A 57,671-nucleotide genomic window follows, 5' to 3' on the forward strand; every position below is an offset into this window, starting at 1 on the left:
TGCCGGTGCACTAGAGCCACTTTTCCTAGTATGTGAAACGTGGCCTTGGTGCTTTGGCAGCTACCAATCAGTCGTCGCACGCATCAGGTACCCAACGCTACCTTAGAAGCGGTAGGCCACGTTGGCGCGAATATCGCGACCAGCCTCCGGCAAGCCTGCAGCGACGTCGCCGTAAACGGCGTAGCTGGCGTGGTCGTAGTACTGCTTGTCGAGCAAATTATTGACGGTCAATGAGAGAGTGAGCTGATCATCACTCAAGGGTTGCCACTGGGCGTATACATCATGCACAGCGAAACCGGCCTTTTCTGAGTAACCATCCGCCACGTCGGTGAGGCGCTCCGTGAAGCGGCTGCTCCAACCGATATCGAGACTGTCGGTGGCCTGATAGTTGAGGTTAGCAATCCAGGAGTCACCTACGCTGGTGCCCAGGCTGAAGTTATCGTCGTTGAGGGGTTCCCCATTGAGCTCAGGGCTGGATTGGCTGTAGGCAATAGAGGCACTGACGCGCTCCCAGTCATAGCCGATCTTGGCTGTGAACCCTCGTGTCTCAAGCTCTCCTATATTGTTGAGGACACCGGTATAGCCTTCTTGACCGACGACGTCGTCAATCTTGGTGATGAACGCTTCACCCGACACGTAGAGGTTGCCCTGGCGGTAGATCGCGCCGACTTCATAATTGTCGGAGGTTTCTTCCTTGCGATCCTCCGCATTTCGGTAGTAGTCAAGGACAAACAGCTCTTTGACTTGAGTTCCACGGATAGCCCTGGCCCAGCCGCCATAGAGGTTGAGTTGTTCTGTCGCATCGAAGCTGACGCCCAGGTTGGGACTGAAGCCTGACTCGTCAAAGGACTGGCCGGTGCCATTCTCATCGAGCTCGTACCAGTCGTAGCGAGTACCGGCGCTGAGGGTCAGGCGATCCGTGACGTGATAGTCGTTCTGAATGTACAGCCCAGTGACGCTGCCGGTTTCCGTGTCGCTGTTAAGGCTGCCTTCGTCATGTCGGTAGTCAATACCATAAGTTAAGGTGTGATCGCCCAGATAGCTGGTGTTGCGCAGGTCGGCACCGTAGCTATCAAGCTCACCTAGATAGGTGCCATAAGGTCCATCGATGTGCTCAAGCGACGCGTCGGTATCGTAGACAGTGAATTCAAGATCTAGCCAGTCGTTGTCCAGGCTATTGAAACGGTACTTGCCGGTGATCGTTTCTCGCACCATCTCCTGATCAAACACCGGATTGCGCACGCTTGGCACCCAGTGAGGACGGTGCTTGCGGTATGCTTCATCTTCACTGCGCTCATAGCTGATGGCGATCCGTTGCTCATCGGTCAACTGGCCGACAACCTTGGCAAATCCAGACTGCAGCTCGGTACCCGTGAAAGGCTGGGTGTTTCCGTCGCCGTCTTCGTAATCATCATGATCGCTGTCAACCAACGTGGCCATCGCGCTCCAGTCATCATTGATGCGCCCAAACAGCGATGCTGAAGCCTTATAGCCATCTGTGTTGCTGAAGTAGCCTGCCTTCAGCAGGCCTCCAATACTCTCGCCAGGGCGGAGTAGGTCATCGGGATCCTTGGTCTCAAAACGAATAGCTCCGCCTAACGTTCCGGGCCCATTGGTGGCATCGCCCGGGCCTGCCGAGACCGATACACTTTTGAGTAATTCTGGCTCGACCATCAGCCTGCCTTGATGGTGGAACAAATAGCCCGATTGCGTAGCACCATCGACGGTGACGTTGAGCAGGGTATCTTCCAGGCCTCGAACATAGACTTTCTGAGCCACTGGCGAACCTCCACCTCCAACCGTGACATCCGCCATGCCGCTGAAGATGTCTTGCAGGTCATCTGCCTGATAGCGACGAAGAGTATCGTCATCGACGCGCTGTTCATCATCACCAATACGGTCTGCCGTGACCTGAATGGGGGCCAGAGACGCGAGGGGCTCCTGCGCCATGACAGCTGAACTGGAACAGATTAAAGCGATGGCTGAGCACAATGTACGGCGCTGCAGGATGAAGGGCGACGAGGTGGCGGGGCGTGACATGTAGAGGAACTCTCCAGAGAGCGATTGGGATGAGAATCATTCTTTTTGGAGAGACATTTTCACCACAGCGTTTTCAGAAAGGAACGAAATTTACAATTGTTACGTCTACGTTGTCTGAGCAGGGGCATGGCGTGCGTCTGGCAGCGCTATTTGCATGCGCAAGCCACCTGCCTGTCGGTTGTAGGCCTTGATGGTGCCACCGATCGCTTGCACTTGGCGTCGTGCCAAGGCGAGACCTACGCCATGACCTGAAACGTGCGGGCGATGAATCTCAGCTGGGCAGAAGCGCTGGACCCGAAAGAAGGGGACGAAAATGCGGTCCAGGTGCTCTACCGCAACACCAGGGCCTTCATCATCGACGGTAAGTCGGTAGTGCTCTGTCTGCTTAGCCAGTTCGACGACGACGCGTCCGCCGGGGGGAGTGTGGGTGCAGGCGTTACGCAGAATATTCTCGATGGCCTGGGCCAGTGAACGCTGACTGGTTCCACTGATGATTGCTGAGCTTGGAAGCTTGGCAGAGATCTGGTGCGTGGGATATTCGTAGCGTGCATCTTCGACGATCGTGTCAATGAGGTCCGTCAGGTCCAGAGTATCGTCAGACAGGCGAGGTTTCTCGTTTTCCAGCCACGCCAGGGTCAGAGTATCCTCCACCAGTCCTCGCATCAGTTCACACTCTCTTCGGATGCGTGGCAGTAGATGATGAGTATCGACGCCTTCTTCGACGCAACTGATGGCCATGTCGATACGGGTGAGGGGGGTGCGCAGCTCATGCGATAGATCGGCGATCAATTGCCGCTGAGTGACGATCAACTCGCCAATTCGTTCAGCCATGCGATCAAAGGTGTCAGCGAGTGCTGTGAGCTCGTCGTTTCGGTTGCCGAGCAGCGCCCTGATACGAACGGCGAGGTTACCTTCGCTGAATTCTCTGGTGGCAATCTCAAGCTGTCGCAGCGGCGTCATCACGTGGCGGTAGATGATGAGACTGAGCACCCCGAGTACCGCTAGTGGCAGTGCAATCTTGAGCAGCAATGACACTTGAGGTAGGTAGGTGCCGGGACGCATACGCTGGGGAAGCAGCACGAGAAAATGCGTTTGGCCATCATCGAAGGTGGTCTCCATGATGGGATTCTCTGCAAAATAGAGGTGGATCTTCCATTCTTCGCTGCGACCTATCCTGAAGCCTTGTTGCAGACGTTCGGTCACTTGGCTGCCGGCTAGAGGCTCAAGGTGTGAGCGAATGACCGCCGCCCAGGTATTCTCGCGCGTCTGCAGTGCGTCGAGCCACTCGGTCAAGGCCTGGTCGTCTCCGCTACGGTACAGGCGTTGTGCAGTCTGGCCCCACTCTCTCAAGGTCTGCTGGTCAGCCTCGGCGATAAAGCTCATTTTCTGCTCGGTCTCAGCGCCCAGAAAGGTGATCACCCACACCAGCGCCAAGGTCCCGAGTGCGAGAGTTGCGCTTAGCTTCCACAACAATCGACGGTTCATGAAAAGCGATAGCCCTTGCCATGCACCGTCTGCAGGCGGTCGGCGCTCATCCCCGCTTCTATCAGTTTGCGACGCACTCGACTCATATGCATATCGAGGCTGCGATCGAAGCGGCTATAGTCCCGTTCAAGCACTGTGCGGTACAACACTGGCTTGCTGAGCGTATCGCCCTGATGCAACACCATTTCCCATAGCAGTCGAAACTGCAGGGGGGTCAGGGTGACTGGTTCGTTGCTATGGGAGACGGTCATATCGGTGCGACGCAGTATCAGCGGCTCCGCGGCCAATGTGTTTGGCGTTGGCCTCAGACGGGCCACCTGCATACAGCGTCTGAGTAGAGCTTCGATACGCAGCACCAGTTCGGTAAAGGTAAACGGTTTTGGCACGTAGTCATCGGCCCCGCAGCTGAAGCCGAGAATGCGGTCTTCTTCGGCCCCGCACGCCGTCAGCATGATGACAGGAGTCTGTAAACGTTTGCGTAGTGTGTTGAGTACTTCAAAGCCGCCCAGCTTAGGTAGCATTACGTCCAGAAGAATGAGGTCGAACGATTCGCTGTGGGCTCTCTCCAGAGCATCTTCCCCGGAGTAACAGGCGTGTGTGCGATACCCCCTGCGCTCAAGCAACTGGGAAATCTGGTCGTTTAGCGTTGGATCATCCTCGACCACAAGGATACTGGGTTGGGCAGCATGAGAGCAGGTCATGGCAAGAATAGTCATGTGTACATGAGACGTATTATCATATGCGACCTGGCACTCTGGGACAATAATCTGGTGCCTCCTACTGGCTAGCTGTTGTCCGGGCCACCCGTCGTGCCTTGCTGAGTGCAGCGGCGTATGGCAGCTGTAGCGTCCTTCAGTAATCTTAGGATTTCGAGCTGTTCTGGCTGAGGTAGATGACGACTCTCGTACAGAGCCGCATTGAAATCCATGCGAGCCGTTAACAACTCCTGCGCCAATGGTTTGGAGTTATCTCTCGAGACGGTCTCTGCGAGTGCCCCCTGAATGTGTCGTATGTGGCCCTCCGATCACACCCTGCATCAGTCGTGTAGGGGGTAATCGGGGCGGCACTGCAAGCCAGCGTGAGAGGCACGTAATGTCCATTCGGCAGTGTAATACCGAAGGGCTCGACGGTTTGCTCCGTGTCGGTGCTGATTTGTTGTGTATGTCAGCGGAGAGGAGGAGCCGGAATTTCATATTAGGTAATGGGGCCGGAGTTTACTGCCACGCTGTTGAACGCGCGCCTGGAGCGCAGGAGCAAGTAACGCAGCAACGCCAAGTGGGGAAATTCGAGCAGCATGCCGATCACGATGGCAGCATAAACTAGTGGCTGACCAGGCAGCGCCACCATCGTCACCGCCAGCATGAGCGGGGCGTTGCGCGCCGCAGTCGTCATGGTCAGTAAGGCATGTTCGGGGTAGGGCAGCCTTGCCAGTCGACTCGCGGCCTCTCCTAACAAGAAGGTGACCACGAAGAAGGTGAATGCCGCCAGCAAGAGCCAGATGAAGACCCGACCATGCTCCAGGATGACGCCAATATTGTCGGCGAAAATCTGAGCGACCAGTAGAGCCAATACCAGCGGTGTACAGCGGTCGCTCCATGCCAACAGGTGTTCTAAACGTTCGCCTCCCACGATTAGGCGAAGTGCATGTCTTGCAGCTAAAGCCAGGGCCAACGGCAGCACGAACCATTGTAGCAACGCGCTACCGACAAGTGCGTTGTCTACCTCTACCACATTGCGTGTGAACAAAAAGACAAAGAACGGATAGAGCAGCAGCTGAGCTAGCATGTTGATGGGAATCAGTGCTGTGCCCAAGGTCACGTCGCCGTCGGCAAGGCGTGTAAAGCCCAGGAACCAGTCGGTGCAAGGCGACATGAAATAGATCGCCAACCCCACCATCAGCAACGGGTGAGCGCCCAGAAACAACGAAGCGATGCAGTAACCGATAGCGGGAATAAGCACGAAGTTGGCCAGTATCGCCACGCCTAGGAATCTCAGGCGCCGTAGTGCCTTGAACAAGGAGCCGAAGCGCACACCCAGCAGCAGCAAGACGATCAGCAGTCGCAGGGTGGCGTCCATCCCATCGCCCAGCCACTGGCCTGCTGAAGGCGCATAGTGGCCAATGGTAGCGCCCGACACCATACCGCCCAATAGCAGGCCGGTGGTGCCGCAAGCGGCAAGAACACGAGCCGCCGTCAACATTCGCAACCCTCGCAACAGTCGCGGTTGCCAAATGGCCCCCAGGCCCCGGAACTACGCTGCAAGCCGTCAACGTCCAGCCCCATGCGTTCGGCAATCTGCTCAGCAACGAGGGCGAATCGCTGGCGAAACTTGTAGATGAAGCAAAAGATGCGTCGGTCGTGACGTACCTGTGGTCCCACCAGGAAGAGTCCAGGGGTGCGGGTAGATTCATCGGCTGGCGTCAGGGAGATATGCCCTTTTTCCGTCCAGTCCCACAGTGAGGAGATGTGTTGCGCACCACCACCCTGGTGAAAGCCTGTGCCTAGAACCGGTGCTTGAGCGGTATCCCATTGGCGGCCATCCGCTGCGTGGATGCTAAAGCCGCTCTTTTCATGGCGCTTGACCTCGACCACATCGGTACCGAAAGCGACATCCAGCTGACCGGTCTTGAGCGCCTCAGACAGCCGCTCTCGGGTGTAGGGCGACAACGATAGGCTGGGATCGTAGGCATTCTCCTGTGCCCAGGAACGTTTGCGCACCAGAAGCCGCACGTGGTGCCCCAGCCGCACCAGATTGACGGCCGCATCCACACCGCTTTCGTACCCCCCGATCACCGTATGCGGGAGTGAGGAGTCATCCGGAGCAGACAGATCCTGCCAGTTGCTGACTTGGGCATAGTGAGTGCACCAATGCGAACCGGGAAATGGCGTCAGGTCGGGATACTGAAACTCCCCCGTCGCCCAGACCAGAAAGCGCGTACGCAGCGGACCCCGCCCGGTTTGCAGCAGAAAACCGTCCTGCTCTAGCGGTTCGACCTGCCGCACCCCGCAGCCTTCAACAATGGGTAGGTCGCGTGTCCGCGCGACGAATGCTAGGTAGTCAGCATACTGTTCGCCGCTCAGGTGCTCCGCCCCTGCGAAAATAGCTGGGGAGCTAGCCTCCTCCACGGCGTTCAGGTCTGCTAAACCGAAGGGGTTGCTGTGAAAGGAAGGGGTGATAAAGCGCGTTTGCGTCGGCCAGCGCCTGAAGGAGGAGCCGACCTCATGGGCTTCCAGCACGACATATTCGACATCAATGAGCTTCTCAAGCTCAAGCCCGATGCCAATCCCTGCCGGGCCAGCGCCGACGATGACCACATCCACGCTGGGAATGTCCTTTAGATCTTGTCGCTCAACCCGACTCATGACGACACTTCCTCTATTGTCTGCCAGCGGGGGCCTTGTGGCGTATCGCGCACCTCGACGCCCAGCTCAGCCAGAGCGTCGCGAAGCTCGTCGGCGCGGGCGAAGTCGCGCTGCTGCCGGGCCTGCTCTCGCTTGGCGATCAGGGTCTCGATGCGCCCAACCGGTAGGTCGGAGCGTTCCGGGGCCAGCGCGGCCAGGGCCTTGGCGGGGGACTGTTGAAGCAGGCCGAGTAGTTTGGCTGAGGCCAGCACCGTACCCTTGGCGCGGGCACGATCGGTCTCCCCATCTGCGGCCTTCAGGTCGTCCACCAGCTGCTGCAGGCGGGCGAGCGCCTCGGCGACGTTGAGGTCGCGGCGCAGCGCCGCCAGCAGTTCGGCGTCCGGGGGAGTGTCGACGGCCTCCAGGGCCTCGACCTTGGCCAGGACTCGATAGTGGTGGAGCAGAGTGCGCCGCGCACGCGAAAGGCGTTCTGCGTTCCAGTCCAGGGGCCGGCGATAGTGCGTGCCGAGCAGCGCCAGGCGCACCGCTTCCCCGGGACCCTGGTCGAGCAGGTCGCGGACCAGCAGCACGTTGCCCAGCGACTTCGACATCTTCTGCCCGTCCACGGTCACGAAGCTGTTGTGCACCCAGGTGTGGCAGTAACGGGCACCGTGGGCGCAGGTCCCCTGAGCGATCTCGTTCTCGTGATGGGGGAAAATCAGGTCCTGACCACCGCCATGAATGTCAATGGTATGCCCCAGGTGCTCGCCAATCATGGCGGTGCACTCCACGTGCCAGCCGGGCCGCCCGCGCCCCCAGGGGCTCTCCCAACCCGGCTGCTCGGGCGAGGAGGGCTTCCATAGCACGAAGTCCAGCGGGTCGCGCTTGTAGGGGGCCACTTCCACCCGGGCGCCGGCCAGCATTTCCTCGGGGCGACGGCCCGAGAGCTGACCGTACTCAGCAAAGGAGCCGACCTGAAAGAGCACGTGCCCTTCGGCCTCGTAGGCGTGGCCGCGTGCAATCAAGGTCTCGATCAGCGCGATGATCTCGGGAAGGTGGTCGGTGACTAGGGGTTCGAGATCCGGTGGGCGCACGCCGAGCGCCTGCATGTCCTCATGGTAGGCGGCGATATAGCGCTCGGTGATGGTGCCGATGGGCACCCCGGCCGCGGCGGCGGCGGCATTGATCTTGTCGTCCACGTCGGTGAAGTTGCGCGCATAGACCACCTGCGCATAGTCATGGCGCAGCACCCGTGACAGCAGATCGAAGACCACCGCCGGGCGGGCGTTGCCGATGTGGGCGTAGTTGTAGACCGTGGGACCGCAGACATAGAGCGTGACGCGGTCAGGTCGTTCGGTGCGCAGCGTCTCGCGACGGCGGGTCAGGGTGTTGAAGAGTTGCATTGTACTCCTGGCATGGCGTTCGGGAGGAGGGGCCGTCAGGGGCTCAGTGGTGCGGTGATGACCTCCACCGAGCCGTCGCGAATGGCGTTGTAGAAGCAGTTGGGACGCCCCGTGTGGCAGGCCGGTCCCTGCTGGTCGACGAGCAGCAGCAGGGCGTCGCCGTCGCAGTCCAGTCGGGCCTCGACGAGCCGCTGCCGGTGGCCCGAGCTCTCACCCTTGCGCCACAGGACCTGCCGGGAACGTGACCAGTAGCAGACTCGCCCGGTGTCCAGGGTCTCGCGCAGTGCCTCGCGGTTCATCCAGGCGAGCATCAGCACCTCGCCACTGTCGTGCTGCTGGGCGACGGCGGTCACCAGGCCGTCGCTGTTCCATGGCATGGCGTCGATGACGGTATCGAACGGGCGGCGCTCACCACGCTCGGCCTCTTCCAGTTGTTTCCAGATATCCATCAGGTCTCCTGCCAGTTCCACTGCTGCGGGCCACGGCGTCGTGGGCGTGAAGGCGCTCGACATGTACCACCCGCAGGGTGCCCCCTTCCCTGGATATGGGGATGGTCATGCATGGCATGGTGTAGGCGACGCGAGGCGTCTGCACAGAACATCGGGTTGTGGTCATTGGCGAGTGCGAACGACCGTTCTTTGATTCGTTTGACTACTGCTAGAGAGTCTGTGCTGGTGCGGTTCATATTCGTGCGTTAGCACCCCGTGACCGTGCAAGTTGTCTTCCCTCTCCCGCCCATCTGCCGTTGTATCCACCATCAGAGTGGCGGTGAGTAGAGCGAGAAGGTGAAAGGGGCTCTCCCTGTCTACCAACGGGGTTGGCGTAGGGTTAAGAGCAAACCAAGATTAATATGTTATAACATAACACTTCTTAGGCCCTCGTTGTCTAGAACTCTCTCGCGCAGGTGAGTCTGCTCGTTCAGGGGCACCTGAGTCTTGCGTCATGAACAGCCATGACAACAACGGGGTCGTCAGTGAACGGCTTCCTGAATGGACGATGGCTGAGCAGGATCCAGGACGCCAGTGCTCAACAAAATGGAGAGCGTCACTTTTTAGAATGACTCGTCTGGAGCAGCGTCACCCACGCTGCTCCTAACACGCTAGTCACCCGACGTTCGGGCGTGAATGAGGAGCAGTTGACGGTCTCGAATTATCAGGCGGGAAGAATATAAGCGCCCTGTGCGATGGCGCAGGGCTCGCTTTCGCTGTCATCCATCCACACCGACACGCTGCCGATCATGGTTCTGCCTCCACTCTTGTTGAGGTCGGCCCGGGCGATGATCCGCTGGCCGACAGCCGGCGACAGATAGCGAATCGCCAGGTCAGAGGTCAACGCCATGGCCTGTGGCGTTTCACGGCCAGCAGAAGCCAGAAACCACAGTGCCGCGTCTGCAGCGGCAAACAGGGCAGGGCCACACACATAGCCACCGGGCCGCAGGTCCTCTTCTCGGACCTCGACCGTGGCAATGGCGTGGCGCTCGGCAAGTTCGAGACAGGTAAACGGACAGCTTGGCCAGTGTGTTGCCAGCATGCGGTTAATATCGTCGGCGGTGGTCATGGCGGTGATCTCATTGTGAGGATAATTTTGAACAGCGCCTACGATACACACTGGCCAAGGGCTGTCACTATGACGTCGCTACACACCTTCAGCGATGGGCCACGTCGGGTCGAGTTCAAGTGCGCACATCGGAGGAAAAGCGTGCCGCATTTTCCTTGAGAAACTCGCTTTCGTCGGCGTCACCCCAGAAGGCGGGCTGTGCCTTCGGGATGGTCAAGGCCTTCTGAATCTGGGGGCGCGCATCGAGCCGCTCGAACCAGGCCTTCAGGTGGTCGAGACCGTCGATCGACACCTTGGCCCAGACGTAGGCGCGGGCCCAGGGGTAGGTCGCCATGTCGGCGATGGTGTACTGATCCCCCGCCAGCCACTCGCGGCCTTCCAGACGGGTGTTCAGGACCTCCAGCAGGCGACGGGACTCATCCACGTAACGCTTGATGGAGAAGGGTTCCTGCTGGCCGTTGGGGGCGGCGATGCGCTGGAAGTACATGGCCTGGCCCATCATCGGACCGATGCCCCCCATCTGGAACATCAGCCACTGTAGCGTTTCGCTGCGGGCCTTGGCCTCTCTGGGCAGGAACTGGTCGTACTTCTCGGCCAGGTACCACAGGATGGCGCCACTCTCGAATACGGCGAAGTCGTCATTGCCTCGGTCGACAATGGTGGGAATGCGCCCGTTGGGGTTGAGCTTGAGATAGTCGGGCGCCTTTTGCTCCTTTTTGCCAAAGTCGATGAAGGTCAATTCGTAGGGCACCTCGGCCTCTTCGAGAAAGATGACCGGCTTGTAGCCGTTCATGGTGGCAGCGGTGTACAGGTGAATATCCGGCTGTGGCATGGAGGCTTCCTCAGTGGAGTGACGATAAGTGGGGTTACGCCAGGTCGTCGCGATCCAGGCGTTCGAAAATGATGGCCTCGACGGAAGTCGCGCCAACGTTGGTCACCTGGTGGGCCCAGGCCTCGTTATGCATGACGTCCCCTGCAACCACGTCACGCTCCACGGCATCGCCACTTTCCAGCGCGATGCGCAGGCGGCCGGCAGACAGGAAGTAGACGATCTCTTCGGGATGGCGGTGAGGCGCATCGGCGGCGCCGGGGGCCATGGTCATGTGTACCAGGCGTGTCTCACCGGTGTTGATGAGCTCGCGGTAGAACTCCGGAGAGGCCTGGTCGGCCAGCGGAACCGGGTGCCCAGCGTCAGGCCATTGAGGTGTTGTCATGGGGTGTTCTCCTGAAGGTGACGGAGGCATCAGCCGAAGACGCGCTCGAGATGGGCATCGAAGCGCGCGAGGTCTCTGTCGATGTCGGGGTTCTTCATCACGTCGAAGGCGCCGAAAGTCGGCAGTGGGCTCATGTCAAAGAAGCGTGCGTTCAGATGCACGGGGGCGACCAGGTCATCCAGCGACTTGCCGGCGAAGAAGGGTTCCTCGGGGTCATCAAAGGCTTCGGATGGCGCATTGAGGGTGACGCTGAGCATGTAGTCGGTGTCGGTCAGGGTACCGCCCAGCCCATAGTTCTCCTTCGGCTTCTCGGCGGTGCGGCCGTCGCCGTTGCACAAGCGGCCATCCATGCCGGCGGTGTAGACCTCATCCATGTATTTCTTGAAGGACCAGGGCACCATCATCCAGTTGATCGGGAACTGCATGATTACCACGTCGGCCCACTGGTGGTCGGCAATGGCCTCCTCGACGTCATACCCTTCGGCGATGCGACTGACGCGGACCTCGTGGCCCTTGCTGGAAAGCCAATGACGAGCGCGCTCAGCCAGGCTGTCGTTGAGTGTGCCCTTGGCAAATGGATAGGGCTGGTGACCGTTTATGATCAGTACGTTACGCATAAAAATCTCCGTCTTGAGTGGCAATGAGTCATGGATCTGCAGGCTCTTCAGGAGTTAAGATGAAGCGAGCGGTATGTAAAAACAACTAGTATACTTTTGGTAACCTGATCGCTGGACAGCAGCGTGACATCCCGGCGGACGTCTTGACGCTTTGTAAGAGACGCTTTGTAAGAGACGTCTTGGAGGCGACGCGCTGGTGGAAGGCGCCCTGGTAGAGGACGCCCTGGTAGAGGAGAGCGGCCAAGGCGCTGTCAACGCCACGATTCGAGCGGGGGCTGGGTAGGTACACAGGAGATAGGAAAGTGGAAGCGTCTGTGACGGAAGATTCGAAAGGCCGGCGTCGTGTCGCGGCGCCCTGTCTGGAGCCGTGTGCCATCGAGAAGGGCATGCGTGTGCTTGGCGGCAAGTGGACAGGATCCTTGCTGTGGCACATCAACGAAGGGCCGGTGAGGTTCAATGACCTTGCTCGCATGGTGGGGGGCGCCAGCAAGAAGATGATCACCGAGCGCCTGCGTTTTCTCGAGACTAAGGGACTGATCTCCCGGCACGTGCGCGAGACGTCGCCGGTCGTGGTCGAATACGCGATCACGCCACTTGGCGAGACGGCCATCAGGGTGCTCGATGAACTGCGTGAATGGAGCGAGTCATTGCCGGAAGGGGTCGTGGACCAATGATGAGGGTGTCTCCGGGCCGCTCTCGCGGGGTGTCGGGCGTTCCCACCGCACGCTCCGGGACCCAGGGCGAGGCACGTCAGTGACCAGAATGATCCAGTCGGTGTCGCGCAGCTTTCTGCTGCTCGAGGCGTTGCGACGCGCCGACAAGCCGCAGACATTGGCCCATCTCAGCGCTGAGGTGGGCTTGGGCAAGACCACCGTTCACGGATTGCTGAATACCCTGGTGGCATTGGGCTACGTCCGGCGCCTGGCCGAGGGCTACTGGCTTGGGTTGCGTCTTGACGAGCTGGCTGAGCCATTGGCACAGGAGCGTGAGCAACTGCGTCATCATTACCGCGGACTACTGGAAGAAGCCGCGGCGCTGAGTGATGAGACGGTCTATCTGGCCGCGCCCTGCGGCAGCCAGCAGTACCTGTATCTCGAGGCCGTGGAGGGACGGCAGCCGCGGCGTGTCCAGAGTCCACGGGGACGTCGGGAGTCGCTGCGGCATTCGGCGATCGGCCATGTCTTCCTGGCCAACGATGACGACCTGCTGCGCCAGGTCAGGCGCGATGGCCCCCTGACCGATGCGCAGGAGGCCCGGCTTCGGGAGGTCAGCCTCCAGGGCTTTGCACTGGACCTTGAAGCCGTGGAGGCAGGTCTTTGTTGCCTGGCGATTCCGCTGCGCCAGCGCGGAGAGTGCGTGGCCGCTTTGGGCATGGCGGGTCCCTCATCGCGCTGGACGCAGGCGCAGCTGAGCCGGTTGGCGAAGCAACTTCTAGCGCGCTGACCCTCCTGTACTCCTCGCCGTTCGACATTGTCGAATCTTGATCGGCATCCGCCGCTCCCCCCTGTGCCTGCCTGCGCGGCATCGGCATGCTCCTCATCGCGTCGACGACGACGCTGCTCTTGTCTGTATTCATGAGGAGAATGACATGCAACTTGACGATGCCCAACACGTGATTGCAGGGATTCACGAGGCTGCTGCCGCTGAAGGGTTTGCCGTCTCGCTGGCCATCGTGGACGCCAGCGGGCTCCAGGTCGCCTTCGAACGCATGGATGGCGCGGTTCCCGGCAGTATCGATGTCGCGATCAAGAAGGCGCGCACGGCCTCGCTGTTTCAAACCGACAGTGCACAACTCGGTCAGATCGCCGCTCCCGGCGAGGCCGTCTATACCCTGGAAAACACCAACGGTGGCCTGATCAGCTTTGGCGGCGGCGTGGTACTGCGCGATGCACAACAGCGCGTGGTCGGGGCCGTCGGTGTAGCCGGCGCAACCGTCGAACTGGACGAGACCCTTGCCCAGCTGGGGCCGCGCCTGATGGCACGGGAGGCGGCATGATGCGCGGCCAGCATCCTGCCGTGCTGGCACTGGCGGTGGCTGCCTTTGCCATCGGCATGGCGGAGTTCATCGTGGTCGGGGTGCTGCCCACCATCGCCAGTGATCTGGGCGTCACCCAGGATCGCGCCGGTGCTCTGGTGAGTGGCTATGCGCTGGCCTTGGCGGTCGGTACGCCGATGCTCATGCTGACCTTGTCCCGCTTCCCGCCGCGTCGGGTGCTGACGGGGCTGATGGCGCTCTTCCTGGTCGGCAATCTGTTGGCGGTCATCGCCCAGGACTTTACCAGCCTGATGTTCGGCCGAGTGATCACGGCCGTGGCGCATGGCGCCCTGTTTGCGCTAGGGGCGACGGTGGCCAGTCGGCTGGCGCCGCAAGGGCAGGCAGGTAGTGCCATTGCGCTGATGTTCTCAGGGCTGACGCTGGCCATGGTGATTGGTGTACCTGTCGGAAGCCTGCTGGGTAACGGCGTGGGGTGGCGGGTTCCCTTCGTGGTGATTGTGGTACTGGCGAGCATGGCGCTAGTCGCGCTGTGGCGCTGGGTGCCGGCGCATCTGGACGCTCAGCCGACAGGCAGCTGGCGAGAGCAGCTGTCGGCGCTCGGCCATCCGGTCATCGTGGTGACCATGGCGCTGACGGCGGTGGGCTTCGGTGCGACCTTTCCGCTATTCACCTACATCAGTCTCTGGCTGACCGAGCAGTCGGGTTTCTCCACGCATATCGCCAGTGGACTGCTGATCGTCTTCGGTGGCGCGACCCTGGTTGGCAACCTGATGGGCGGTCGAATGGTCGGCGCCATGGGATGGCGGCGCACCGCCGCCTGGCTATTGCTGGGGCTGGCGGCGATCCTGGCAACCATCCATGCCTGGGGACAGATAAGCGCGTTGATGCCGATATGGCTGGCGGTGTGGGGTGCCTTGGCTTTTGGTCTGTCGCCCGCGTTTCAGTCAGGCATGCTGGCGTCTGCCGAACAGCATCGGCCGCGGGCGGTGGCGTTTGCCTCGGCGCTCAATATCTCGTCGTTCAATATCGGTATCTCGGCCGGTTCCGCCGCGGGCAGTGCGCTGGTCGCAAGGGAGGCGCTGGCACTCACGCCATTGGCCGGAAGCGGTCTGGCGGTGCTGGCGCTGGGCATCCTGTGGCTTCAGGGCAAGGTGAACCGCTCTCGTGTTGTCGAGGCGGCGGCGTGATGGAGTCGCCATTTCACCCGCCCCCGCCCACTTGGTGAAGGGGCGGGGGCGGGTATGTTCTTGCTCGTTGCGCCTCTATCAGGCGTCGACTGGGTCGATCAAGCGAATGTCGGCATGGGTGACCCAGTCTGCCGTGGCGTCGCGAAAGCGTGCCATGTGTGGAGTCTCCATGTGGGCTTCCAGTGCCGCACGGGAGGACCAGGTTTCGATGACGGTGACCGTATCGCTGCGCGCGGTGTCGTCATGGGTCAGGCCTCTTGGGGCGTCGATGGCCGGCTGATAGCGCAGGCAGCCCTCTTCCTGTTGAACCGTTGGGGCTACCTCAAGCAATGCATCCAGCACGTTCTGGGCGTTGCCCGGGGTTGTGGTGATCGTCGCAATGACCCACAGCATGGTGACACTCCTCTGGTCTTGATCTGGTGGACGGGCCCCGGCCGGATTGTCGGGGCCGTAAAGCGCTCAAGGAAATACGGCATCAATGCCTGCACGGATGAGTCGCTGCGTCGCCCACTGCGCGAAGGCTCTACCTGACAGCATCGAGGCCTTGGATGCTGGGCTTCGGGCGCTGACGCGTCGTTCCGCACGGCTAATGACGGCAGCGTTTGCTCAGGCCTCGGTGGTCGAGAACAGCGCGAGCAAATGTTCGCGATATTCGGCGACATGGGTATCGATCGCGGGCGCCTTGATCACGTCGTTGGCGAGGTAGGTGGGCAAGCCTTGCATGCCGAGGAACTCCATCGCCTTGTGGACCGGGAAGTAGACGCCGTCGACGCCCTTGCCCTCGAAGAAGTTGCCTTCCTCATCGAAGGCTTCTCTGGGCGCATTCCAGGTCAATGACAGCATATAGCGGCGCCCCTGCAGCAGACCGCCACTGCCGTACTGGAGAGACGGATCCTTGCGCGAGCGACCGTCGCTGGCGTAGAGGCTGCCATGGCCTTCGGTCAGTACTTCGTCCAGGTAGCGTTTCACGATCCACGGCGGTCCCATCCACCAACCAGGCATCTGCACGATGATGGTGTCTGCCCACAGCCACTTGTCGATTTCGGCCTGAAGGTCGTAACCCTCGTCGATGCGTGTCTCCTGAATCTGGTGACCCAGCTCAGCGAGGACGCCTCGGCCCGCGTCATGCAGAGTGTCGTTGTAGCGGCCGCCGGAGTGAGCGAACGCCTTGCCGCCGTTAAGCATCAGAATGTTCATGGACTGTCCGATTCGTCTAAAAATGGTCACGCGGTACAGTGGGGGCTCGTGCACGCTTGGACAATCGGTATGAGTGCAAAACACTTTCTCGCTAATGATGTTGCACGTTGGCGCCAAGGAGCAGCCAAGAACTGACGGCAGGAGACCCGTGAGCGCTACGACATGATCGGCTGACCGTAAAGCGAAAGGAGGAAGCCGATAAAAAGAGACAGCAGATCAGCAGGATCGGGGAGAGAGTGGCGAGAGGGGAGAGAGGGGAGAGAGGGGAGAGAGGGGAGGGAGGGGAGAGAGGGGAGAGAGGGGAGAGAGGGAGAGCGAGATAGTGCGAGAGAGAGAGGGATAGCGAGATAGTGCGAGAGAGAGGAAGAAAGAGCGGGAAAGAGGAAAGAAGGGCGAGATGATCGGGGCGAGCAGCTAAGCGAGCGAGGCCACTGAGCAGCCACGGGCAGCCAGCGCTGCCCGTGGATATGCCGTGCTCTATCAGCCGAGGATACCCTGGCTGCGCAGATAGTCGTCGTAGCTACCGCTGAAATCGACGATGCCATCGTCCTTCATTTCGATGACGCGAGTGGCCAGCGAGCCGACGAATTCTCTGTCATGGCTGACAAAGATCAGGGTGCCGGCGTAGTGCTCCAGGGCCAGGTTCAAGGCCTCGATGGACTCCATGTCCAGGTGGTTGGTGGGCTCGTCCATGACCAGCACGTTGGGATTTTGCAGTGACAGCTTGCCGAACAGCATGCGGCCCTGTTCTCCACCGGAGATCACCTTGACCGACTTGCCGATATCGTCGTTGGAGAACAGCATTCTGCCCAGCGCCCCTCGTACGATCTGCTCGCCAGACGTGGTCCATTGTTGCATCCACTCAAACAGCGTCTCGCCACCCTCGAAGTCGGCTGCGTGGTCCTGGGCGAAGTAGCCCACCTCGGCAGCGTCGGTCCATTTGACCTCGCCCGCATCGGGCTCCATCGAGCCGACCAGGCAGTTCAGCAGCGTGGTCTTGCCGATTCCGTTGGGGCCGATGATGGCAACGCGTTCACCGGCTTCGATGCGCAGACCAAAGCGCTCGAACAGCACGTTGTCATCCCAGGCCTTGGTCAGCTCCTCGACCGCCAGGGCATGGCGATGGATCTTCTTGTTCTGCTCGAAGCGAATGAACGGGCTCACCCGAGACGAGGGCTTGATCTCATCCAGCTTGATCTTGTCGATCTTGCGCTGGCGTGAGGTGGCCTGCTTGGCCTTGGAGGCATTGGCCGAGAAGCGGCTGACAAACTGCTTGAGCTCGGCGATCTCCGCCTTCTTCTTGGCATTCTCTGCCTGCAGACGCTCACGGGCCTGGGTGGCGGCCGTCATGTACTCGTCATAATTGCCGGGAAACAGCTGCAGTTCGCCGTAGTCCAGATCCGCCATATGGGTGCAGACGCTGTTCAGGAAATGGCGGTCGTGGGAAATGATGATCATCGTCGAGGAGCGCGCCCTGAGCACATCTTCCAGCCAGCGAATGGTATTGATGTCCAGGTGGTTGGTCGGCTCATCCAACAGCAGCACGTCGGGGTCGCTGAACAGCGCCTGAGCCAGCAGCACGCGAAGCTTCCAGCCCGGTGCTACCACACTCATCGATTGATCGTGCTGTTCGAGGGGAATGCCCAGGCCCAGCAGCAGCTCTCCGGCACGCGCCTCGGCGGTGTAGCCATCGAGCTCGGCATAGCGGACCTCCAGGTCGGCCACCGCCATGCCATCTTCTTCGCTCATCTCCGCCTGGGCATAGATGCGCTCGCGCTCCGCGGCCACCTTCCACAGTTCTTCATTACCCATGATCACGGTATCGATGACGCGTTCGTCCTCGAAGGCAAACTGGTCCTGGCGCAGCTTGCCCAGCCGGGTGGTGGCGTCCTTCATGACTTGACCGCTGGTCGGCTCCAGGTCACCGCCAAGGATCTTCATCAGGGTGGACTTGCCACAGCCATTGGCCCCGATCAGGCCGTAGCGGTGCCCCTGTCCAAACTTGACAGAGACGTTTTCAAACAGCGGCTTGGGGCCAAACTGCATGGTGATGTTGGCGGTAGAGAGCACGGCAGGGAATCTCGCGGAAGCAGCATGAATGTGAGACTTGGGCCGGCACGACAGGAGGCTTCGACCAAAGTGGATCGCGCATTGTACGCGTCCGACCCGGGGGGTATCCACTCGGTGAGCGCCCAGCGCTGCCTGTCTGCAGCGTCAGGGCTTGCATAGCTGCATGTCAGGCAGCCAGAACTGAAAAGCCCGAATCCGCAGGGATTCGGGCTTGTCACCTCAGCGACGGGACAGACGAGAACGTGGTCGATAGGGATCGCCCGGCTCGCGGAACAGCGACAGCAGCACCGCAAGGGTCATCACCAGAATGACGACGCTGACCGGCAGCGCCGCTGCGATCAGTGCTGTCTGCAGCGCAGAGAGCCCGCCGACAACCAGCAGCACCGCCGCCACCAGGCCGATGATGACGCCCCAGAAGACGCGGAACAGCTTGGGCGGATCGTCATCGCCCAGGGACAGAATGGTGGTCAGCACCAGGGTGCCCGAGTCTGACGAGGTGATGAACCAGCTCATCAGCAGGAACACCATCATCGCCGACAGCACCCAGCCGAACACGCCGGAGCCGACGATACCGTCTGCGGTGGCAAACAGCGCCGAAGGCAGGTCCCAGGCACGCACCATGTCCATAATGCCGGCGGAGCCGGCGCCACCGGCCGCGTTCAACTCCTGATGGATCGCATTGCCGCCGAAGATGACCAGCCAGATAAATGCCAGCAGGGTCGGCACCAGCAGCACACCGAGCACGAACTCCCGCAGGGTGCGGCCTTTCGAGATGCGGGCAATGAACAGACCGACAAACGGAGCCCAGGCGAGCCACCAGCCCCAGTAGAAAATGGTCCAGGCCTGTTGCCATTCGCTGGTGCCTGCCTTGTCGGCATACCAGAGCCCCATCGGAATCACTTCGGTGGCGTAGTCGGCCAGCGTCTCACCGAAGGTCTTGAACAGCCATAGGGTGGGCCCGCCGAACAGGAAGATGCCGATCACCACCGCCGACACCCAGATGTTGAGCACCGAAATGATACGGATACCGCGCTGGACACCGCTGACGACCGAGATGATCGACAGGGTCGAGATGACCGCAATCAGGGCTAGCTGAGTGGGCAGACCATCACTGATGCCAAACAGCTTTTCCAGCCCGACGCCCATCTGGCTGACCCCGAGCCCGAGGGATGTGGCGACGCCAAACACGCAGCCCAGTACCCCGAAGATGTCGAATAGATGGCCAAGGGGACCAAAGATGCGATCGCCGATGAACGGATAGAGGGCTGACCGCAGCGCCAGGGGCAGTCCCTTGCGGTAGGCAAAGTAGGCCAGCGACATGCCGACGATGACGTAGATGGCCCAGCCGTGCAGGCCCCAGTGAAAGACGGTGACCCGTAGCGCATCGATGGCGCGCTCGTGGCCGATCTCGGTGGCCCCGGCCATGTCGGCATGGGGGTTGTTGGGATAGCCGAAGGCACTGGAGTTGTCGAGGTAGAAGATCGGTTCGGCAACGCCAAAAAACAGGATGCCGATGCCGATACCCGCCGAGAACAGCATCGAGAACCAGGCAAAGTTGCTGAACTCAGGGCGGCTGTCATCGGTACCCAGGCGGATATTGCCGTAGCGACTGCAGACGATAAAGGCACAGACGACGAGCAGCGCGACCACGGAAATCAGGTAATAGCCGCTGAAGGTGCTTTCGATCCAGGTGCGGGCGGTGCCGAACACCACGCTTGCCGTGTCTGAGCTAAGGCCGGTGAACAGCACAAAGAGCAGAATAAGCGCACCAGAGGTGATGGTCATGCCGCGGTGCATGCCCTGGAAAGGACCACCCTGGTCAAGCTCTGTGACCATGTAGTCGGTGCCCATCACCGCATGGGGATTGTCGTCGGGGGGAGAGTCGGAAGACGCCGTGCTGGCGGCTGCCGTGGAGGGTGAATCTGAAGTAGCGATAGTCTCGTATCCTCTTGAGCCGGGCCACGGGCCGGCGATCCCGCTGTCACTCCAGCTACGAGCGACCTCGTGGCGCGAAGACTGAGAGCAAGTCATCGTGCCTGGACGTTGGCGAATGGGACGCACCAAGCTCGCTCGCCCGTATGGTAAGCGAGGGCCGGTGCGCGGTCGCAAACGCCAGCAATGCTGGAAAGAAGGTGGCGTCGGGCCACCAAAGCGTTGCATATCATACACTTTTTGGTGGCGGCCGTGGCGCAGGTCATAGCTTGACGAGACGTCTCTGGGTGCGCCGACGCTACGTTTAGCCTCAAGCGCTCCACCATCGCTGCGCGTCATGGGGCCCGGGAGAACTGCCCCGGCGCTTCGGGTGCGGGCGCAGTTCATCCCTCTAGGAGTGGGTTGACAGTTACATTGCCCCCTACGAGTAGGCTATCGCTGGCTGAGTAGCTTCAAGTTATTGCGAAGCTCCTGTGGCACATCTTCGATCAATACGAGAGTGACCTCTTGCTCCCCACCTTGTGTACTCGTGAGACTGTCGCCCAGATAAGTGTTTATCTCATCCGGGGTCAACGAGTACATGGCCCCTGTTAATGGGTCGACGATTAACCAGCCAATCAATCCCCCAAAAATTAAGTTGCCTCCTACATACCAGCCGTTGGCATGGCTGGTAATCTCTATAGAGCGACTCTGAAAACCATCTTTACTGATGGTGACAACATAATCCTTTCCGCCAAAGTAGGAGCCGTCAGCCTTTTTGAGCGTTACACTGGTTGGCGTGCTTCCCTCGAAGACTTGCTGACCCTTTTCGTCGACGATTGTAATGTCTGCATGGGTTGGAGCACTGTTGATGGTGATTGCCTGATCGCGATCACCAACGATACTGGCACAACCACTGAGCATCATGGCACTTGCTACAGCAACAGATAGTAGGGTACTCGTTCGTTTCACTTGGCGTTACTCCCGTGCGTAAATATTCATATCATTCAACAGAACGTTTTTATTTATTATTGAAGTCTGATGGTATGAAGCCCAACTGATGCCATCAAGCGGTCACTGTAATCTTGCTGTTCATTAGCGCGCGGGAAATAGAAAACCTTGCCGTATATCAGAGGTTGAGAAGGAACTTCTTAGTCAGAGGAGAGGTGTCGCTCACCGCAGGCGCAGGGCTCTCGACTCATCGGTGCGCCGCTTGACCCGGCCCGGAAGGTCATTTACGTTGCTAGTACCAACTAAACTACCAAAGACCCAATGTCTCTCCATAGCGATAGCACCCAAAAAAGCGACAGCGACAACTCCCGAGACCTCCCTAGCGGCGAGAACCTCGACCGGGATGCCCGAGCGCTCTATGACGCGCTCAATCAGTTGATTCGGGTCCACCAGTTTCGAGATCGAGATCGCATTTGCGGCTATGACCTTTCTGTGGCCCAGTGTTATGCCCTGGAGACTCTGGTCCATCAAGGGCCATTGCGCCTGCAGGGGTTGGCTAGCGAAATGTACCTGGACAAGAGCACGGCGAGTCGCGTGGTGGACGCCCTGGTCCGCAAGGGACATGTCGACCGGATCGCCGATCCGGCGGATCGACGTGCCGCGCTGATCCGGCCTACAGTGCAGGGAGAAGCGTTGTACCAGACGATTCGCGCCGACCTAATCGCCGAAGAGCGGGCAATGCTCGAAGGGCTCACTCCGGATATGCGTCGGGCGGCGCTGACCCTGATACGGCAGTTGACCCAGGCAGCGCATCGGCGCTGTGGTCCAGGGCCTCGGCCCTGAGTTGTAATGAGGACGAGACCTGAGTTTTTTTGTACGCATTGTTGGTACTGACAACTAATGTCGGATGTGAGGGCGCGTCCGCCAAGGTACCACTCTCTCAAGGAGCGATAGATGAATCAGACAAGTGGCAGGATCGCGATCATCGGAGGCGGTCCTGTAGGGCTTGCCGCCTGCGCCCACGCGCTAGCGCATGGACTCGATCCGCTGGTTATCGAAGCGGGCAAGGGCGTCGGTGAGCATCTGCGGCAGTGGGGGCATGTGCGAATGTTCACGCCCTGGGAATGCAACCTCGACGGTCATGCTGTCGCCTTGCTGCAGGCCTCCGGATGGCAGCCACCTGGCGGCAATGCCTGCCCGACCGGGCAGGAGCTTGTGGATCACTATCTGACTCCTTTGGCGAACCTGCCTGAGCTCCGAGACCGCGTGCACCTGCAAAGCCGTGTGCTGGGAGTCAGTCGCTCCGGTATCGATGTGCTGAAGAACAGTGGGCGTGTCGAGGCGCCGTTTGTCCTGAGGATCGAAGATCTCGATGGTGAGCGGGATCTGTTGGCCGATGCGGTTATCGATGCCTCCGGTACCTTTGGCCAGCCCAACTGGATGGGGGGGCACGGCATGCCTGCGCTGGGGGAAGCGCGATGCCAGCAGCGAGTCACCTATGGTCTGCCGGCAGTGCTCAATGGGGGGCGTGATCGCTACGCCAACCGGCGTGTACTGGTCGTCGGAGCCGGGCATTCGGCCTTCAATCTGCTACGTGATCTGGCTGAGCTCGCCAAGGCGGCTCCGGACACCAGGGTGCTGTGGGCAATTCGTGGAGATTCACCGGCCAGAATGTTCTGCGGTTGCGCCGACGATCCTCTCGAGGAACGCGGTCGGCTGGGGCTTGAGGTCCAGCGTCTGGTGAGCGATGGCAGGATCGAGGTCTATCCCGGGGTCAGGATCGAGCGACTTGAGGAACGGGCCGATGGTCTGGTCATCCAGGGGCAAGGGCATGGCTTGCCGCCGGTGGACGAGGTAGTCGTCGCTACCGGCTTCCGGCCAGATCTGTCGCTGTTGTCTGAGCTTCGCCTCGAGCTGGATCCCGCCACCCAGAGCCCGGTTCGTCTGGCGCCATTGATCGACCCCAACGTACATAGCTGTGGCTCGGTGCCCTCCCACGGCGCCGAGGAACTCCGTCATCCGGAGCAGGGGCTGTTTATCCTGGGCATCAAGAGCTACGGCCGTGCTCCCACCTTTCTGTTGAGGACCGGTTACGAACAGGTGCGCTCGGTGGTCGCAATGCTGGCGGAAGGAGCGGCACGAGGTAGCTTCGGCCATCGATAGAGCGACGATGCTTGCGAGGATAGCGAGGCTAGGGTACGTGCCCGACCGCATCGATCTGTCTGACACAGCCAGCCCCCGGTAGTTGAAGAATTACTTACCAGGGGCTGGTAGGTCCGGCGACGGTGTTTCAGGCGGTGGTCACTGGCGCCGAGCGTTGCAGCGTCAGCAAGGTGTCCTCGTCGCGCAGCCGGTACAGGGTGTAGCAGGCCGCCAGCATCGGCAGGGCGGCGAAGAACAGCATATGGCCAAAGGGATCTGTCACCATGGCGGGAATCGTCACCAGCGTCGAGATGCCGTGAATGGCCAGCACGCCTGCGTATGTCATGCGCTTGTAGAGGCCCGCCACGAACGCCAGGATCAGGGCTAACTCCAAGGCGCCGAGCACCATCACCACAGCGGTGTCCACGCCCGCGACGCCGAAGTACTTGTCGATAATGCCGCTGCCCTGGGCTGGGTTGATGAATTTGCTTAGCGTCCACACCAGTAGCACCAGGAAGATGCCGACACGCATCGCCAGCAGCCCGCCTTTTAGTCCTGACATATCTGTTTCCTCTCCTTTCCTGAGATCATTCCGCACGGCGGCGGTCACGAGATGGTGGTCTTGGCAGCCCGTTGGCAACCTGTCGCGAATGCGCAACTGCACTGTCGAGGCCGCGCCGGTTTGCGTCGGCCGGTGTCGCAAATCCTTACAGACCTTGTCGGCGAGCATAATGCTGGGTCGGATAAGAGGAGGGGAGAAACGCTGTGAGCAGGGCTGTATGCATGTCTGTAAGTAGGGCCGGGCTGAAAGTGGGGTGTATCGACGGGGACTGCTCGAGAGTCCGGGGAAGCCTGGCGATGGCCTTTTCTGCTCGCCGCCTCTGCTTCCCCGGTCGTGCTGCGTCAGTCCAGACAGGCGATGGCGCCGCTGACCAACGCTTCGATCCCGGTGCGCAGGGTCACGGGGTTGCCCGGGAAATAGTGGGGAGAATGCGGCATTTCCAGGTGCCGCATCTTGTCTGCCACCGTGCTGCCCGGCGTTGCTGCCCAGCGCTCTGCCGGGGTGGCCCCGATGAACCAGTAGGCGCAAGGGATATCGTCGCCGCCGAAGCCGCCCGCCTTGGCATCACCAAAAAGCGGAAAGTCCTCGCTGCCGTTGAGTCGGTGCATGTCGTAGAGCGCGTCCTGGCCGAAATGCTCGCCATGGGCGCGGCGAAGGCGTTCGACCAGGCCCGTGTCGTTGTATAGCGCGATGGTGTCATTGATCACGCGAATATCCGGCGGGCGTGGACAGCGTCCAGCGTCGCATTCCGCGCGCACGATGCGTTCGATCGCCTCGAGCAACTGGCGGTGCAGGCTGTTGTCGAAGCTGCGGATATTAATGTCCAGCTCGGCATGGTGAGGAATGATATTGGACTGGGTGCCGGCGTGCAGCCGGCCCACCGTGACCACGGCGGTCTCTTCCGGGGGGACTTCTCGCGACACGATGGTCTGCAGCCGGGTTACCACATGGGCGGCAATGACGACCGGATCAATGGTGTGAGCTGGCATCGAGCCATGGCCGCCAGCGCCATGAATAGTGATCGCCAGATTCGAGGCGGCCGCCATGGCACGTCCGGCAATGTGCCCGACGTTGCCGGCCAGTGCTGGCATATTGTGCTGGCCGAGAACGATATCCGGGCGCGCGAAGCGGCGATAAAGCCCATCCTCCAGCATCGCCTTGGCCCCACCGAAGATTTCCTCGGCGGGCTGGCAGATCAGCATCAGGGTCCCTTGCCACTGGTCGCGCATGGCGGCCATCACCGTGGCGGCGCCGACGATGCAGCTGCTGTGCAGGTCGTGTCCGCAGGCGTGCATCAGCGGCACGCTGCCACCGTCAGTGTCGGCGGTATCCGTGCTGGCAAAGTCGACACCGGTGTCTTCCTTGATCGGCAGCGCGTCCATGTCCCCGCGAAGCATCACGGTAGGACCATCTCCGTTGCGTATCAGGGCGACGACGCCCGTGCCGCCGACGCCACGTGTAACCTCCATGCCTGGGGTGTCCCGCGCTACCGCCTCCAGGGCGTCGGCCAGGCGGGCACTGGTCTGATGTTCCTGAAAAGGCAGCTCCGGGTGCTGGTGCAGCTGACGGTAGAGCGAGCCGATAGTCTCAAGCGTCTGCTCTGCGTGGGCGCGGATAGCCTGACTGAGGTCAGCGCTGATGTGAGTGGTCATGGGTACGTCTCCTTGTGGGTGTCACATCAGTTGGCGAGGGATGGGGTGTCGGCGGCCGGCTGGATGAAGCGCTGACAGGCGGTGACCATCAGCACGTTGAGCAGCATGGCCCACAGGCCGGAATGCCAGCCCAGTGGCGAGAACCAAACGAACTCCATCAGCAGGTAGGCAACGCTTCCCGCCATGGCGCCTGCCAGGACGCTGAGGCGTCGTAGCGTCGGCAGGAAGACCGCGCCCATGACCATGGGTAGCAGCTGGACGATCAGTCCATAGGCGACAAGCAACAGCATGACCAGTGACGACGGGTTGGCCAGCGCACAGGCGTAGGCGACCAGGGACAGCCCCACCACACTCCAACGAGTGGCGCTGACCAAGGTCTTTTCACTGGCGCCGCGCATGACCGTCGGACCCAGCACGTCTCTGACCAGTACGATGCCCGCGGTGTGGGCCAGGTTGGCCCCGGTAGACATGGCGGCGGCCAGGGCGCCAGACAGCATCACACCGATGACCCAGGGCGAGTAGTCGGCCACGTCAAGGACGAGCTTCAGCAGGACCGTATCCGGGCGCGCCAGCGGCTCCTCGGCAAACACGATAATGCCCGCAAAGCCGATGAATAGCAGAGGTACCAGCAGGTAGGCGTAGAGGGGATAGAAGACGCTGACCTTACGCAACGTGCGACCGCTGTCGGCGGAATAGAACTTCATGAACAGATGCGGCCACATGGCGCCACCGAAGGCACTGACGAGGATCGCGGTGCTGAAGTAGCCCCAGCCCATGCTGGTGGCGCCGGGCAGGGTCAGGTATTCGGGAGCGCTCTGCTGGATCTGGCTGAACATCTCGCCGACCCCGCCATAGAGGCGCTCGGAGAGGCTGATACCCAGGTACCAGGCAATCACGATCATCATGATGCCCTGCAGCAGGTTGGTCCAACCGATGCCCTTAAGGCCGCTGGTGAAGACGTAGGCAGCGACCACGATAAAGGCGAGCAGCGCACCAAGCCACAGCGGCACCAGGCCATCGGTGGCGGCCTGGAACAGCATGCCAGCCCCGGCGATCTGGATGGTCAGGTAGGGCACCATGGCGGCGACGCCGATGATGCCGGCGATCATGCCGAGGGGTTTGCTGCGGTAGTGATGGGCGATCATGTCGCCCTGGGTCAGGTAGCCCCGCTCTCGTCCCAGTTTGGCGACCCTTGGGCCAAGCACCCAGATCGAGATCGGCACCAGCGCCAGATAGGCCAGGATATAGAGGGCTGGCGCGCCCCTCTCATACGCCCAGCCGGGGGTGCCGAGAAAGGCGAACGCCGAGAAGATCTCGGCGCCAAGGATGAAGAACAGAATGATCACCCCGACGTGGCGACCACCGGCCACGTAGCCTTCGAGGCTGGAGCTGTGCTGACCACGGGCGCGGATGCCCACCCACAGCACTACGCCCAGGTAGGCGAGGGTAATACCGGCGACGATGAAGGCATCATTCATGGCGATCCCCTCCGTGTCGCACCACAAAGGCGATCCACATGCCGGCGAACAGAATCAGCATCCACAGGATGTACCAGAAGAACAGGAACGGCAGGCCCAGTACCATCGGTTCAATGCGGTTGGCGATCAACGCGCCGGGCCAGATCATGGCGAGCGAACACACGGCGAAGTGCAGCCCGGTCAACAGGTGAAAGGTCTTGTTCATGGAACGTTCCTTGGCCTTGGGGGGCGCGGGAAGGGTGCTGCGCACGAGCGTTTCCCGGTGCCGCCTGCGGGCGGTTATTGAAATTGTGCCTTTACTATGGGATAGCTCTTTCGATACCAAAAATATGGCTTTTTGATAGCAGCGATATCGACATGGCATGGGAACGAGGTGATTGCCGTCGCCGTCGTCAGCGCCGTCTAACGTCGAGGGAGGCATTAACGTCATGGAGTTCCGACAGCTGAGCTATTTCGTGGCGGTGGTGGAGGCCGGGACGATTACCGAGGCCAGTCGCCGGGTGCATGTGGCGCAACCGGCGCTGACTCGCCAGATTCGTTTACTCGAGGAAGACCTGGGCACCCGCCTGCTGGACCGTCACGCCAGGGGCGTCCGACTGACCATGGCCGGGCGTGCGTTGTATGAGGAAGCCTTGCTGTTGCTGGATCAGCGTTCGCAGATCAAGGCCCGTCTTACGGCCTTGGGCAGCGGTCGCACGGGCACATTGCGCCTGGGCATCACGGTGGCCCACCTATGGGTGCCCGAAGTGGCGCGGATGATGGGGCAGTATCGGGCGCAGTATCCGGGCGTGGCCTTTGAGGTCTTTCCCTTGCTCTCTGGCCCGCAGCTAGAGCGGTTGAGCGAAGGCACGCTGGATGCTGGCGTGGTGTATCTGGATGGGCCGGACTATCCCGGGCTCGACACCTTGCCGCTGAAACACGACAGCCTGGTGCTGGCGCTGCCGGAGTCCTCTCCGTGGGCCAAGTGCCCGCCCCAGTGTCTGGCGGACCTGCAGGAAGAGGACTTTGTGTGGGGCTTTCGCAGCGCGTCGCCGATGTACTACGACCGCATGCTGTCGCACTTCAAGCGCCTGGGCTTTGCGCCACGAGTCGTCCAGTACGGCGCCGACAACATCACCATTCTCAGCATGGTGGCGGCAGGTCTTGGCTTTGCCATCGTCACCTCAGCGAGTCGGCATCACCCCTTGCCCGGCGTGCGCTTTGTCAGGTTGCCCGAGCTCGATCGCTGCGATATGCCGCTGTGGTTGGCATGGCGCCATGGCAATGATTCACCGACCCTGTGCAACCTGATTCAGCAGGTACAAGCCGAGCTATCGTCCGGGGCCTGATGGTTCGCGTCCCTGTTCTGGCGCCCCGGTTCTGGCGCCCTGGTTCTGGCGCCCTGGTTCTGGCGCCCTGTTCTGGCGCCAGCGCGGTGGGGGCTGTCCGAATAGCTGCCGAGTCAAGGCACGAGCAGGCCTGCGGTATGTCTACTGGGGGTGGCGCAATGCCTCGACCAGCAAGGAAAACGCGGGGGATGCCTGGCGACGGTTGGGATAGTACAGATGAAAGCCAGGGAAGGGAGGGCTCCAGTCATCCAGCACCTGAATCAGGCGTCCATCGTCAATGGCACCCACCACCATGTCTTCGGGCAGGAAGGCCAGGCCGAGTCCAGCGAGTGCGGCTGACAGCACCTGTTGGCTGTTGTTGACGACAAGCTGCCCGTGAGTCTGGACATTGAGTGCGATACCGTCTTTTTCGAACTCCCAGGCGTAAAGCCCTCCTGACGTCGGCATGCGGATACTGATGCAGTTGTGTTGGGTGAGCTCGTGGGGTGTCAGCGGGACTGGGTAGCGCTGAAAGTAGCTCGGTGCCGCCACCGCCAACATGCGCATGTCTGGACCGATGCGGGTAGCGATCATGTCCTTGGCAACGCGCTCGCCGAGACGGACACCCGCGTCCAGCCGCTCGGAGACAATGTCGGTCAGACCGTTGTCGATGCGCAGCTCTACCTGGATATCGGGATATTGCGTCAGCAGTGGAGATAGCTTGGGCATCAGTATGCTGTCCGCGGCGTGGCTGCTGGTGGAGATGCGAAGCGTGCCTGCGGGCTTGTCGCGCAGCTCGCTCAAGGCCTCAAGGCCGTGGTGAATGTCCTCGAAGCAAGGCGCTATCGTGCGTAACAGTCGATCTCCCGCTTCGGTAGGGGAGACGTTGCGTGTCGTACGTGTCAGCAGACGGATTCCCAGCCTCGCCTCCAGCCCGCGAATGGTATGGCTAAGCGCTGACTGGGATACGCCGAGTTCTGCTGCCGCCCGCGTGAAGCTGCCTTTTTCTGCCACCCGAAGGAAGGCATGTAGGTCGTTGAAGTTCTCGCGGGGCATTGATGAGCCTCTTTCATGGGTTCATGCGGTGTATGGCATCTAATCATATCTGTGGCCATTGTCTAACGTGGAGTCGGGTGGGGAGTCATTGCTTCCCTTTGAACCATTCTGTCGTTTTGACAAGGAGAAACACATGTTTGCGACTGTCATGCATGGACCCGGTGATGTCCGCTACGAAAAAGTCGCGGACCCCAGTATCGTTCAGCCTACCGACGCCATTATCGAGCTTGCTGCCAGCTGTATCTGTGGCTCGGACCTGTGGCCGTATCGTGGGCTACAGCCCCAGGATGGCCCTGCCAACATGGGACATGAGTACTGCGGCGTGGTGGTTGAGGTGGGCACCGAGGTGCGCAACATCAAGCCCGGACAGTTTGTCGTCGGCAGCTTTTGTCTGTCTGACAATAGCTGTCCGCACTGTCAGTTCGGGTTCCAGTCGTCCTGTGCCCAGGTCGAGTTCATGACCGGCGCCCAGGCCCCCTATGCCCGCGTGCCGCTGGCCGACGGTACCTTGGTAGCAACGCGTGAGGTTCCTGACGCATCGATGGTGCCGCACCTGCTGGCGGTGTCCGACGTGCTGGGCACCGGCTGGTATGCCGCCGATGCTGCCCAGGTACGTGAGGGCAGCACGGTGGTGGTGGTGGGCGACGGGGCGGTCGGGCTGATGGGCGTTATGGCCGCCTCCCAGATGGGGGCAGAGCGCATCATCGCCATGAGCCGCCATGCCAGCCGTCAGCAGTTGGCGCGTGATTTCGGGGCCACCGATATCGTTGCCGAGCGTGGCGACGAGGGCATCGAGCGAGTCATGGAACTGACCCGGGGCATCGGTGCCGAGTCAGTGCTGGAGTGCGTTGGGATGGAGCAATCGATGCAACAGGCGCTTGGCATCTGTCGCCCTGGCGGCACCATCGGCTATGTCGGGGTGCCCCATGGTGTGACCTTTGATGGCCAGCAATTGTTTTTCGGCCAGAAGCGCATGCTCGGCGGGCCCGCACCGGTGCGACGGTTCCTCCCGGACCTGATGGAGCGTGTGCTGGCGGGCAGCATCGTGCCAGGCAAGGTATTCGATCAGACGCTCCCCATTGAGCAGGTGGCCCAGGGCTACAAGGCCATGGACGAACGAAGCGCGATCAAGACCCTGCTGACCATGTCCTGATTCGAACTTATCCAGCTAGGCTCAACCTCAATGGCGCCGCCTCATATAGGTGTGAGGCGGCTTCTTGTTGACTGCATGTTACGCCGTCACTGATCCAGCCCCTTCTCCGCCAGAAAGTCTGATACCTGGTCGGCAATGTCGATGCTGTTGAGATCGGAGAAGGGGAAGTGCGTGTTGCCCAGGATGCCAATCTTCGGGAGATGCACCAGGGTCACGTCACCACCGTGCCGGTTGACGCTGTCTCGCCAGTCTTTCGCCATATCCAGGCGCACTCTCCAGGCGTCCTGGGTGGGGATGTCGCTAGGGGCTGTCGGAATGTTGTCGCCGTAGAAGATAACGATCGGGATGCGGGTCAGCCGCTCGAACTTCTCCAGCGGCACTGCCACACCCTCCAAGGTATCGAAACTACTGACTTTGGGGGCAGGCAATTCGCTTTCAGGAAAGACAAAACCGCTGCCGGGCTCGAAAGCGACGATGGCCTCGATGGCGTCGTTGGACATGGCTGTCTGCCACCCGAGTCCACCACTGTGGGAGTGGGTGAAGAGAATGCCGGAGCCGATCTCCTCAAACAACGCCGAGACAGCATCGGACATCACTTCCACGTCAAAGGGGCCGGTATCCGGCGTCATCGAGCGAAAGTACTGATCCAGGGTGTCAGGTGCCTGATCGAACTGCACACCCTCGAAGTAGTCAGGCCATACCCCCAGGCGGAACTGCCCGAACCAGAACTGCTCATCTGCGATAGGTTCGATGGTCTTGCCCTGCATGCTGCGTCCGGCATTGCCCCGACGAGGCTGGTCGATCAGATAGACCGGAAAGCCACGACGCAAGAACAGGCTGCGAAAACCCTCGCGGCCATCCGCTGTGGTTTCCCATGTCTTCGAGAACTGCCCGAACCCATGCCACATGACGATGGGGAGTGGGCGAGGGTTCTCTGGTATCTGATAGGACGCATACAGATGATCGCCGCGGAAGGTCTGTCCCGCTGGCTCGGTGGGGCGCCTGGGATCGAAGCTACCGGGTTCCTGATGAATCCTGCCGCCGACGCTGAAGCTGCCTTGCTGCTGAATGACCAGTGGGGCGGGAGGCTCGGCGGCGTGGCTAGCTGCCGGCAAGGCCAGTGCGGCGGTGAGGGCCAGGGCAGTGGCGCCTGCCACTAGCGTGGCCGTAGAGGTCTGTAATAGCGAGGTCATGGTGAAACTCCCCGATTGTCATGATGCCCCTGGGTGGCGTTGCCGTCTGACCGGGACAGGGGCTGAATGGTGGCGTTCAGGTCCGAGCGCAGTGGCGTTGGTCGCTGGGTTTCGGTGAGGGCAGTACGATCAGTAGCGTGGCCACGGCTAGAGCAATCGCCAGCAAGCCAGCACTGCCCAGCAGCGCGCTGACGAGCTGATGGGCCAGCAGTTCCCGGCCTTGCAAAGGGGAGTCACCGGCGACGGAGTAGACCACCACCAGCACGCTCAGCCCGAGCGCACCGCCCAGTTGGTGAGCCACATTGACCATGCCGGAAGCCGCACCGGCGTCACGTTCTTCCACACCAGCGACGCCGGCCACGGTCAGCGGGCCAAGAGCAAGCCCGTTACCAACGCCGATCAGCACCATGGGCAGCGCAACATCCACAGCGTAGCGTGACTCTGGCGTCAGCAGGCCGAGCCAGGCCATTCCCGCCAGCGTGCTGACGAGGGCCAGGGCCAGCAGCCGTGCATGGCCGAGGCGATGTGTCAGTCGTGTCACCAGCAGTGATGCCAGAAAAATCGGCAGGGTTACCGGCAGAAAGGCCAGGCCAGCCTCGAGGGGAGTGAACCCCATCACGTCCTGCAGAAACTGGGTGATGTAAAAGAAGAAGCTCAGCATGGCGCCAATGAACAGAAGGCGAGCGAGGTAAGCGCCGACGCGTTGGCGACTGGCAAAGAGGCGAAGCGGGAGAATGGGCTGTCTTACCCTGCTCTCATTAAAGACGAAACCGCTCAGCAGCAACCCGGCGGTTGTCAGGCTTGCCAGGGTCGGACCATCGCTCCACCCCTGCTGCGCCGAGCGAACGATGGCAAATACCAGCGCTGTCATACCTAGTGTAGAGAGCAGGGCGCCGAGAGTATCGAAGGTACCGCCGCGTTTCGGCGTTTCCTCCAGCACCTGATGGGCTGCCCAGACCAAGGCTACGCCAATGGGGATATTGATAAAGAAGCCCACTCGCCACGAGAGCTCCCCAGCAAAGACGCCACCCAGTACCAAGCCCAGGCTTGAGCCGACCCCTGCTGCCGAGGCGTAGTAGGCCAAGGCTCGGTGGCGTTGACTGCCCTCACGGAAGTGAGTGGACAGCAGGGCCAAGGTGGAGGGCGCCAGAATGGCCGCACCACTACCCTGAATGGCCCGACCCACCAGCATCCACGTTGTCGACTGGGCTAAGCCAATGGCCAGTGAAGACAGGGTGAAGAGCCCCAGGCCTGCCACCAGCATGCGCCTGCGTCCGAGCAGGTCGCCGGCACGAGCGCCCAACAGCAGTAGCCCGCCAAAGCTCAGAGTATAGGCGGTCTGGACCCAGGCCAGGCCACTTACAGAGAAGCCGAGGTCCTGTTTGATCTCGGGCAGCCCGGTAATGACGATGGAGATGTCGACCACAATCATTAGATAGCTGGTCAGCACGATGGCGAGCACTGAGACCTGGTGTCGGGTGAAGGTGGTGGCGTCAAGGCGAGTCATGACGTGCTCCATGGCAGAGGAGGACAAGCCGGTCTCGAGATCATTGCTAGGGCCAGGCATGGAAAGCGGGAGTGATCGCTAGTCTAGAGGCTCAGCCACCGTTCGATTAGCACGGGCAAACGGCATGAACTGATGTAAAAAATTCATGAATTGAGAGTGAGCAAGAATGAGGTGACAAGGAAAGAGGCAGGAACAGTGGGAGGGTAAAGCGAGAGGAAAGCGACAGCGAGCGCTGGGAAGCCACAAAAGGGAAAACAGGGCGGGTATGCGATGCTCATTCAAATGATTTTGTTTCTCATTCTTGACTTTGTATGACCTAATCCCGAGAATTTGGTTGCTCTGCGAACCATCACAATAACCAGACTCCATAACGATTTCTCGGGATGTATCACATGAACACTTTGCTCTATCGTTTCGTGGGCCGGGCGGGGGCCTGTCCGCGTGCGCTGACGGCCGTCTGTTGCCTGGCTCCGGTGTTGTCGTTTCCGGCACTGGCACAGGAAGCCGACAGCGATGCCAAGGATGAGGTCTATCGGCTGGCGCCCATCATCGTCAATGCCAAGGCGGTGGCTGACGATGATGCCAACGCCATTGTTGCCCAGGAGCTCTGGGTCGGTGGCAAGGTCGCCACCAGTATTCTGGATACTCCCGCATCGGTCTCGGTGATCACCCAGAAAGAGATCGAGCAGCGTAATGCCAGTACCACCGAAGAGGTGCTGCAGTACACGCCTGGCGTCATCACCGATTACTTTGGCACCGATGATCGCAACGACTACTTCCAGATTCGCGGCTTCCAGGCCACCACGTATCGGGATGGCATGACGCTTGGGTCGATGCGTGGTGTCAGAGAAGAGCCGTTCGCCTACGAGCGTATCGAGGTGCTGCGGGGGGCCAACTCCACGCTGTTCGGGCCGGCCGACCCTGGTGGATCGGTCAACTTTGTCACCAAGCGCCCGCGCTTCGAGCGTTTTGGCGAGGCCTACGCAAGCTACGGCTCCTTCGACCACCTGGAAACGGGCGTCGATTTCGGTGATGTGCTGGATGACAGTGGCACCCTGGCGTATCGGATCACTGGCAAGGTGCAGGACAGCGATCGCGAATACGACCACTCCCGCGACGACAACGAGTTCGTCATGGCAGGGCTGGCCTGGGAGCCCACCGACTTCACCACCGCCAGCCTGATCATCGATCACCTGGATCGCGATGACACACCCAATAGTGGCGGTTATCCACTCGACCGTGACTACTCACGGGATGAGTTCTTCGGTGAGCCGGACTTCAATTACCACGATGTAGAACGTACCAGCGCGACCGGCCAGTTTACTCACGATTTCGACAATGGCCTGGTGCTGCGGGGCAACCTGCGCTATAGCGATCTGTCCGATGACTTCGGCTACATCTATCTGACCGATTCCGCAGCTCGCACGGGCTCCATTGTGGACCGCGACTACTTTGGCACCGATACCGATGCCCACGAAGTGATCGGTAACCTGATGGTGCAGTACGACGCCAGATTCGATGGTTTCGACAGCAGTACACTGGTAGGCACCGAGTACCGAGACGCCTCGACCGACGATAGCTCCATCTATGGCGATGCACAGCCGATTGACCTGTCCAACCCGACCTTCAGCGGCGGGCCGTCCAGCCTCAACGTGTATAGCACCAATGACCAGGACTATGAGACCCGCTCGGTCTTCCTGCAGCAGAACCTGTCCTTCGACGATCGCTTCATCGTCACCGCAGGGGTACGCAATGACGATATGGACCTGTCGAGCAAGGGGGTGTCCTGGGGCGCCGCCTTCGACGACAGTGATGATTTCTCGGAGACCTCCTTCCGTGGCGCCTTGACCTATATCATCAATGAAGAGCTGTCTTCCTATGTCAGCTACGTCGAGTCGGTGGCACCGCCTTCCATCGGTGTGACGCCCGAGCGTGGCGAGCAGTATGAAGTGGGGCTGAAGTACGCTCCGATCGGTACCAACGCCCTGTTCTCGGCATCGGTGTATGACCTCAACCAGGACGACATCACCATCGCAGTGGTCCAGGAAAGTGGAATCATCGAGCGTGAAACCATCGGGGAGTCGCGGGTAAGGGGACTGGAGCTTGAGGCCAAGGTAGAGCTTTCCGACAACCTCAGCGTGATCGGCGGCTACTCGTACATGGACTCTGAAGTGGAGCGTGGCACGCTGCGCGACGGCAGCTCCATCGAGGGCAACGAACTCACCACCACGCCGGAGCATATGGCCTCACTATGGACTCACTACACGCTGCCCGACCTGAACATGAGCGTAGGGCTTGGGGCGCGCTATACCGGTGAGTACTACTTTGATACCGCCAACACCATCAAGAGCGAGTCGGCGACCATCTTCGATGCATCGTACAGCTACCAGTTCGTGCAGAACACTGACCTCTCTCTGCATGTCAGCAACCTGTTCGACGAGAAGCACGTAGTAGGTTCCGGGACGGCGGATTACTACAACCCAGGACGCGAGGTGACCGCCAAGCTCAGCTATCGCTGGTAAAGGCTTACCTCGACGTTGTCGTGTGATATGCCGTACTCGTGCAAAAGGGGCGCCGTCTAACGGCGCCCCTTTTTGATGATGCATGATGGGACAGCGCGCCACGAGACGTTGGAATCAGCGGGGTAGTAAAGAGATAGAGGATGGTGCCAGAAAATGATGCTTGCCAATTGCCGTAACGGTCAGTGATGGGGTGTTGTGATAGTGTCTCAATAGCTCCTATGAACGATTTTCTTCATCACGTTCTTGTGACGAACCTCATGAGTAGCCGTGGTGAGTGGAAAAGCCCTCCCTCGCCGTCAATGTCCTGGGCTGTTCAACAATGTTCCGCGACTGTGCCGTTGTTGGTAAGCCATGTTCTTGAATCTTTGCCGACGGCGCCATACCAAAAAAAGTGTATGACATGATGTTGCTATGATGCTCTAGCCTTCCTCTGCAATGTGAATGCAGTTTCCATTTAGAGGAAAAGCGATGCCACTTTTTTCCGTTTCCAAGTTGAATGTTGAAGATGCAAAGGCACTGACCGTCACGGCATACGAACTCGCGCTATATTCTAATTCGGCTGATGATGACGCTGGCTTCTCGGCGGTTGATGTGCTTGAAACCATTAACCATGTATCAGGGCCGGCACTGGAAAGCGAGCATAAAATACCATCCGGGTGGCGTGAAGTGTCCGCTGCTGAGCTAGGGCTTGATGCTTCCATTGTTGATAAAGACGGTTACATCACACTGAGCAGCCCTTTGCTGGGAGGTGTCTCGGGGGGACCGCAGCTGAAAGTCCTCGCTGAACATGACTCTCTAGGTAACATCAGCCGTGTCTGTGTCTCCTATGCCGGCACCAACAATCCGGTCGATATTGTCGACTATTTTTACTTGAATGAGGGCAATCAGATTGCCGACACCATGGAACCTGTGTTGGCAAGTGTGGCCAGTTACATGAGTGCACATGGCTTGAGTGGAGACGATGCCATCATTACCGGCTACAGCCTGGGCGGAGCCCTGACCAATATTCAAGCGCGCTTCTCTGGCCAGTTGGCAGATGGCTTCTTTGCAGAGAGCAATTATATGGGCTATGCATCGCCTTTCATTTTTGAGGCTGATAATGTCCTGAATGTCGGGTTTGAAAATGATGCAGTGTATCGCTATGTGGGGGATCACGAGGACCTGGAGACGGCCATCGGCAATCTTGATGGCGCCTTGGAAAACAATGATGGCAACTACTCAAGCTCCGTAGACAATCTCGTTATATTTGATGACGTTTATGCCAGTCTGACACTTTCCCTATCAAATCACTCCGTGCTAAATCCCTTTGCGTGGAGTGCCCATCTTAGTGGAAGGACTGCCGATCTGGTTTCGCGAATCGTATCGTCGTCGTTCTACGAGTGGATGAGTCAGGATAGTGTGGTCGTGGTTGCCGCGCTGGGTGAAGACGCTAGAGGCATCTACTGGGTGGGCGACATCTGGTCGCCGACGTCTGACCACTATGGTGATCCCGCCTTTATCGTGGGGAGCCACTTTGCTGACCTGCTGGCTGGCAGCGCTGCCAACGACTACATCGATGGCCTGGCTGGGGACGACCGGATACGCGCCTCCAGCGGATACAACCGGGTAGAAGGGGGAAGCGGTGACGACGCTCTGATTCTCGAAGGACGGGGTAGTGATTACGACGTTTTCAAGCTAGATGACGGTAAGGTGGCGGCATTGGGTAACGGGGGGCTGACCATCGCCCAAGGTATCGAGACGATCGAGTTCACCCGCGGTGGTGGCTGGTTCCACTCTGGTCCAGGGGTCAACTATCTCGTGCAGGACTCCCACCTTGAAGACGCATACAAGTTTTCCTGGTTTGACCGCGATATTGCCTACAGCAAGGCCACGTTGGGTGATGCGGGCGATAACGTGATCAAAGGCACGGTCGTTTTTGCTGGCGCTGGCAACGATCACCTGAGCGGAACCTCGGGCCAGGACGTGCTGGTCGGCGAGGAAGGTCGCGACTGGCTCAATGGCGGTGGCGGCAGTGACCTGCTTTACGGCGGGGAAGGCAATGACGTGATTGTGCTGTCGGCCGGAAACGATCGTGCCAATGGTGGGACTGGGCAGGACCTCTTCGTGGTGAAGGACGGTGCTACCATGCACGCGGTGATCGAAGACTTTGCGCTGGAAGGGGAGCAGAAGGATATTCTCGATCTGCGTGATGTGTTGTCGGACGATGCTGCCTTCGAGCGTTCACTGGTTCAGGTTGGCGATGACAGTGTCGTGCACTTTGCGGGGGGCACGGTCAGGCTGGAAGGCGTCGATGCAGCGTCGCTGATGCATGGCGCGGTGTTGACGGGGCAAGTCGACTTACCTGACGCGCTCTCCGTCGTCTGATAGGACGCCTGCGACCGCTCGGATCCGCCGAGCGGTCGTCAGGATGGAGGCGACGCCAATGGCGATGGCTATGCCTAAGCGCAAGCCAAGCGGCCTAGCTATCCACGCCCGCCTGGTGATCTTCGTTCACCATCTCGCTTGCGACCTGTCGCAACACTTCCTGATAGTTCTCAACGCCCTGGGCCCCGGTGACCAGGTAGCGGCGGTTGAACACCATGGCAGGTACCCCGCTGATGCCCTGTTGTTGCCAGAAGGCCTGGCGCTGGCGTACCGATTCACCGCGCTCGCCCGACTCGAGTATTGCCACGACCTTGTCGCGGTCATGGCCAAGATCCGCCGCCACATCGGCCAGCACGTCGATCTGGTGAAGGTCGCGGCGCTCGCTGAAGAAGGCGCTGAACAGGGCCTGCTTCATGCGGTGGCCTTCGTCTGGCGAACGCTGCTCCACCCAGTCGATCAACTGGTGGGCGCGGAAGGTGTTCACCATGCGCATGTCATCGGTGTAGTGGAAGGCAAAGCCGAGCTCGGCGCCCATCTGGGTGAGCCGTTCCCGAGCCGCTCGTGAGTCCTCTTCGCTGGTGCCGTACTTGGCGGCGATATGCTCGCGCAGGTTTTCACCTTCCTCGCCCATCTGCGGATTGAGCTCGAAGGGGTGCCAGTGCACCTCGATATCTATGCCGCTCTGACGCGACGCTTCGGCGAGCTGGCGGTAGCCGATGATGCACCAGGGACAGACGACGTCGGAGACGATGTCGACGGTAATCGTGGTGTCGGTAGTGCGGTCGCCGCGACGGCTGTCGGGGTGAGCAGTCATATCAGTCTGTGCTCCTGAAAGGATCGAGTACGGCGTTGGTCGTTAGCAGAGCAATTACCTTACACCCCGCAGGTCCTTGAAGACCACCACACGCAGGCGGCCGTATCGTCACTTTCCGGGCGGCTGGCCTGCCTGATGCCCGATAGATGGGATGCCCCCTCAATGTGAAGCCCGATAAAGGGAATTCCTGATAGGTCGGGTGCGCTTGGAGGCGATAGCCGATAGCGGATGAGGCCTATCGGCCAGCAGTCCAACCCTCGCAGCAAGTCACTTGTGCCTATTGTCACGCACAAGAAAGGTCAGCAAGTACGGCGCGCCCAGTACGCCGGTGACAATGCCCACGGGGTAGCGCGCTGGGAGCAGGTGTTGGCCGATAAAGTCGGCCGCCAGTACCAGCAGCGCGCCGACCAGCATGGCCGGCAGCAATACTGAGCCCTGGTGCTGGATAAGGCGAGCAGCGATGGGACCGCTGAGAAAGGCGACGAAGGCGATCGGTCCCGTCACCGCGGTGGCAAAGGCGACCAGGCCGACAGCTGCCACCACGACAACCAGGCGCAGCAGCGATAGGCGAATACCGAGGCCGCGCGCCACATCATCCCCCATGCGCATGACCTCAAGATGGCGCGCCAGACACAGCAGGGGAATGCCAAGTAGCGCCAGTGCCAGCAATAGCGGAAGGCCTTGGGCCAGATGCACACTGTTGAGGCTACCTGCCATCCAGCGCAGCGCTTCCTGCAGTGACCAGGCCGGTGCTTGGGTGAGCAGATAGGCGATAGCACTCTGCAGCATCGCGGAAAGGCCGATACCCACCAGAATCAGGCGAGTGTCGGCGATCCCCTTGCGCCAGGACAGCAGGTAGATACACAGGGCCACACCGAGCCCGCCGATGATGGCCATGAGCGAGACCAGTGCACCGCTGAGGGATAGCCCGATGATCGCGAACACCGCACAGGCACTGGCGCCGGTACTGATGCCGATCACGTCCGGGCTGGCCAGGGGGTTGCGCAGCATGGTCTGAAAGGCCGCACCACCTAGCCCAAAGCAGGCACCGGACAGCACGGCGACCAGGGCTCGTGGCGCACGCAGTTCCCATAGAGTGAAGGAGGCGCCAGCGATGTGCTCTCCAGAGAACACCGCCAGGATGGTGGCGGGCGACAGATAGGACTGCCCGAGCATCAGGGTGATGGCGACGCCTGACATCACCGCGGTCACCAGGGCGACGATAATGCGCGACCGCCGTTGGTCGGAAGGGGCGCTGGATAGCGATGCGGTTGTCACAGTGACCTCAGCTGATGGCGACGAACGATCGCAATGAAGACAGGGCCGCCCACCAGGGCGGTGACGATGCCCACGTCGAGTTCCGCCGGGCTGACCAGCACGCGGCCTAGGGTATCGGCCAGGGTTACCAGCAGGGCGCCGCCAAGGGCCGAGAGCGGAAGCAGTTTACGGTAGTCGCTACCCGTCATCATGCGCAGGGCGTGTGGCACCACCAGTCCGACGAAGCCGATGGGCCCGCAGGCGGCCGTGGTGGCTCCGCATAGCAGGATGGCGCCCGATGCCGCGAGCCAGCGTGCCTGGGCTACCCGTTCACCCAGTCCTGTGGCGGTATCATCGCCCAGGGCCATCAGGTTGAGTCGGCGCGCCGAGCTGAGCGTCAGGATCATGCCAAGCACCATCAACGGCAGCACCGGCAGGATGCGGTCGAGGGTGGCACCGCCAACGCCGCCGATCAGCCACGAGTGCAGCAGTCCGGCGATATCTGAGCGGGGCAGGATGATGGCCGAGGTGAGCGATGCCAGGGCGGCGGACATGACGGCGCCACTCAAGGCCAATCTCAGCGGCGTGGGGCCGCCGCGGCTGAGGCTGGCAATCAGGTAGACGACCAGTGCGCTGATAGCGGCACCGAGAACGGCGACCCACAGATACTCGGCAACATGCTGCATGGCAAACCAGGCAATGCCGATGACCACCGCCAGCGAGGCGCCGGCGTTGACCCCGAGAAGGCCTGGATCCGCCAACGGGTTGCGGGTCAGGCCCTGCATGCCGGCTCCGGCCACCGCCAGTGACGCACCTGCCAGGATGGCCAGTAGCGTGCGTGGCAGGCGACTGGCCACGGCGGCTTCTGCCATGGAGTCGACGCTACCGTCGGTCAGGCCCAGCAGGGTGGCCCAGCCGGTGTCCCGGGTGCCAATGCCGATGGATAACAAGGCCGCCGCCACGAGGGCGGCGGCGAGCCACCAGGTCAATGCACCTGGTGGCGTCAAGCGCTGGAGGCTCATGCCAGAACGCTCACTCCTGTTCACGTTTCAAGGCGGCCTGGGACAGCTGGTCGACGTAGGTGTCGAGCACCCAGGGTATGGACAGCGGGGTAGGGTTGGCGGCAGTGCCTTGCGGATCGTTGCCCAGCAGCACCAGCGCATCCTGCTCGACCGCTGGCAGCCGCGAGGTCAGCATGTGTTGGTTGAGCCTGTCCACCAGTGGCTGACCGCCATAGGTGACGATGATATCCACGTCGGCAATGTCATCGATACGCTCTGCGCTGATGGAGCCGCCGAAGCGACCGTCTACCGAACTGTCCGTGACAAACTGAGGTGATGTCAGGCCGAGCTCGTGAAAGAAGCGAACCCGCGCGTCGTTGTCGTTGTAGAAGTTGATCTGGCTCAGGTCGGTGGGTTTGATGTGGCTAATCAACATCGCGCTTTTGCCCTTCAGCTCCGGGTGTGACGCGATCTGTTCATTGACCTGGGCCTCCAGGCGCTCGATCAGCGCCTCGCCTTCCTCCGCCATTCCCATGCCGGCACTGTTGAGGCGGATCATGTCACGCCAGCCCGATGACCAGGGCGCCTCGGGATAGGCGACCACCGGGGCGATCTTGCTGAGGGTGTCATAGTCGGCCTGACTCATTCCCGAGTAGGCCGCGAGGATGACGTCAGGACGGCTCGCCGCCACCGCCTCGAAGTCGATCCCATCGCCTTCGTCGTACAGCGTGTAGGGGCCTGCATTCAACTCGTCCAGGCGCTCTTCCACCCATGGCTGGATGCCATCGCCGTCGTCGTCGCCGAAGGACATGGCAGCAAAGCCCACCGGCACGATGCCGAGTGCCAGAGGCACTTCGTGGTTGGCCCAGGAGACCGTGGCGATCCGTTCGGGCTGTTCCTCGATCACGGTGACACCGAGTGCGTGCTCGATTTCGATCGGGTAGTCGTCGGCGAGCACCGGCGGGGCGATGGCCATCAGCAGGGCAAGGGACAAAGGCGCGTGTCGCATGAACATCTCATCTTCCTTGTGGCGGTAGTCGCCGGCGAGCATGCGCCAGCGTGACAATCGGGAAACGTGGGACGGGCGCCGGAGGAGGCGCCCGTCGTCGACCCTGATATGACTTAGAAGTCGTAGTTCAGGCTCAGCAGTGCGCTGCGGGGTTGGCCGTAGATACCCTGGCTGTAGAAGCCCAATTGAGAATAATACTCTTCATCAAACAGGTTGGTCACATTGAGCTGCGCGCTCAGATTCTCGTTGATGCGATAGCGCGCCATGGCATCGGCAACGAAGACATCGCCCTGGCCAATCTTTCTGGTTCCCAGCGGAGTATCGTTGTCGCGATAGGTATCGCCCTGCCAGCGGGCGCCGCCGCCTACGGTCAGGTCCGACCAGCGTCCCGGCAGTTGCCAGCTGGCAAAGACCTTGGCCTGCTGGCGCGCATAGCTGGTATTGAGCTGATTGCCGTCGGCATCCTCGGCATCCACCAAGGCATAGCTGGCGGAAAGGTTGACGCCTGCGGCAACTTCACCGGCAATTTCCACCTCGAAGCCTTCGACCTCAGCACCATCGGTGGTGGTATAGGCCTGATCGGTGGTGCCCGCGACAAAGACGCCGGGGAGTTCCACGGCCAGGTTGTCCTGCTGGCTCTGGAAGACAGCGAAGGACAGGTCGGCGCGGTCGTCGAACAGCTCCGCCTTCAGCCCCAGCTCGTAGTTGATGCCCTCCAAGGGATCCAGCAGCGCGCCGCTGGGGGAGCGCTCGCTCTGGGTGTTGAAGATCTCGGTGTAGCTGGCGTAAGCGCTGAGATCATCGGTGATATCAACGATCAGACCCGCATAGGGAGTGAGCTCGTTGTCATACTCGTACTCTCGTTCGCCGCGATAGTCCTGATCGATCTTCCAGTCGGTCATGCGCGCGCCGACGATAAAGTGCACCGGGTCCGCCAGCGAGAAGCGAGATACCGCGTAGTAGCCGGTCTGCTCGGTCACCGTATCATCGGTCAGTCCCCACTCACCCCAGGCGGGCTCGGCCAGCGCCGGGTCGTTGCGGTCGCTGAAGCTGCCCAGTGCCGGCACATCACCGGCCGGGCCGCGGCTGCGAATTTCGTAGTCTTCGTTGAGGTCCATGTAGCCGAAGCCCAGCTGGTGCTCGCGACCGAACAGTTCGAACGGGCCTTCCGCGCTGAGGTGCAGGTTCTTCTGGGTACGGTCTCCGCGATAGTCGAGCAGGTAGGACTCAGTGGCGTAGGAGGGCGTGTAGTAAAGCACGCCGGTCTCGCGGTCCGGGTAGCCGCCACGGTAGTTATAGGTAAGGCCGTAGTTGGCGTCGCCGTAACTGTAGGCGGCGCGGGCCTTCCAGCCGCTGTCGAAGTGGTGGGTCAGGTCGACGAAACCACGCGTGTTCTCGGTAAAGAAGTTGGCCCACTCGGTGTTGTTGGCGGTAGAGCGGTCGTAGTCGGTGCGTCCGCCATCCAGGTAGTACTGAGGCACACCGATGTAGGCGCCATCCTGATCATAGTGCTGATACTCGACCCCGAGGGTGAGTTCTGTGCGGTCGGTCAGCTCAGCGGTAAGAACGCCATAGAGGGTCTCCCGGTCGTGCTCGACATCATCCATGAAACTGTCGGAGCGGTCCTTGGCGGCGACAAAGCGCACGCCGACTCGGCCTTCACTGTCCAGAGGCGTGCTGACGTCGACCACGCCACGGCCACGGTCCCAGCGACCCACCGCCGCACTGACGCTGCCGGCGGCCTCATCCAGCGGCTTCTTGCGCACGAAATTGACCGTGGCAGAGGGATCGCCAACGCCCGTCATCAGTCCGGTGGCGCCGCGTACGACTTCCACTCGGTCGTAGATGGCGGCATCCCACTCGGCGTCGCCGAAGGGCCAAAACGGACTGGTGTTGCTCTGAAGTCCATCGAACTGGAAGTTGCGGATGGAGTAGCCGCGGGACTGGAAGTTGGTGCGTGTGCCATCCAGGCGAATGGCCGATACCCCCGGGAGCCGTTCGACCGCCTCGGTGGTGCTGGTGATCGCCTCGTCATCCATCTGTTGGCGAGTCAGAAAGCTCATTGACTGGGGCGTTTGACGAGGCGTCAGCGTCAGGCCGCTGGCACTGGCGCTGGATTCGACCCGGTAGGTCTCGCTCAGCTCGGTAGTGGGGCGCAGGTCCTCTCCCACCACGGTGATATTGCTTAGCTGCTCGGTGTCTTGAGCGAACGTCGCACTGGAGATCGGCAGCAGGGTGCCAGCGGTAAGGCCGATAGCCACCGTCAGAGGATGCAGGCGAGGGCGTGAGAGGTGAAGGACCGCGTTGGAGCGAGCGTGGTGTGCCACTGTGTCAGTTCCCTGGAATTTATTTATGAATGCGAATTATTACTGTTTTTGTTTTTGCGCGTTTATGCACAACGCCACGCTTGCTATGCGGCGTGCCATAAATGAGCGTCGCCGGGGAACGTTTCCTGGAAATCGAGAATGGGGGGAGCCGACGAACGGGGAGAAGCAGGGGATCGTCGGATATCAGGCCTTTATCGTGTAGGGCCCCTAGGTCAGGGCTGAATCTATCCGTTGAAGGAAATGATGGGCCCAGTGTTTACCGCGCAGACGTCGATGCACCTTGGGGGAGGTGAGACGTTGGAGCCGGTCGCCGTGCGGGGACATCGGCGCGCGGAGATGGAAGGGCGACTTCCTTTGCTCGCGTGAGCGGTAGCAGGGTGGTGCGTGAGCGGTAGCAGGGTGGTGCGTGAGAGTCAGCCAGCGGGGATAGGAGAGGCTAGGACAGGGTAAGGCTTGCACAAGGTGAAGCTTTGATAGCGTGACGACAGGTGACGCTCCTGCCGATGTATCGGCACCTTTATAGAAAGATAACTTTGCTCCATGTTAGGCAGGTTGGACATTTCAGTTCTGGCTCAGTAAGGTATGGGTCTCGCGTCGCATGGAGATCCGCCTTTTTCGCCGGAAAAGCGCGCCAAATGGATTTTCTGTCGCCGTACTAAGTATAAAATGTTGCTGGTGTCATCGTAGGTCCCACTAGCGATTTCTGATGAGAAAAGTGTAAAACTCGACAAATTTCAGGTTGGGTTTTCGCGCTATTTATTGACGAAACCTGCCATTGAAAGGTTCGTATCGCTTCCTTGTCGATATAGAGGATGAAGATGTCGCCTCATTACTCCGACCAGGGTCGTTGCATGCCCCGTCGACCTCCTCCCTCCTGCCCTTAGGGAGTGGTGCCTGCGTGCTGACTTGAGCACGTGACTCAGCGATGATGGCTGTGCAACAGTCCGTGGGATCAGGTTTCCGGCAGCTGGCGACGGGTGACGCCCTTATTGCATCGCCTAGTTAAGCCGGCCTTGATGTCGTCGCGAGCTTGATGTCGTCCTGAGTGAGTCCGCGGCCAAGTCGCTCTGAGCTCGCCATGGTGCGAGTCAGGCAGTCGGCATGTTTCCAGGCGGAAACGACCTTCCCCTCCCTGCCCCTATGTTGCCCAACGCTATGCTATGCGCCGTCGCACGGTGCTGCGGTGTTGTGGGCCACTTTTCCGTTCGCTGTTTGACGTCGCAGCCCTTGCTTCGCGGGTGCTGGCTAGCATGCCATGCATCTGGCGCTCGCTGGTGGAGACTGCGCGCCTCCCATAGCAGAACTCGACGGCATGCCACGGAAAACGCTGCGTAAATGTTTCGATCGCGGTCGTTTATGCGGTGTTTCCCTGACGCGACACAAATCGGCATGCCTGTGTTCAACTCACAATAGGATTGCCCTTGAACAGTTCTTCGCTTTACCAATTCTCGACCTGGACCGTCATCCTGTTGATGGTCGCTTTTTATGGCGGTACCTACCTGCTGACCCTCGGCATCCGCAAGAAGAAAGAAGACGCCGACGCCTTCATGGTCTCGAACCACCGGGTCGGCTTCGGCATCGGTGCCGCCAGCATGACGGCCACCTGGATCTGGGCCGCCTCCTTCTACGCCGCTGCCACCTCCGGTTATACCTATGGTGTGTCCGGCCCGATTCACTACGGGCTGTGGGGCGCGCTGATGATCCTGTTCATCTATCCCTTCGGCCGCCGCTTCCGCAAGCTTGCCCCCAACGCCCACACCCTGGGCGAGCTGATTCATGCGCGCCACGGCTCCTCCAGCCAGCTGATCCTGGCGCTATCGAATCTGCTCGGCAGCATCATCAGCCTGATGGTCAACTTCACTGCCGCCGGCGCGCTGGTGTCGGTGCTCTCGCCGCTATCGTTCCAGGCCGGCGTGATCATCGCCGGTGTCGGGGTGTTGCTGTACACGCTGTGGTCGGGCTTTCGCGCCTCGGTGCTGACGGACTTTGCTCAACTGGTCGCGCTGATGGCGATCGCCGTGGTGATCATTCCGGCGGTGTTCTTTTCCATGGGTGGGCCGACCGAGCTGGTGGCCGGTCTCGATAACCTGACGCCTGAGCAGGCCGACTTCTTCTCCATGGACGCTATTCTCAACCAGGGCGCGCCCTTCTTCGTGGCGGTACTGGCCTATGCCATCGGTAATCAGACCATTTCCCAGCGCCTGTTCGCGGTGAACGAAGATCACATCAAGCCGACCTTCCTCACCGCTACCGTGGGGTATGGTGCCATCGTCATCGGCCTTGGCATGATCGGCCTGATGGCGCTGACCCTGGGGATCGAGCCCCTTAACGGAGACATGAACAACCTGATCCCGCAGATGGTGTCGAGCTACCTGCCGCCGGTGTTCATCGCGGCCTTCTTCATCCTGGTGATCGGCTCATTGTCCTCGACCGCCGATTCCGACCTGTCGGCCCTGTCTGCGATCATGATGGCCGACGTCTACGGCAAGAACATTGCCCGTGGCAAGGCCGACCCCCGCCGCATGCTGCTGGTGGGCCGCCTCACGATGATCGTGGCCACCATGATCGGCATCGTCTTTGCGAGCTTCTCGCTGGATATTCTGGTGATGCTGGTATTCGTCGGCGCGCTATGGGGCGCCATCGTCTTCCCGGTCATTGCCAGCTGCTTCTGGAGCCGGGTCACCAACGCTGCCTTCACCACCTCGGTGCTAGTGGCCATGGTGGCCTTCTGTGCGGCGCGCTTCGAATGGCTGCCGATGAGCGGCATCACCGGGCTTGGGTTCGAGCTGCTGGCCAGCATCGGCGGCGGCATCATCATCGCGCTGATGGTGTTCGGCTTCCTGGGTCGTGTGGCCGGCGCGCTGGCTGGACTTGCGGCCTTCGTTGCCATGCTGGTATTCGCTACCGGCTCCCTGCGCGAGTACACGGTTCTGCTGGCGTCATTGACGGCCTATGGCACCAGCACGCTGGTCTGTGTGGCGATGAGCCTCGCCAGCCGTGAACGCTTCGACTTCGACTGTATTGCAGAGCGTGTCGGCAACTATGACGCCGCCGAGGCCGCGCCGGTAGCCGACGAGCACCCGCGCAAGCCCGCCCCGGCAGGACTTGCGACCCAGCGCTGAACCCTTGTTTGACGGGCGCCGCAGGCTGGCGGCGCCCACCGATGGAGATTCCCCATGACCCTGCTCTTTGGCCTTTACGTATTGATCTGGCCTGCCCTCACCCTAGGCGTGCTGCTGCTGATCTGCCGCGCCGTTGCCCGCGACCGTCGTGAGGCGAAAAAGGACCACCGCACCCTGGTGTGAGACGTGACACGCACTGACCTGTTGCGTTACCTGACCTCGATGCGAGGGACAGGCCACAACGCAAGAAGCCGCCCCTCGGGGCGGCTTCTTTCGCTGTGGCTGGCGGTAGGGCTGGCCTTATGGCTTGCGGTAGGGCGGGGAGGTCCCTTCAGCGCCGCGCCATGCCATGCCAGATCAGATCTGACACAGGACTCAGTCTTCCTCTGTCTCGTCTGCTTCTTCTGTCTCGGCATCGCCGACCCAGACTTTGAGGATGGCGTAAGGCGCTTTGCCCTCATCGTCCCCACCGGTGAACGGCGGTGCCTTGTGCAGTTGATTGACCGCGACATAGAGCCAGCCATCGTCAGCAAGGCGCACACTGTCAGGCCAGTCCAGGCGTTCGTCGCGCACGAGTGGCTCCAGGCGTCCATCCATGGTCAGGATGTCAACGCCATTCTCGTTGAGGTTGGTGAAGAAGTGGCGCCCATCCTCGACGGTGTCGGCGCCGTCAGATACCGGCTTGTCACCGACCCGGGTGATGGCATTTGCCAGGTCGTCACGCTCCGCGTCCTCGACCAGCAGGTCCGTAGGCATGGCGTACCAGCTTTGACCATTCATGGCGCCGTAGAACAGCGTTTCACCGTTAGCTGACAGGGTGATGGGGTTGACCCCGACGCTGGCCGGTTCGCCGCCAAACTGGATGTCCTCGCCGTTGATGGTGAGCGTCGCGGACGCCTCAGCCTGCAACGAGGGATGATCATCAAAGCGGTGAGCCTCGCCGCTCTCCAGATCGAGGGTGATGATGCCCGGCTTGGCGATATCTGCCAGGTAGGCAACACCGCGTTCGCGGTCGACTTCCAGATCCTGGACAAAGCTGCCCTCAGGGGCGATGTCCTGAGGCAAGGTAATCTTGTCGATCAACTCGCCGGAGGCAATATCAAACCCCCAAAGTCGCGTCTTGCCCAGGTGGTTGCCCATATCCGTGATCCACAGGCCCCCTTGGCCATCCAGGGCAATGCCCAGCGGTGAATCGATGGTGTCGTCGGTGTAGTCACCACCATGGGTCTGCACCTGTGGCGATGGCCAGGCCCGGTAGCTGTGGGGACCGGTGATCTCGATCAACTGGACGTCGTGATCGCCGTCCATGGGATGGACGGTGGAGAAGATGCGACCTTCTGCAGTAACGGTGACGTTGCCTGGGCGCAATGGAAGTTCGGCAACGCTTCTGATCTCGCCGCGATACAGAGGCTCTGCGGCAGCCTGATAGTGACCCTGGAGGGGGTCATGGGCGACCGCGGTGACGGGCAGGGCGGCGGCCATCAATGCGGACAGCAGCAGTGAACGGGGAAGCTCGCGCTGGGCACGGCGACGGGCGGTGGACATGGGGCGACCTCGTAATAGCGATAACTTGAGCGACTGCTCAATGCCCAACCCTAGCATGTTTTGTGCTCACCCCAAGACGTCACTGGGTGAAAACTGGATAATGCGCCTCAATGGCGTGGTCACGTGACCAAGGTTGACCACCCCCACCCATTACTCCGGTGCTGACTCCATGGAAATCAAGGTCAATTTTCTCGACAACCTGCGGCTTGAGGCCAAGTTCGACGACTTCACCGTCGTCACCGACCAGCCGATTCGCTACAAGGGTGACGGCTCTGCGCCGAGTCCCTTTGACTACTTTCTGGCGTCGTCTGCTCTGTGCGCCGCCTATTTCGTCAAGGTGTACTGCGTCGCGCGGGATATTCCCACCGAGAATATTCGCCTCTCGCAGAACAACATCGTTGACCCGGAAAATCGCTACAACCAGATTTTCAAGATCCAGGTCGAGCTGCCGGAAGATCTGTCTGACAAGGACCGCCAGGGCATCCTGCGCTCCATCGAACGCTGTACCGTCAAGAAGGTGGTGCAGACCGGTCCCGAGTTCCAGATCGAGACGGTGGAGAACCTCGACGAAGACGCCCAGGCGCTGCTGATGGCGGAGCCGCCGGAAGGAGAGCGTACCTGGATCGAGGGCAAGGACCTCCCTCTGGAGCAGACCATTGCCAACATGACCGGCATGCTGGCGGAGCTCGGCATGAAGGTCGAGATCGCCTCCTGGCGCAATATCGTGCCCCATGTCTGGTCGCTGCATATCCGTGACGCCGCGTCCCCCATGTGCTTCACCAACGGCAAGGGGGCGACCAAGGAAAGCGCGCTGTGCTCGGCGCTGGGTGAGTTCATCGAGCGCTTGAGCTGCAACTTCTTCTACAACGACCAGTTCTTCGGTGAAGAGATCGCCTCGAGCGAATTCGTTCACTATCCCTGCGAAAAGTGGTTTCAGCCAGGGCCCAACGACGAGCTGCCCAAGGGCATTCTCGACGACTACTGCCTGGAGATCTTTGATCCGGACGGTGAGCTTCAGGGCTCGCACCTGATCGATACCAACTCGGGCAAGGTCGAGCGCGGTATTGTCTCGCTGCCGTTCGTGCGTCAGTCCGATGGCGAGGTAATCTATTTTCCGTCGAACCTGATCGAGAACTTGTATCTGTCCAACGGCATGAGCGCCGGCAACACCCTGGCCGAAGCCCAGGTGCAGTGCCTGTCGGAGATCTTCGAACGGGCGGTGAAACGACAGATCCTGGAGCAGGAGCTGGCGCTGCCAGACGTGCCCGAGGAGGTGCTGGCCAAGTACCCGGATATCGTTGAAGGCGTCAAGGCGCTGGAGGATCAGGGCTTTCCGGTACTGGTGAAGGATGCCTCGCTTGGGGGGCAGTTTCCGGTAGCCTGTGTGACCTTGATGAACCCCAAGACGGGCGGCGTGTTCGCCTCCTTTGGCGCTCATCCGAGCTTCCAGGTCGCCGTGGAGCGCAGTCTGACCGAGCTGATGCAGGGTCGCAGTTTTGAAGGCCTGAATGACTTCATGCCACCGACCTTCAACTCCCTTGCCGTGACCGAGCCGAACAACTTCGTCGAGCATTTCATCGACTCCTCGGGCCTGGTGTCCTGGCGCTTCTTCAGTGCCAGGGCGGATGTCGAGTTTGTCGAGTGGGACTTCTCCGGCAGCAATGACGAAGAGGCTGCGACTCTGTTCGGCATTCTCGAAGAGCTTGGCAAGGAAGCCTACATGATGGTCCACGAGGATCTCGGGGCGCCGGTCTGTCGCATCCTGGTGCCAGGCTATTCCGAGGTCTATCCCGTCGAGGACCTGGTCTGGGACAACACCAATGTGGCGCTTGAGTACCGCGAGGACATCCTCAACCTGCACCGGCTCGACGAGGAGCAGCTCAGTGATCTGCTCGAACGTCTCGACGAGAGCCAGCTCGATGAGCACATGGATATCATCACCCTGATCGGCATCGAGTTTGACGAGAATACCGTGTGGGGCCAGCTCACCATTCTCGAGCTCAAGCTGATGCTGAATCTGGCGCTGGGCCAGCATGAAGAGGCCCTGGATCGGGTCGAGATGTTCCTGCAGTACAACGACAACACCGTCGAGCGTGGCCTGTTCTACCAGGCGGTGCGGGCGGTGTTGGAGATCGAGCTCGATGACGAGCTTGAGCGCGATGACTTCCTCTACAACCTGCGCCGCATGTTCGGTGAGGACAGCATGGACACGGTGGTGCGTGCCGTTGACGGTGAGCTGCGCTTCCCGGGGCTTACGCCCACCAGTATCCAGCTGGAGGGCCTGGAGAAGCATCAGCGTCTGATCGAGAGCTACAAGAAGCTGCACGCGCGCAGGGCTAGGCTGGCGGCTGAAGGCTGACTCGGCGGCGACTAGCGCTGGTGGGGGCGACCCAGCCCCCACATGAAGTAGGCTCCGCCGATGATTGCCGCGACCATACCGGCAGGCAATTGATAGGGCATCAGCAACTGACGACCTATCCAATCGGCGAAGACCATCACGCTGGCCCCTAGGCAAGCGGCGGCGAGCAGTTGATCGCGTGCCTTGGAAAAGCCCAGCTGTCGCGCCATGTGGGGCGCCAGCAGGCCGATAAAGGTCAGCGGGCCCACGCTCAGAGTGGCGGCAAGCGTCATCAGTACGACGAGCCCCAGCAAGATGGCGCGGCTGGCCGTGATATTGATGCCCAGTGCCGACGCAGAGGCCACGCCGAGTGGAAGAATATCCAACCAGCGAATAAAGGCCGCAAGAAGGGCGGCGAGCGCCAGGGATATTCCCATCAACCAGATACTAGACGTGGCACTGGCATAGTAGGTAGAGCCAGACAGCCAGGACAGCAGTTGTTGGATGCGCGGATCTCCGCTCGACAAAGCAATGGTCTGAACAGAATCCAGCAGCGCCGAAATTGCCACCCCTGTCAGCAGCAGTCGCGTCGGCGCAAAGCTCTGTCTTGCGGTGCAGGCGACAAGTATCGTCAGCGCCACCAACGCGCCCGGCAATCCGCCTGCGACAGATGACAGCGGCGTGATGTGAAACGGCAACAACAGCAAGGCGATGACGCCCATGGCCACCCCCGCACTGATGCCGAGGACTTCGGGGCTTGCCATCGGGTTGCCCGTCACGCGTTGCAACACGGTGCCAGCGAGTGCCAATATCAATCCGGCTGATGCCGCCGTTGCCACTCTCGGCAGGCGCCACGGGGCGATGTCGTCCCATGCGGTTGTGCCAGGTAGCGTCCATGTCAGTGAGGGAGGCTCGACACTGGCGAACAGCGCAATGCCGATGGCAAGTAGCAACAGGATGGTCAGGATCCAAAGGGTTCGTCGCGGATGAACGCTGGGACGAGGGCCCGCGGTGACGGGGGACGGCCTTCCCGAAGACAGGTGAAGTCGTGGTAGTAGCCACAGCAGCAAGGGGGCGCCAAGCGCTGCCGAAACGGCCCCCGTCGGTAGATGAATCGCTGTCCACATGGCCAGGCACTGGACCGCCAGGTCAGTGACCAGCAAGAGCAGTCCGCCCACGATGGTGGACCATACCAGCCGTTGGGCGAGAGTGCGCGCTCCGGCGAGCTTTACCAGCATCGGTGCGGCCAGGCCGATGAAGCCAATCAAGCCCACGGCACTGACCACACTGCCGGTCAACAGAATGGCAAGCCCAAGACCGGCGACCCGCAGGCGCACCAGCGATGCCCCAAGACTGCGCGCACTGGCGGCTTCCAGGTCCAGCAGCGCCAGCCTGGGAGCGAGTACACCGGCGACCGCGATGGCGACGGCAAGGCGCAGCAGTAGCTGTTGGCTGTCGTGCCAGCCTGCTTGGTCCAGTGCACCCGCTCCCCACATCAATACGTTCTTCAAGCTCTCGTGGTGAAACAGCATGACCGCGCCATTGATGGCGCTGATGTAGAGACTGACCACCATGCCTGCCAGCACGACCACCAGAGGGGCAAGATCTCGCCTCCAGGAGATCGCCAGTACCAGCAATGTGGCGGCCGACCCTCCGACCATGGCGATGATGTCGCGTCCCCCCGCGAGCATGCCGGGAAACCAGATGGTGGACACCACCAGCGCCAGCTGTGCACCGCTGGAAATGCCAAGTGTCGATGGGGAGGCCAGAGGATTGCGCATGACCTGCTGAATAACGCAGCCCGCCAGCGCCAGGCAGGCGCCGCTGACCAGAGCCGTGCACAGGCGGGGCAGAAAGGTGTAGTGCAGGACTGCCTGTTGTATGTCACTGCCCTCTGGCGACATCAGTGCTTGCCACCACTGTCCTTGCAACGCCTGGTATTCGTTGTCGAGAACCAGCCAGGCCATGAACAAGGCCGCTGCCGCAAGGATGAGAGCAAGGCCGAGAGGGGAGCGCTGGGCCGCTGGAGAATGCGTGCAGTGGGCGGTGGTCATCTGGCATCAGCCTGCTGAACATCTGGAGTCGACAGGTGTGCTTCGAGCTGCTCCAGCAGGCGCTGGAAAGAACGTAGACCACTGTAGAGCCAGATGGGATCCGTGATGGTGACCCGGCCTTCGCGGACGGCAGGGAGCCGACGCCAGATCTCGTTGGTGGGCAGTTGTCGCAGCACCTGTTGGTCGATGGGGGCGATGATCACGATCTCTGCCTGTGGATTCTCGGCCAGCAGGCTGATGGGGACCTGAGCAAAGCCCCAGCTGTTGGTAGGGCCCTGCCAGGCATTGGTGAGCGCCGTCTGATCGAACACCGCTTCCAACATGCTGTGTTCGCCAAAGACTTGAACATGCCGCTCGTCGATCAGGCGTATGACGTAGAGCTCCCTCGGGTTTCCGCTGAGGCGGTCGCGTGTGTCTGCCAGGTGCTGCAGCGTGCTGGAAACAAGAGTTTCTGCTTGCTGCTGAGTCCCGCTGAGACGAGCGATTTCCCGGGTCATGGCGATCGTGGCCTCAAGATATGGCTGACCGGTCGCGAAGTTGTTCATGACCTTGACGGGGGTGATCCGGGATAACCTGGCGTTGTCCCCCGAGAAAAGGTCGCTGGTCAGCAGAAGGTCGGGCGGGTCCAGGGCCAGCAACTCCAGGTGTGGCTGGTTGCGCAGGCCCAGGTCCTTGACCCCATCAGGAATCGGCGGCTCCACCACCCATTTGTCGTAGCCTGGAATATCTGCCGTGGCCATTGGCGTGACGCCAAGTGCCAGTAAGGTTTCGGTGACAGGCCAACTCGCCGAGGCAATACGGGGAGAGGAAACCACTGGTAGATCTGGGTGAGCTGTCCAGGTCTCACCTGCTGAAGCAGTAGCCATCCACAGGTAAAGACATGCCGCCAGCCAAGTGCCAGCCTGTCGAGACAGGGTCCGTTGAAAGAGTGACCGTCGAAAGAGTGTCCGTCGAAAGAGTGTCCGTCGAAAGAGTGTCCGTCGAGACCGTGACCGTCGAAAGAGCCCCCGCCGTGAGAATGACGGCCAGTGGCAAGCGTGGGGACGTTGGGGCATGCGGATATCCAGACACCAATACGTTGGCCATGACGAGGCAGGCCATGACCAAATCATCAACAGCAGATTGTTAAATCCAGATCTTAAAACCCAGATGTTACATCTGGGCAAAAGCAAGAAGTGCAAATACTATTTTAAAAAACAATCATTATCAATTAAAGTGGCGACCCTTAACCGCTCCGTCACCACTCAACGACGAGACGCTGGAGGGCATGGCAAGGCCCGCGCCCACTGGCTTGCTGCAGATAATGGTTGTCTGTGACAAGTCGCCCAGGGGCACGAATGATCGCGACAGGCCGTCTGCCATGGACGGGAGTTAGCCTGATGTGCCGTGACATTCATCCCCCGGCGCAGCCTGAGGATGCTGCTTGCTTTGCTCTTGTGCCAGTGTGCCTCGTCGCAACAAGGAAATAACATGTTTGCGTTGGCTCCCAACTCCCGTCTTGGCATGTCAGGAGAGTCCTTGCTTCGTCCCGTTGTCCCCGCAGGCTTGCCGACACTGGGAGTCGCCATGCTGGCGTTTCTGCCTTTGGCTGCGCTAGCGCAAGAGCAAGCGTCAACGGCATCCGCCGGCGATGGGGCCATGGACCTGAGTACCGTGACGGTGGTGGGGGAGCAATGGCGTGATCGTGGTCACGAGACAGTGCCGGAGTTTTCAGGTGGGCAGGTGGCGGCAGGTGGGCGCATCGGAATTCTCGGGGAGCAATCGAGCTTTGATGTGCCGTTCAATGTCATCAGCTACACGGATCAGCTGATCGAGAACCAGCAGGCCGATACCCTGGCCGATGTACTGGACAATGACGCCTCAGTACAGAGTGAGTATGGCTTTGGAAATTTTGCCGAAACCTTTTCGGTACGCGGGTTTCGCCTTTACACCGACGATGTGTCCTATGGTGGCCTTTACGGGGTCCTGCCTCGCCAGATCATCAATACCAGCATCGCCAGCCGGGTCGAGGTGTTCAAGGGTGCCAGCGCCTTTGCCAATGGCATTCCTCCGGGGGGCTCTGGTGTCGGTGGGGCCATCAATATCGAGCCAAAGCGCGCGCCGGACGAACCCTTGACGCGCATCACCACCAGTATCGAGTCCGACAATCAGGTCGGCACCACCGTGGATGTGGGTCGCCGCTACGGAGAGCAGCAGCAGTTCGGTGTGCGTGCGACTGTCGACAGGTCGAGGGGTGATACGGCCATCGATGACGAAGAAGCGAGTGCCACGGCTGCCAGTGTCGCGCTGGACTATCGTGGTGAGAGATTTCGGGCGTCGCTGGACCTCGGTTATCAAAAAGCCGAGCTTGACGGGGGGCGTCCTATCGTCAAAGCCGGTGCCTTGATGCCTGGCGATGACTTCCCCGACGCACCGGATGCCAGCAGCAACTACGGACCTGACTGGCAAGAGACGTCACTGGAAGGCGGCTTTGGCATGTTGCGCGGTGAGTACGACCTGAGCGACAGCTGGACGGCCTATGCCACGATTGGAGGCAACAACAACCACGAGTCCGGAGAATACTCGTCGTTGACGCTACAGAATGAAGAGGGCGACGCTACCGCATCACGCCTGGGGGTTCCCTACCGCTCGGGAACCGTGACCGGCGTGGCAGGGATTCGAGGCGACTGGCAGACCGGGGCCGTCAATCATCAGCTCAACCTGGGGTACTCCGGCTACAGTCGCACGACGCGATCGGCCTGGACCCTGGGCAGTGCGCAGGCCACCAATATCTATCATCCGGTTGATCTTGATTACCCGGAGACAACGTTTTCCGGTGGTGATCTCAGCGACCCCAACCGGCGCTCGCGTACCATCACCAATGGTGTGGCGGTGTCCGATACGTTGGGCTTCCTGGACGAGCGCGTGTTGTTGACCGTGGGCGCTCGCTATCAGGATATCGATATTCGTAACTTCACCTATGAAGGAGAGGTGGAGAGCACCGTATCCGGAGATCGTTGGACTCCGCTATACGGGATTGTCGTCAAGCCCTGGGAAAACGTGTCGCTCTACGCGAACCATATCGAAGCCCTGCAACCGACCGATCCTGCCCCTGGCACGGCCAATGGCATGCCGGTCACCAATGCGGGCCAGGTGATCGGGCTTGCGCGTTCAGACCAGAATGAGGTGGGGATCAAGTACGATGGTGGTGGCCTTGGTGCCACGCTTAGCGTGTTTCGCATTGAACAGCCCCAAGCCTACGTCAATGACCGCAATACGTACGCCTTCAACGGTGAGCAGGTCAACGAGGGTGTCGAGTTGAGCCTTTACGGTGAAGTGACCGACCGCCTGCGGCTGCTGGGTAGTGCGACCTGGCTTGATCCAGAACTACGCCATACGGCGGACGGTGCCAATGACGGTAATGACGCGCCGGGTGTTCCCGAGTTTGCCGCTGTGCTGGGTTCTGATTGGGACGTGACGGATCGTTTTACCCTTGAAGGGCGAGTGATTCATACCAGCTCGCAGTACGTCGATACTGCCAATGAGTTTGAGATCGACGACTGGACCCGGCTTGATCTGGGGGCGCGCTATACCGCTCCAATGGGTGACAGTGACCTGATCCTGCGTGCCAACATCGAGAACGTGACCGATGAGGACTACTGGGCATCGGCCTCGAATGACCTGAACTATGTGACCATGGGAGATCCCATGACGGTCAAGGTGTCGGCGACGATCGACTTCTGACGGTTCAGCGGGACTCCCAAGGCTGCGGGACCACCTGGCGAGGTGGTCCCGTCGTCGTTCTGGAGGGCGTTAGAGGCGCCTTTGCGATCAGGCGGGCTGTCGCGTTGCCGCAATGGTCACGTCGCGGATGTTGATATGCTGAGGCTGCTGATACATGTAGAGCGCGGCTGCGGCGATATCATCGGCATGCAGTACGCCTCCCATGGAGGCTTTCCACTGTTGGTAGCCTTCTATGATGTCGGGGTCTGTGGTGTGTCCCAGTAACTCCGTATCGACCGCGCCTGGATGAATGGCCATGACGCGGACGCCACTGTCGGCCACTTCTTCACGCAGGTTTTCGCTGATGGCACTCGCCGCGAACTTGCTGCCAACGTAAGCCGCGTGGTTGGGGAAGCTCTTCTTGCCGGCGATGGAACTGATATTGAGAATGGTACCCGCACCGCGTTCACACATGGCGGCCAGTACGGCTTGGGTTCCATGCAACAGGCCCAGCACGTTGACGTCGAGCATTCGCTTCCACTCTGCTGCATCCTGAGTCGCGAGCTGGCCCAGCAACATGACCCCCGCGTTGTTGAC

47 protein-coding genes (1 of these 47 only partly in view) are annotated in these 57,671 nt (G+C 60.7%); 14 read left to right on the plus strand and 33 right to left on the minus strand.

The genetic code is table 11. The annotated features are described in order from the left end of the window. Positions 1 to 102: 102 nt before the first annotated feature. The 12 genes from KUV45_RS15190 to KUV45_RS15245 form a co-directional block, all read right to left on the minus strand. The gene (locus tag KUV45_RS15190; protein ID WP_222162024.1) at positions 103 to 2,040 is read right to left on the minus strand and encodes a TonB-dependent receptor domain-containing protein; all 1,938 of its coding nucleotides are present in this window, start codon (positions 2,038 to 2,040) and stop codon (positions 103 to 105) included. Between the two features lie 105 nt (positions 2,041 to 2,145). Next, a complete protein-coding gene (locus tag KUV45_RS15195) occupies positions 2,146 to 3,525 on the minus strand; it encodes a sensor histidine kinase (protein ID WP_222162025.1) in 1,380 nt (459 codons plus the stop codon). After that, positions 3,522 to 4,241: a response regulator transcription factor gene (locus KUV45_RS15200; RefSeq protein WP_224851790.1), complete on the minus strand. Its 720-nt coding sequence runs from the start codon at positions 4,239 to 4,241 to the stop codon at positions 3,522 to 3,524. Before KUV45_RS15200 ends, KUV45_RS15195 begins: the two co-directional genes overlap by 4 nt. A 478-nt stretch (positions 4,242 to 4,719) precedes the next feature. Beyond that, the gene (locus KUV45_RS15205; RefSeq protein WP_222162026.1) at positions 4,720 to 5,724 is read right to left on the minus strand and encodes an arsenic resistance protein; all 1,005 of its coding nucleotides are present in this window, start codon (positions 5,722 to 5,724) and stop codon (positions 4,720 to 4,722) included. Further along, a complete protein-coding gene (locus tag KUV45_RS15210; protein ID WP_224851788.1) occupies positions 5,718 to 6,845 on the minus strand; it encodes an NAD(P)/FAD-dependent oxidoreductase in 1,128 nt (375 codons plus the stop codon). Before KUV45_RS15210 ends, KUV45_RS15205 begins: the two co-directional genes overlap by 7 nt. 38 nt (positions 6,846 to 6,883) lie before the next feature. Further along, entirely contained in the window at positions 6,884 to 8,269 is a 1,386-nt protein-coding gene (cysS, locus tag KUV45_RS15215; RefSeq protein WP_222162028.1) for a cysteine--tRNA ligase, read from the minus strand. 35 nt (positions 8,270 to 8,304) lie between these two features. Next, positions 8,305 to 8,718 carry a phosphoribosyl-AMP cyclohydrolase gene (gene hisI, locus KUV45_RS15220; protein ID WP_222162029.1) on the minus strand — a complete coding sequence of 138 codons (414 nt, stop codon included), beginning with the start codon at positions 8,716 to 8,718 and terminating at the stop codon, positions 8,305 to 8,307. Continuing rightward, positions 8,718 to 8,954, minus strand: coding sequence for a GTP cyclohydrolase, FolE2/MptA family (locus KUV45_RS15225; RefSeq protein ID WP_224851787.1), 237 nt, complete (start codon positions 8,952 to 8,954; stop codon positions 8,718 to 8,720). The genes hisI and KUV45_RS15225 overlap by 1 nt, the downstream gene beginning before the upstream one ends. Before the next feature lie 467 nt (positions 8,955 to 9,421). Next, complete coding sequence (locus KUV45_RS15230; protein ID WP_206942712.1) at positions 9,422 to 9,826, minus strand: PaaI family thioesterase; 405 nt, start codon at positions 9,824 to 9,826, stop codon at positions 9,422 to 9,424. A 115-nt stretch (positions 9,827 to 9,941) separates the two neighbouring features. After that, positions 9,942 to 10,658, minus strand: a complete 717-nt coding sequence (locus KUV45_RS15235; RefSeq protein ID WP_222162030.1) for a glutathione S-transferase family protein — start codon at positions 10,656 to 10,658, stop codon at positions 9,942 to 9,944. Between the two features lie 34 nt (positions 10,659 to 10,692). Next, positions 10,693 to 11,040: a cupin domain-containing protein gene (locus tag KUV45_RS15240; RefSeq protein ID WP_222162031.1), complete on the minus strand. Its 348-nt coding sequence runs from the start codon at positions 11,038 to 11,040 to the stop codon at positions 10,693 to 10,695. A 29-nt stretch (positions 11,041 to 11,069) separates the two neighbouring features. Beyond that, positions 11,070 to 11,657 carry an NAD(P)H-dependent oxidoreductase gene (locus tag KUV45_RS15245; protein WP_222162032.1) on the minus strand — a complete coding sequence of 196 codons (588 nt, stop codon included), beginning with the start codon at positions 11,655 to 11,657 and terminating at the stop codon, positions 11,070 to 11,072. 302 nt (positions 11,658 to 11,959) lie between these two features. Between KUV45_RS15245 and KUV45_RS15250 the strand changes: the two genes are divergently transcribed. The 4 genes from KUV45_RS15250 (at position 11,960) to KUV45_RS15265 (ending at position 14,840) form a co-directional block, all read left to right on the plus strand. Further along, positions 11,960 to 12,331, plus strand: a complete 372-nt coding sequence (locus tag KUV45_RS15250; protein WP_222162033.1) for a helix-turn-helix domain-containing protein — start codon at positions 11,960 to 11,962, stop codon at positions 12,329 to 12,331. An 88-nt stretch (positions 12,332 to 12,419) separates the two neighbouring features. Then, a complete protein-coding gene (locus KUV45_RS15255; RefSeq protein ID WP_224851834.1) occupies positions 12,420 to 13,100 on the plus strand; it encodes an IclR family transcriptional regulator in 681 nt (226 codons plus the stop codon). Positions 13,101 to 13,245: 145 nt separating this feature from the next. Next, positions 13,246 to 13,653: a heme-binding protein gene (locus KUV45_RS15260; protein ID WP_222162035.1), complete on the plus strand. Its 408-nt coding sequence runs from the start codon at positions 13,246 to 13,248 to the stop codon at positions 13,651 to 13,653. Further along, complete coding sequence (locus KUV45_RS15265) at positions 13,650 to 14,840, plus strand: MFS transporter (protein WP_222162036.1); 1,191 nt, start codon at positions 13,650 to 13,652, stop codon at positions 14,838 to 14,840. Before KUV45_RS15260 ends, KUV45_RS15265 begins: the two co-directional genes overlap by 4 nt. Positions 14,841 to 14,918: 78 nt before the next feature. On the opposite strand, the gene KUV45_RS15270 is transcribed toward KUV45_RS15265, so the two are convergent. From KUV45_RS15270 to KUV45_RS15290, 5 genes are all read right to left on the minus strand, one after another. Next, positions 14,919 to 15,233: a putative quinol monooxygenase gene (locus tag KUV45_RS15270; RefSeq protein ID WP_222162037.1), complete on the minus strand. Its 315-nt coding sequence runs from the start codon at positions 15,231 to 15,233 to the stop codon at positions 14,919 to 14,921. Between the two features lie 213 nt (positions 15,234 to 15,446). Beyond that, positions 15,447 to 16,037 carry an NAD(P)H-dependent oxidoreductase gene (locus KUV45_RS15275; RefSeq protein ID WP_222162038.1) on the minus strand — a complete coding sequence of 197 codons (591 nt, stop codon included), beginning with the start codon at positions 16,035 to 16,037 and terminating at the stop codon, positions 15,447 to 15,449. A gap of 480 nt (positions 16,038 to 16,517) precedes the next feature. Continuing rightward, complete coding sequence (locus KUV45_RS15280; protein ID WP_222162039.1) at positions 16,518 to 18,107, minus strand: ABC-F family ATPase; 1,590 nt, start codon at positions 18,105 to 18,107, stop codon at positions 16,518 to 16,520. Between the two features lie 219 nt (positions 18,108 to 18,326). Further along, positions 18,327 to 20,138 (minus strand): BCCT family transporter, encoded by a 1,812-nt coding sequence (locus KUV45_RS15285; protein WP_224851779.1) that lies wholly within the window; start codon positions 20,136 to 20,138, stop codon positions 18,327 to 18,329. Positions 20,139 to 20,471: 333 nt separating this feature from the next. Beyond that, on the minus strand, positions 20,472 to 20,990 hold the full coding sequence (locus tag KUV45_RS15290; RefSeq protein ID WP_224851778.1) for a hypothetical protein: 519 nt from the start codon (positions 20,988 to 20,990) through the stop codon (positions 20,472 to 20,474). A 300-nt stretch (positions 20,991 to 21,290) separates the two neighbouring features. Between KUV45_RS15290 and KUV45_RS15295 the strand changes: the two genes are divergently transcribed. Together KUV45_RS15295 and KUV45_RS15300 are read left to right on the plus strand one after the other, a co-directional pair. After that, entirely contained in the window at positions 21,291 to 21,812 is a 522-nt protein-coding gene (locus tag KUV45_RS15295; RefSeq protein ID WP_206942693.1) for a MarR family winged helix-turn-helix transcriptional regulator, read from the plus strand. A 111-nt stretch (positions 21,813 to 21,923) separates the two neighbouring features. Continuing rightward, the gene (locus tag KUV45_RS15300; protein WP_222162040.1) at positions 21,924 to 23,132 is read left to right on the plus strand and encodes an NAD(P)-binding domain-containing protein; all 1,209 of its coding nucleotides are present in this window, start codon (positions 21,924 to 21,926) and stop codon (positions 23,130 to 23,132) included. 127 nt (positions 23,133 to 23,259) lie between these two features. On the opposite strand, the gene KUV45_RS15305 is transcribed toward KUV45_RS15300, so the two are convergent. From KUV45_RS15305 to KUV45_RS15320, 4 genes are all read right to left on the minus strand, one after another. Next, positions 23,260 to 23,673, minus strand: coding sequence for a hypothetical protein (locus KUV45_RS15305; RefSeq protein ID WP_206943160.1), 414 nt, complete (start codon positions 23,671 to 23,673; stop codon positions 23,260 to 23,262). Between the two features lie 341 nt (positions 23,674 to 24,014). After that, a complete protein-coding gene (locus tag KUV45_RS15310; RefSeq protein WP_222162041.1) occupies positions 24,015 to 25,325 on the minus strand; it encodes an amidohydrolase in 1,311 nt (436 codons plus the stop codon). Positions 25,326 to 25,351: 26 nt separating this feature from the next. Further along, on the minus strand, positions 25,352 to 26,803 hold the full coding sequence (locus KUV45_RS15315; protein ID WP_222162042.1) for a sodium:solute symporter: 1,452 nt from the start codon (positions 26,801 to 26,803) through the stop codon (positions 25,352 to 25,354). Next, positions 26,796 to 27,008, minus strand: a complete 213-nt coding sequence (locus KUV45_RS15320) for a DUF3311 domain-containing protein (RefSeq protein WP_222162043.1) — start codon at positions 27,006 to 27,008, stop codon at positions 26,796 to 26,798. The genes KUV45_RS15315 and KUV45_RS15320 overlap by 8 nt, the downstream gene beginning before the upstream one ends. Positions 27,009 to 27,231: 223 nt before the next feature. Between KUV45_RS15320 and KUV45_RS15325 the strand changes: the two genes are divergently transcribed. After that, complete coding sequence (locus KUV45_RS15325) at positions 27,232 to 28,131, plus strand: LysR family transcriptional regulator (RefSeq protein ID WP_206942683.1); 900 nt, start codon at positions 27,232 to 27,234, stop codon at positions 28,129 to 28,131. A gap of 141 nt (positions 28,132 to 28,272) precedes the next feature. On the opposite strand, the gene KUV45_RS15330 is transcribed toward KUV45_RS15325, so the two are convergent. Then, the gene (locus KUV45_RS15330; protein ID WP_222162044.1) at positions 28,273 to 29,166 is read right to left on the minus strand and encodes a LysR family transcriptional regulator; all 894 of its coding nucleotides are present in this window, start codon (positions 29,164 to 29,166) and stop codon (positions 28,273 to 28,275) included. Between the two features lie 133 nt (positions 29,167 to 29,299). Between KUV45_RS15330 and KUV45_RS15335 the strand changes: the two genes are divergently transcribed. Beyond that, positions 29,300 to 30,319, plus strand: a complete 1,020-nt coding sequence (locus KUV45_RS15335; RefSeq protein ID WP_222162045.1) for a zinc-dependent alcohol dehydrogenase family protein — start codon at positions 29,300 to 29,302, stop codon at positions 30,317 to 30,319. An 86-nt stretch (positions 30,320 to 30,405) separates the two neighbouring features. Here KUV45_RS15335 and KUV45_RS15340 read toward each other — a convergent pair whose 3' ends face one another. Together KUV45_RS15340 and KUV45_RS15345 are read right to left on the minus strand one after the other, a co-directional pair. Further along, on the minus strand, positions 30,406 to 31,512 hold the full coding sequence (locus KUV45_RS15340; RefSeq protein ID WP_222162046.1) for an alpha/beta fold hydrolase: 1,107 nt from the start codon (positions 31,510 to 31,512) through the stop codon (positions 30,406 to 30,408). A gap of 76 nt (positions 31,513 to 31,588) precedes the next feature. Beyond that, positions 31,589 to 33,019 (minus strand): MFS transporter, encoded by a 1,431-nt coding sequence (locus KUV45_RS15345; protein WP_222162047.1) that lies wholly within the window; start codon positions 33,017 to 33,019, stop codon positions 31,589 to 31,591. 392 nt (positions 33,020 to 33,411) lie between these two features. Between KUV45_RS15345 and KUV45_RS15350 the strand changes: the two genes are divergently transcribed. Together KUV45_RS15350 and KUV45_RS15355 are read left to right on the plus strand one after the other, a co-directional pair. Then, a complete protein-coding gene (locus KUV45_RS15350) occupies positions 33,412 to 35,541 on the plus strand; it encodes a TonB-dependent siderophore receptor (protein WP_222162048.1) in 2,130 nt (709 codons plus the stop codon). A gap of 468 nt (positions 35,542 to 36,009) precedes the next feature. After that, a complete protein-coding gene (locus KUV45_RS15355) occupies positions 36,010 to 37,905 on the plus strand; it encodes a calcium-binding protein (RefSeq protein WP_222162049.1) in 1,896 nt (631 codons plus the stop codon). A 94-nt stretch (positions 37,906 to 37,999) separates the two neighbouring features. On the opposite strand, the gene KUV45_RS15360 is transcribed toward KUV45_RS15355, so the two are convergent. The 5 genes from KUV45_RS15360 to KUV45_RS15380 form a co-directional block, all read right to left on the minus strand. Next, positions 38,000 to 38,719, minus strand: a complete 720-nt coding sequence (locus tag KUV45_RS15360) for a DsbA family oxidoreductase (protein ID WP_222162050.1) — start codon at positions 38,717 to 38,719, stop codon at positions 38,000 to 38,002. Between the two features lie 267 nt (positions 38,720 to 38,986). Continuing rightward, on the minus strand, positions 38,987 to 39,997 hold the full coding sequence (locus tag KUV45_RS15365) for an iron chelate uptake ABC transporter family permease subunit (RefSeq protein WP_224851777.1): 1,011 nt from the start codon (positions 39,995 to 39,997) through the stop codon (positions 38,987 to 38,989). After that, complete coding sequence (locus tag KUV45_RS15370) at positions 39,994 to 40,998, minus strand: iron ABC transporter permease (RefSeq protein ID WP_222162051.1); 1,005 nt, start codon at positions 40,996 to 40,998, stop codon at positions 39,994 to 39,996. The genes KUV45_RS15365 and KUV45_RS15370 overlap by 4 nt, the downstream gene beginning before the upstream one ends. A 10-nt stretch (positions 40,999 to 41,008) precedes the next feature. Continuing rightward, on the minus strand, positions 41,009 to 41,992 hold the full coding sequence (locus KUV45_RS15375) for an ABC transporter substrate-binding protein (RefSeq protein ID WP_224851776.1): 984 nt from the start codon (positions 41,990 to 41,992) through the stop codon (positions 41,009 to 41,011). 107 nt (positions 41,993 to 42,099) lie between these two features. After that, entirely contained in the window at positions 42,100 to 44,313 is a 2,214-nt protein-coding gene (locus tag KUV45_RS15380) for a TonB-dependent siderophore receptor (protein WP_222162052.1), read from the minus strand. A 1,421-nt stretch (positions 44,314 to 45,734) separates the two neighbouring features. On the opposite strand from KUV45_RS15380, the gene KUV45_RS15385 reads away from it, so the two are divergent. Further along, positions 45,735 to 47,435, plus strand: a complete 1,701-nt coding sequence (locus KUV45_RS15385; protein WP_222162053.1) for a sodium:solute symporter family protein — start codon at positions 45,735 to 45,737, stop codon at positions 47,433 to 47,435. Between the two features lie 54 nt (positions 47,436 to 47,489). Beyond that, a complete protein-coding gene (locus KUV45_RS15390; protein WP_222162054.1) occupies positions 47,490 to 47,618 on the plus strand; it encodes a putative transporter small subunit in 129 nt (42 codons plus the stop codon). 192 nt (positions 47,619 to 47,810) lie between these two features. Here the strand turns inward: KUV45_RS15390 and KUV45_RS15395 are convergent, their stop codons facing one another. After that, complete coding sequence (locus KUV45_RS15395; RefSeq protein ID WP_222162055.1) at positions 47,811 to 48,980, minus strand: L-dopachrome tautomerase-related protein; 1,170 nt, start codon at positions 48,978 to 48,980, stop codon at positions 47,811 to 47,813. A 169-nt stretch (positions 48,981 to 49,149) separates the two neighbouring features. Here KUV45_RS15395 and KUV45_RS15400 point away from each other — a divergent pair, with 169 nt between their 5' ends. Beyond that, positions 49,150 to 51,339: an OsmC domain/YcaO domain-containing protein gene (locus tag KUV45_RS15400; RefSeq protein ID WP_222162116.1), complete on the plus strand. Its 2,190-nt coding sequence runs from the start codon at positions 49,150 to 49,152 to the stop codon at positions 51,337 to 51,339. Between the two features lie 11 nt (positions 51,340 to 51,350). Here the strand turns inward: KUV45_RS15400 and fhuB are convergent, their stop codons facing one another. Next, on the minus strand, positions 51,351 to 53,372 hold the full coding sequence (gene fhuB, locus KUV45_RS15405; RefSeq protein ID WP_222162056.1) for a Fe(3+)-hydroxamate ABC transporter permease FhuB: 2,022 nt from the start codon (positions 53,370 to 53,372) through the stop codon (positions 51,351 to 51,353). Beyond that, positions 53,369 to 54,187: an ABC transporter substrate-binding protein gene (locus KUV45_RS15410; protein ID WP_222162057.1), complete on the minus strand. Its 819-nt coding sequence runs from the start codon at positions 54,185 to 54,187 to the stop codon at positions 53,369 to 53,371. The genes fhuB and KUV45_RS15410 overlap by 4 nt, the downstream gene beginning before the upstream one ends. 655 nt (positions 54,188 to 54,842) lie before the next feature. Between KUV45_RS15410 and KUV45_RS15415 the strand changes: the two genes are divergently transcribed. Further along, a complete protein-coding gene (locus KUV45_RS15415; RefSeq protein ID WP_222162058.1) occupies positions 54,843 to 57,095 on the plus strand; it encodes a TonB-dependent siderophore receptor in 2,253 nt (750 codons plus the stop codon). An 87-nt stretch (positions 57,096 to 57,182) separates the two neighbouring features. Here KUV45_RS15415 and KUV45_RS15420 read toward each other — a convergent pair whose 3' ends face one another. Next, on the minus strand, positions 57,183 to 57,671 hold the 3' portion of the coding sequence (locus KUV45_RS15420) for an SDR family oxidoreductase (protein WP_222162059.1). Its footprint extends 234 nt past the window's final position; 489 of the gene's 723 nt are visible here — the last part of the coding sequence; its start codon lies off the right edge, out of view; it ends in the stop codon at positions 57,183 to 57,185.

The organism is Halomonas sp. DP3Y7-2 (genome assembly GCF_019800795.1).
GTDB lineage: Bacteria > Pseudomonadota > Gammaproteobacteria > Pseudomonadales > Halomonadaceae > Halomonas > Halomonas litopenaei_A.

Coding starts and splice junctions, on each gene's coding strand:
- KUV45_RS15200 (WP_224851790.1), bottom strand. CDS start 4,241: ATGACTATTCTTGCCATGACCTGCTCTCATGCTGCCCAACCCAGTATC.
- KUV45_RS15400 (WP_222162116.1), top strand. CDS start 49,150: ATGGAAATCAAGGTCAATTTTCTCGACAACCTGCGGCTTGAGGCCAAG.
- hisI (WP_222162029.1), bottom strand. CDS start 8,718: ATGGATATCTGGAAACAACTGGAAGAGGCCGAGCGTGGTGAGCGCCGC.
- KUV45_RS15315 (WP_222162042.1), bottom strand. CDS start 26,803: ATGAATGATGCCTTCATCGTCGCCGGTATTACCCTCGCCTACCTGGGC.
- cysS (WP_222162028.1), bottom strand. CDS start 8,269: ATGCAACTCTTCAACACCCTGACCCGCCGTCGCGAGACGCTGCGCACC.
- KUV45_RS15350 (WP_222162048.1), top strand. CDS start 33,412: ATGAACACTTTGCTCTATCGTTTCGTGGGCCGGGCGGGGGCCTGTCCG.
- KUV45_RS15335 (WP_222162045.1), top strand. CDS start 29,300: ATGTTTGCGACTGTCATGCATGGACCCGGTGATGTCCGCTACGAAAAA.
- KUV45_RS15370 (WP_222162051.1), bottom strand. CDS start 40,998: ATGAGCCTCCAGCGCTTGACGCCACCAGGTGCATTGACCTGGTGGCTC.
- KUV45_RS15240 (WP_222162031.1), bottom strand. CDS start 11,040: ATGACAACACCTCAATGGCCTGACGCTGGGCACCCGGTTCCGCTGGCC.
- KUV45_RS15255 (WP_224851834.1), top strand. CDS start 12,420: ATGATCCAGTCGGTGTCGCGCAGCTTTCTGCTGCTCGAGGCGTTGCGA.
- KUV45_RS15360 (WP_222162050.1), bottom strand. CDS start 38,719: ATGACTGCTCACCCCGACAGCCGTCGCGGCGACCGCACTACCGACACC.
- KUV45_RS15270 (WP_222162037.1), bottom strand. CDS start 15,233: ATGCTGTGGGTCATTGCGACGATCACCACAACCCCGGGCAACGCCCAG.
- KUV45_RS15275 (WP_222162038.1), bottom strand. CDS start 16,037: ATGAACATTCTGATGCTTAACGGCGGCAAGGCGTTCGCTCACTCCGGC.
- KUV45_RS15345 (WP_222162047.1), bottom strand. CDS start 33,019: ATGACTCGCCTTGACGCCACCACCTTCACCCGACACCAGGTCTCAGTG.
- KUV45_RS15265 (WP_222162036.1), top strand. CDS start 13,650: ATGATGCGCGGCCAGCATCCTGCCGTGCTGGCACTGGCGGTGGCTGCC.
- KUV45_RS15235 (WP_222162030.1), bottom strand. CDS start 10,658: ATGCCACAGCCGGATATTCACCTGTACACCGCTGCCACCATGAACGGC.
- KUV45_RS15355 (WP_222162049.1), top strand. CDS start 36,010: ATGCCACTTTTTTCCGTTTCCAAGTTGAATGTTGAAGATGCAAAGGCA.
- KUV45_RS15205 (WP_222162026.1), bottom strand. CDS start 5,724: ATGTTGACGGCGGCTCGTGTTCTTGCCGCTTGCGGCACCACCGGCCTG.
- KUV45_RS15260 (WP_222162035.1), top strand. CDS start 13,246: ATGCAACTTGACGATGCCCAACACGTGATTGCAGGGATTCACGAGGCT.
- KUV45_RS15300 (WP_222162040.1), top strand. CDS start 21,924: ATGAATCAGACAAGTGGCAGGATCGCGATCATCGGAGGCGGTCCTGTA.
- KUV45_RS15230 (WP_206942712.1), bottom strand. CDS start 9,826: ATGACCACCGCCGACGATATTAACCGCATGCTGGCAACACACTGGCCA.
- KUV45_RS15295 (WP_206942693.1), top strand. CDS start 21,291: ATGTCTCTCCATAGCGATAGCACCCAAAAAAGCGACAGCGACAACTCC.
- KUV45_RS15225 (WP_224851787.1), bottom strand. CDS start 8,954: ATGAACCGCACCAGCACAGACTCTCTAGCAGTAGTCAAACGAATCAAA.
- KUV45_RS15305 (WP_206943160.1), bottom strand. CDS start 23,673: ATGTCAGGACTAAAAGGCGGGCTGCTGGCGATGCGTGTCGGCATCTTC.
- KUV45_RS15285 (WP_224851779.1), bottom strand. CDS start 20,138: ATGACTTGCTCTCAGTCTTCGCGCCACGAGGTCGCTCGTAGCTGGAGT.
- KUV45_RS15320 (WP_222162043.1), bottom strand. CDS start 27,008: ATGAACAAGACCTTTCACCTGTTGACCGGGCTGCACTTCGCCGTGTGT.
- KUV45_RS15190 (WP_222162024.1), bottom strand. CDS start 2,040: ATGTCACGCCCCGCCACCTCGTCGCCCTTCATCCTGCAGCGCCGTACA.
- KUV45_RS15415 (WP_222162058.1), top strand. CDS start 54,843: ATGTTTGCGTTGGCTCCCAACTCCCGTCTTGGCATGTCAGGAGAGTCC.
- KUV45_RS15340 (WP_222162046.1), bottom strand. CDS start 31,512: ATGACCTCGCTATTACAGACCTCTACGGCCACGCTAGTGGCAGGCGCC.
- KUV45_RS15375 (WP_224851776.1), bottom strand. CDS start 41,992: ATGTTCATGCGACACGCGCCTTTGTCCCTTGCCCTGCTGATGGCCATC.
- fhuB (WP_222162056.1), bottom strand. CDS start 53,372: ATGACCACCGCCCACTGCACGCATTCTCCAGCGGCCCAGCGCTCCCCT.
- KUV45_RS15195 (WP_222162025.1), bottom strand. CDS start 3,525: ATGAACCGTCGATTGTTGTGGAAGCTAAGCGCAACTCTCGCACTCGGG.
- KUV45_RS15390 (WP_222162054.1), top strand. CDS start 47,490: ATGACCCTGCTCTTTGGCCTTTACGTATTGATCTGGCCTGCCCTCACC.
- KUV45_RS15310 (WP_222162041.1), bottom strand. CDS start 25,325: ATGACCACTCACATCAGCGCTGACCTCAGTCAGGCTATCCGCGCCCAC.
- KUV45_RS15395 (WP_222162055.1), bottom strand. CDS start 48,980: ATGTCCACCGCCCGTCGCCGTGCCCAGCGCGAGCTTCCCCGTTCACTG.
- KUV45_RS15325 (WP_206942683.1), top strand. CDS start 27,232: ATGGAGTTCCGACAGCTGAGCTATTTCGTGGCGGTGGTGGAGGCCGGG.
- KUV45_RS15330 (WP_222162044.1), bottom strand. CDS start 29,166: ATGCCCCGCGAGAACTTCAACGACCTACATGCCTTCCTTCGGGTGGCA.
- KUV45_RS15245 (WP_222162032.1), bottom strand. CDS start 11,657: ATGCGTAACGTACTGATCATAAACGGTCACCAGCCCTATCCATTTGCC.